The 45,921-nt window shown below is 73.0% G+C and carries 38 protein-coding genes, 1 tRNA gene, 1 pseudogene and 1 riboswitch; of the genes and pseudogenes, 12 read left to right on the top strand and 28 right to left on the bottom strand.

The genetic code is table 11. The features are described from left to right. Positions 1-2,399: 2,399 nt before the first annotated feature. The 8 genes from ABD879_RS16355 to thrC form a co-directional block, all read right to left on the bottom strand. Complete coding sequence (locus ABD879_RS16355) at positions 2,400-2,687, bottom strand: hypothetical protein (RefSeq protein ID WP_345022271.1); 288 nt, start codon at positions 2,685-2,687, stop codon at positions 2,400-2,402. A 402-nt stretch (positions 2,688-3,089) separates the two neighbouring features. After that, positions 3,090-3,680, bottom strand: a complete 591-nt coding sequence (locus ABD879_RS16350) for a phospholipid scramblase-related protein (RefSeq protein WP_345022270.1) — start codon at positions 3,678-3,680, stop codon at positions 3,090-3,092. Positions 3,681-3,877: 197 nt separating this feature from the next. Next, positions 3,878-4,498 (bottom strand): LURP-one-related family protein, encoded by a 621-nt coding sequence (locus ABD879_RS16345; RefSeq protein WP_345022269.1) that lies wholly within the window; start codon positions 4,496-4,498, stop codon positions 3,878-3,880. Positions 4,499-4,597: 99 nt separating this feature from the next. Next, on the bottom strand, positions 4,598-5,386 hold the full coding sequence (locus tag ABD879_RS16340) for a TetR/AcrR family transcriptional regulator (RefSeq protein ID WP_345022268.1): 789 nt from the start codon (positions 5,384-5,386) through the stop codon (positions 4,598-4,600). A 90-nt stretch (positions 5,387-5,476) separates the two neighbouring features. Further along, positions 5,477-7,102, bottom strand: coding sequence for a chaperonin GroEL (gene groL / locus ABD879_RS16335; protein WP_345022267.1), 1,626 nt, complete (start codon positions 7,100-7,102; stop codon positions 5,477-5,479). A gap of 395 nt (positions 7,103-7,497) precedes the next feature. After that, complete coding sequence (locus ABD879_RS16330) at positions 7,498-8,112, bottom strand: nucleotidyltransferase domain-containing protein (protein WP_345022266.1); 615 nt, start codon at positions 8,110-8,112, stop codon at positions 7,498-7,500. A 115-nt stretch (positions 8,113-8,227) separates the two neighbouring features. Next, positions 8,228-8,506, bottom strand: coding sequence for a MoaD/ThiS family protein (locus ABD879_RS16325; protein ID WP_345022265.1), 279 nt, complete (start codon positions 8,504-8,506; stop codon positions 8,228-8,230). Between the two features lie 71 nt (positions 8,507-8,577). Continuing rightward, the gene (gene thrC, locus ABD879_RS16320; protein ID WP_345022264.1) at positions 8,578-9,822 is read right to left on the bottom strand and encodes a threonine synthase; all 1,245 of its coding nucleotides are present in this window, start codon (positions 9,820-9,822) and stop codon (positions 8,578-8,580) included. Positions 9,823-9,837: 15 nt separating this feature from the next. Further along, a riboswitch (SAM riboswitch) is annotated at positions 9,838-9,979 on the bottom strand. A gap of 384 nt (positions 9,980-10,363) precedes the next feature. Between thrC and ABD879_RS16315 the strand changes: the two genes are divergently transcribed. Continuing rightward, positions 10,364-11,830 (top strand): alpha,alpha-trehalose-phosphate synthase (UDP-forming), encoded by a 1,467-nt coding sequence (locus tag ABD879_RS16315; protein ID WP_345022263.1) that lies wholly within the window; start codon positions 10,364-10,366, stop codon positions 11,828-11,830. A gap of 48 nt (positions 11,831-11,878) precedes the next feature. Here the strand turns inward: ABD879_RS16315 and ABD879_RS16310 are convergent, their stop codons facing one another. Both ABD879_RS16310 and ABD879_RS16305 read right to left on the bottom strand, forming a co-directional pair. Then, positions 11,879-12,994: a sulfotransferase family protein gene (locus ABD879_RS16310; protein ID WP_345022262.1), complete on the bottom strand. Its 1,116-nt coding sequence runs from the start codon at positions 12,992-12,994 to the stop codon at positions 11,879-11,881. 181 nt (positions 12,995-13,175) lie between these two features. After that, the gene (locus ABD879_RS16305; RefSeq protein WP_345022261.1) at positions 13,176-13,727 is read right to left on the bottom strand and encodes an RNA polymerase sigma factor; all 552 of its coding nucleotides are present in this window, start codon (positions 13,725-13,727) and stop codon (positions 13,176-13,178) included. A gap of 55 nt (positions 13,728-13,782) precedes the next feature. Between ABD879_RS16305 and ABD879_RS16300 the strand changes: the two genes are divergently transcribed. Beyond that, entirely contained in the window at positions 13,783-16,011 is a 2,229-nt protein-coding gene (locus ABD879_RS16300; protein ID WP_345022260.1) for a serine/threonine-protein kinase, read from the top strand. A gap of 52 nt (positions 16,012-16,063) precedes the next feature. On the opposite strand, the gene ABD879_RS16295 is transcribed toward ABD879_RS16300, so the two are convergent. Beyond that, positions 16,064-16,768 (bottom strand): GNAT family N-acetyltransferase, encoded by a 705-nt coding sequence (locus ABD879_RS16295; RefSeq protein WP_345022259.1) that lies wholly within the window; start codon positions 16,766-16,768, stop codon positions 16,064-16,066. Positions 16,769-16,956: 188 nt separating this feature from the next. Between ABD879_RS16295 and ABD879_RS16290 the strand changes: the two genes are divergently transcribed. After that, a complete protein-coding gene (locus ABD879_RS16290; RefSeq protein WP_345022258.1) occupies positions 16,957-17,595 on the top strand; it encodes a PadR family transcriptional regulator in 639 nt (212 codons plus the stop codon). Between the two features lie 59 nt (positions 17,596-17,654). On the opposite strand, the gene ABD879_RS16285 is transcribed toward ABD879_RS16290, so the two are convergent. The 3 genes from ABD879_RS16285 to ABD879_RS16275 form a co-directional block, all read right to left on the bottom strand. Beyond that, positions 17,655-18,479, bottom strand: coding sequence for a hypothetical protein (locus ABD879_RS16285; RefSeq protein WP_345022257.1), 825 nt, complete (start codon positions 18,477-18,479; stop codon positions 17,655-17,657). A gap of 138 nt (positions 18,480-18,617) precedes the next feature. Beyond that, positions 18,618-19,466 (bottom strand): trehalose-phosphatase, encoded by an 849-nt coding sequence (gene otsB, locus ABD879_RS16280; protein ID WP_345022256.1) that lies wholly within the window; start codon positions 19,464-19,466, stop codon positions 18,618-18,620. Between the two features lie 18 nt (positions 19,467-19,484). After that, a complete protein-coding gene (locus tag ABD879_RS16275) occupies positions 19,485-19,802 on the bottom strand; it encodes a DUF3263 domain-containing protein (RefSeq protein ID WP_345022255.1) in 318 nt (105 codons plus the stop codon). Between the two features lie 476 nt (positions 19,803-20,278). Between ABD879_RS16275 and ABD879_RS16270 the strand changes: the two genes are divergently transcribed. After that, positions 20,279-20,875, top strand: a complete 597-nt coding sequence (locus ABD879_RS16270) for a MarR family winged helix-turn-helix transcriptional regulator (RefSeq protein ID WP_345022254.1) — start codon at positions 20,279-20,281, stop codon at positions 20,873-20,875. Positions 20,876-20,986: 111 nt separating this feature from the next. Here ABD879_RS16270 and ABD879_RS16265 read toward each other — a convergent pair whose 3' ends face one another. The 6 genes from ABD879_RS16265 to ABD879_RS16240 all read right to left on the bottom strand — a co-directional run bounded on the left by ABD879_RS16265 (position 20,987) and on the right by ABD879_RS16240 (position 27,667). After that, entirely contained in the window at positions 20,987-21,283 is a 297-nt protein-coding gene (locus ABD879_RS16265; RefSeq protein WP_345022253.1) for an SHOCT domain-containing protein, read from the bottom strand. 103 nt (positions 21,284-21,386) lie between these two features. Beyond that, positions 21,387-23,408: a S8 family peptidase gene (locus ABD879_RS16260; protein ID WP_345022252.1), complete on the bottom strand. Its 2,022-nt coding sequence runs from the start codon at positions 23,406-23,408 to the stop codon at positions 21,387-21,389. A 364-nt stretch (positions 23,409-23,772) separates the two neighbouring features. Then, positions 23,773-23,845: transfer RNA gene (locus ABD879_RS16255), tRNA-Thr, on the bottom strand. Between the two features lie 66 nt (positions 23,846-23,911). After that, the gene (rlmB, locus tag ABD879_RS16250; protein ID WP_345022251.1) at positions 23,912-24,844 is read right to left on the bottom strand and encodes a 23S rRNA (guanosine(2251)-2'-O)-methyltransferase RlmB; all 933 of its coding nucleotides are present in this window, start codon (positions 24,842-24,844) and stop codon (positions 23,912-23,914) included. A 128-nt stretch (positions 24,845-24,972) separates the two neighbouring features. Beyond that, the gene (cysS, locus tag ABD879_RS16245) at positions 24,973-26,370 is read right to left on the bottom strand and encodes a cysteine--tRNA ligase (RefSeq protein ID WP_345022250.1); all 1,398 of its coding nucleotides are present in this window, start codon (positions 26,368-26,370) and stop codon (positions 24,973-24,975) included. 127 nt (positions 26,371-26,497) lie between these two features. After that, a complete protein-coding gene (locus ABD879_RS16240; protein WP_345022249.1) occupies positions 26,498-27,667 on the bottom strand; it encodes an acyl-CoA dehydrogenase in 1,170 nt (389 codons plus the stop codon). Positions 27,668-27,828: 161 nt separating this feature from the next. Between ABD879_RS16240 and ABD879_RS16235 the strand changes: the two genes are divergently transcribed. Together ABD879_RS16235 and ABD879_RS16230 are read left to right on the top strand one after the other, a co-directional pair. Continuing rightward, positions 27,829-29,163 carry a UDP-glucose dehydrogenase family protein gene (locus ABD879_RS16235; protein WP_345022248.1) on the top strand — a complete coding sequence of 445 codons (1,335 nt, stop codon included), beginning with the start codon at positions 27,829-27,831 and terminating at the stop codon, positions 29,161-29,163. 97 nt (positions 29,164-29,260) lie between these two features. Then, positions 29,261-29,677 (top strand): CoA-binding protein, encoded by a 417-nt coding sequence (locus ABD879_RS16230; RefSeq protein WP_345022247.1) that lies wholly within the window; start codon positions 29,261-29,263, stop codon positions 29,675-29,677. On the opposite strand, the gene purE is transcribed toward ABD879_RS16230, so the two are convergent. Together purE and ABD879_RS16220 are read right to left on the bottom strand one after the other, a co-directional pair. Continuing rightward, a complete protein-coding gene (purE, locus tag ABD879_RS16225) occupies positions 29,674-30,171 on the bottom strand; it encodes a 5-(carboxyamino)imidazole ribonucleotide mutase (protein ID WP_345022246.1) in 498 nt (165 codons plus the stop codon). The two genes, ABD879_RS16230 and purE, sit on opposite strands and share 4 nt — an antisense overlap. Next, entirely contained in the window at positions 30,168-31,349 is a 1,182-nt protein-coding gene (locus tag ABD879_RS16220; protein ID WP_345022245.1) for a 5-(carboxyamino)imidazole ribonucleotide synthase, read from the bottom strand. The genes purE and ABD879_RS16220 overlap by 4 nt, the downstream gene beginning before the upstream one ends. 241 nt (positions 31,350-31,590) lie before the next feature. Here ABD879_RS16220 and ABD879_RS16215 point away from each other — a divergent pair, with 241 nt between their 5' ends. Beyond that, positions 31,591-32,283 (top strand): GtrA family protein, encoded by a 693-nt coding sequence (locus tag ABD879_RS16215; RefSeq protein ID WP_345022244.1) that lies wholly within the window; start codon positions 31,591-31,593, stop codon positions 32,281-32,283. On the opposite strand, the gene ABD879_RS16210 is transcribed toward ABD879_RS16215, so the two are convergent. From ABD879_RS16210 to glgX, 3 genes and pseudogenes are all read right to left on the bottom strand, one after another. Then, complete coding sequence (locus ABD879_RS16210; RefSeq protein ID WP_345022243.1) at positions 32,267-33,544, bottom strand: ATP-binding protein; 1,278 nt, start codon at positions 33,542-33,544, stop codon at positions 32,267-32,269. The genes ABD879_RS16215 and ABD879_RS16210 overlap by 17 nt on opposite strands. 311 nt (positions 33,545-33,855) lie before the next feature. Next, the gene (locus tag ABD879_RS16205) at positions 33,856-34,527 is read right to left on the bottom strand and encodes a response regulator transcription factor (protein ID WP_019629095.1); all 672 of its coding nucleotides are present in this window, start codon (positions 34,525-34,527) and stop codon (positions 33,856-33,858) included. Positions 34,528-35,147: 620 nt separating this feature from the next. Continuing rightward, positions 35,148-37,269 (bottom strand): annotated as a pseudogene (gene glgX / locus ABD879_RS16200) (glycogen debranching protein GlgX). A gap of 196 nt (positions 37,270-37,465) precedes the next feature. On the opposite strand from glgX, the gene ABD879_RS16195 reads away from it, so the two are divergent. Both ABD879_RS16195 and bfr read left to right on the top strand, forming a co-directional pair. Then, positions 37,466-37,672: a (2Fe-2S)-binding protein gene (locus ABD879_RS16195; RefSeq protein WP_345022242.1), complete on the top strand. Its 207-nt coding sequence runs from the start codon at positions 37,466-37,468 to the stop codon at positions 37,670-37,672. Between the two features lie 94 nt (positions 37,673-37,766). Continuing rightward, positions 37,767-38,264, top strand: a complete 498-nt coding sequence (bfr, locus tag ABD879_RS16190) for a bacterioferritin (RefSeq protein ID WP_345022241.1) — start codon at positions 37,767-37,769, stop codon at positions 38,262-38,264. Between the two features lie 95 nt (positions 38,265-38,359). Here the strand turns inward: bfr and ABD879_RS16185 are convergent, their stop codons facing one another. Together ABD879_RS16185 and ABD879_RS16180 are read right to left on the bottom strand one after the other, a co-directional pair. Beyond that, positions 38,360-39,433, bottom strand: a complete 1,074-nt coding sequence (locus tag ABD879_RS16185) for an adenylate/guanylate cyclase domain-containing protein (protein ID WP_345022240.1) — start codon at positions 39,431-39,433, stop codon at positions 38,360-38,362. A 178-nt stretch (positions 39,434-39,611) separates the two neighbouring features. After that, on the bottom strand, positions 39,612-40,487 hold the full coding sequence (locus ABD879_RS16180) for a biotin--[acetyl-CoA-carboxylase] ligase (protein WP_345022239.1): 876 nt from the start codon (positions 40,485-40,487) through the stop codon (positions 39,612-39,614). 61 nt (positions 40,488-40,548) lie between these two features. Between ABD879_RS16180 and ABD879_RS16175 the strand changes: the two genes are divergently transcribed. Continuing rightward, entirely contained in the window at positions 40,549-41,331 is a 783-nt protein-coding gene (locus ABD879_RS16175; protein WP_345022238.1) for an enoyl-CoA hydratase/isomerase family protein, read from the top strand. A gap of 35 nt (positions 41,332-41,366) precedes the next feature. On the opposite strand, the gene ABD879_RS16170 is transcribed toward ABD879_RS16175, so the two are convergent. Continuing rightward, positions 41,367-43,955 (bottom strand): phosphoenolpyruvate carboxylase, encoded by a 2,589-nt coding sequence (locus ABD879_RS16170; RefSeq protein ID WP_345022273.1) that lies wholly within the window; start codon positions 43,953-43,955, stop codon positions 41,367-41,369. 197 nt (positions 43,956-44,152) lie between these two features. Here ABD879_RS16170 and ABD879_RS16165 point away from each other — a divergent pair, with 197 nt between their 5' ends. Beyond that, positions 44,153-45,745 carry an acyl-CoA carboxylase subunit beta gene (locus tag ABD879_RS16165; RefSeq protein WP_345022237.1) on the top strand — a complete coding sequence of 531 codons (1,593 nt, stop codon included), beginning with the start codon at positions 44,153-44,155 and terminating at the stop codon, positions 45,743-45,745. A gap of 42 nt (positions 45,746-45,787) precedes the next feature. Further along, positions 45,788-45,921: acyl-CoA carboxylase subunit epsilon (locus ABD879_RS16160; protein WP_345022272.1), on the top strand; the 134-nt coding region annotated here is incomplete at its 3' end.

Genomic DNA, 45,921 nt, shown 5'->3' with positions numbered 1-45,921 from the left:
AAAGGCACTGGCTTTTAACACGCTGTTGAGTTCTCAAGAAACGGACACCCACCGCACGGTTCCCGCTTTCGCGTTCCCCGCCCCGGGGCGACTCTTTTAATCTACCAGATCCGATCGGGCTGTCAATTTCCCGGTCTTTTCCGGTAACCGCCCCTCCGTCACCGCTTTCGCGGCGCCTTCCGGACGGCCGTGCTATTTCATCAGATCCGGCCCGATTGTCAAAATCGAGCTGTTCCCGATGCCGCCACACGTGCGCCCACGACGGAGACGGCATGCGCCGGTCCGCTGTGGAGTACGGTGGTGGATACCCCCGGGCCGACCGCCCTTGGCGTTCGTTTCCCCGTGGGGCGAAGAGAACAGTATGCCCACGAGGGGCCTTCGTCAAACCGATCGACGCACTTGCCCCGCACGTGTCGCGCGTCCGGGCCTTCTACCAGTACGAATGCCCGCAGATCGGGATGGTCACGGTTTGGCTACGTCCCCACCGGCGAACGGAACACTCGGATGCGCAGCTGCGCTGACCGAGTGGTCCCGGCTCGTAGTGGCGGACGACTTGGCGCGGTGGGTGGCCGAACACCGCGCTGTCACTTGAGTCGGTTCACCACGTAACGGCGTCGGCAGGGGGCTGCGTCGGAGACGGAGCGGCCACCGCCCCGGCCCGCTCGCAGATGGCGACGGCGACGCCGCGGAGCCGCGACAGACGGCGGACGTTCCGGCTGCCGCCCTACCCGCACCCGAGATCAACCACGGGCAGAAGGTCATCCACCGGACACGGCCCAGGTTTGTCCGGTGGATCCTGGCGGCCGCGCGCCCCCCCGATACAGCCGCTCTGCCGACACCGCAACGTGCTCGAACACCACACCAACCGCCCCGAATCGAGGCGCGGCAGCGCCATGCGCCACGCCAGACCCACCTGTCGCCATCGAGCCGAAGCACCCCGGCCACCACGCCGCTGCGGACCCACCATGATCTACCGGACACGTCTTAGGCGTGCTTCGACGTGAGGTGAACGTTGCCATGGCATCGCCGCCGCGATTCCGGTCCGGGGCGGCAGGCCCGGCACCGGTAGCGACGGAGCAGACGCCGATGGCCGCCACGCCATGGAGTAGGGCGTCAAGCGCCTCTAGGCCGTGTTTCAAAGTAGGTGGAGCCAGAGAAGAGCCAGGTAGCGGCCAGCGAGCCTGACGTGGCGGGTGTTCACGGCCCGGTGGCGCTCGGGGCGGCCGCGGCCGTACCCGACGGTATCGCTGCTGCCGCCGGGCCTGGTCTCCCGGGGATCATGGCGGCGACACCACGGCGACGCCCGCCGCACTTCGAAACACAGCCTAGGGCCTGTCCGGTGGATCATGGTGGGCCCGCAGCAGTGCGGCGACCAGGGCGATCCCGACCACGTTGCGGTGTCGGCAGGGTGGCCGCATAGGCGACGGGCGGGGGCCGCCATCCCGGCCCGGCCGCACATGACGGCGGTGAAACCGCAGACTCGCAGCACGCAGCGGACGACCCGGCCGGCGCCCACCCGTACTCAAGAGCTGGATGCCAAGATCCGCCGGACATGGCCTAGGGCGTGTTGTCAAAGTGTCATGGCCACATCGGCAGGGCGGTCGACGTGACGGCGACTCGAAAGGACTCGGCGGTCCTGCAGTGGCGCGGGTGGCGGCCCCGTGTCACCGCCCGATGCGGTCGAAGCAGCGCTCGGCGACGCCGCGCCGCCGATGGATGCGCCTGTCGAAGAGCGGCCATATGGTCCACATCGACCGACCAGCCCGCAGCCACTTTGACGACACTGCCTAGCACCACCAGGCTGGACACCCGCCACGACACGCTCACCGTGCGCCACTAGAGCATGCTTCGAGGTTGGGTCAGCGCCGTCGTGGCAGCGCCACCGCCATCCCGGTCCGGGCGACCGGGCTTGAGAGCGGCGGCCGCCCACCCGCCTTCGCCACGGCCGGCCACCGGGCCGCCATGCCATGGAGCACGGCGTCAACCAGTACGAGCGCCACCGGGGCGTGGCCACCCGCCACGACACGTCTGTGCGTCACTCAAGCGTGCTTCGAGGTTGGGTCAGCGCCATCGCGGCATCGCCGCCATGATTCCGGTCCGGGCGACCGGGGCTGGGAGCGGCGGTCGTCGACCCGCCTTCGACGCGGCCGACTGCAAGCTGCCATGGCGCGGAGTGCGGGCATCGGCGGCCTCAAACGCCACCGGGCCTGGCTGCCCGCTACGGCTCCATTCCGCTACCAGGCGTCCGTGAGATCACCGTTGTCAACGTATGGCTCCAGCTACTGCGAAAACACGGCCCAGCGGGGTGGGCGGTCCTGGTGAAACAGGAAGCCGCGCACAGGGCACAGGCTGAATTCCCGACATGCAGTGCGCGGCCGCACTAGCAGAGGGCCAAGGGGTCACGGCTTGGCCGCGTAGCCGCCGACGAAGAGAACGCCCTCGGCCGCCACCCAGATGAGGGCCGCGACGGTGAGCAGCCCGTCAAGTCGGGCGTACCTGCGGCGGACCGCCGGCACCGCCCAAGCGCCGACCGCGACGAAGGCGGCGGCGACCGCGAGCGGTATGGACGCCGCCTCGGCCATGGCGACGTCGGCCGCGCAGGTGCCGTCGCGCTCCCCGGCCTCTTCGCAGAACGCCGACTCGGCCCACCCTCCGGCCGTGGAGAAGACCCAGAGTGCGGCCAGCACGAAGTTGGCGATCGTCGGTATGGCCGGTGAAATCCACCAACCGGCCGAACGTTCGGGTGTGGCCTGCACGACCGTTAGTTACCGCGCCGTACCGCAGGCTCAAACCTCCGTTTGCCGCGACATGTCCGAGTACTCACCCCGGCCGGCCTTCGGCACGCGGCGCCCGAGGTGACTGGGCATCGGCCGTCCGACAGGTGGCGGTGTTCGCGCGCGTCGCCATGGCCGGCAACTCGTCGGAGAGGCTCCCGCTCGGCGGCCGGTCAATGCCGCGTGCGGACACATGGCGGTATCGCACGCGGGAGTGTTCTCCGAGCGGCTGATCCGGGCCGCGGAACGCTCGTAGCCGGCAAGTGGCGGCAGAGTCGGGCGGGGCGATTTCGCTGTCTTCGCGTACGTCCCGGCTCAGGTGATGTCCTTGGACTCGTGGAGCGTCATGTCCATGGCGATCGCCGTGGTCGCCGCCAGTGTCCGCAGCGGCTCCGGGACGGGGTCGTGGATCTCCACGTCGTACTTGTCGGCCGTCGTCAGCAGGTGCGTGGCCAGGCCGGCCCACTTCTTGCGGACGCGGGCGACCCGGTTGCCCTCGGTGTCGCTCACCACGAAGTTGCTGCGCGGCACGTCCACCGAGATCTCGCCGATGCGCTCGTCGGCGGCGTCGTACAGCCGGTAGACGCGGCCGACGCGCTGGGTGCGGATCGTGCCGACCAGCTCGCCGTCCGGACGCCGCACCGCGGTGAGCATCCGGCCCCGCTCCTTGTCGACGATCAGCAGCGGCTCGCCGTCCGGCGTGCTGAGCAGCACCGCCCGGGCGTCCAGTTCGGACTTGCCGGGGAACACCGTGCGGAGCCTTTCGACGCGGCCGCGTTCGCCGGTCTCGTCGGCGAGGGCCAGCACCGTGCCGTCACCGTCCATGACCTTGTACTTGGATTTGGCGAACGGGCCTCGGCGGGGCTGTTCGACTCTGAGCACCGAAGCGCCGAAGAAATCGGTCACGTGTCCTCCTGGCCTCGTCCGCGTACACCGTCCGCGATGACCGTCTCCGTCCGCGGCCGACGCGATCCGCACTGCGGTACGGCCGGGGCTGCGCGCCGGGTTCGGGGCGTGACGGTGCTTGGGCGATCCTGCCAAGGCGGGACGGCGAGGGGAACCCCCGCCGAGGGCCGAGCCGTGTTACGGCGCCGCCGCGGCGGTCAGTTGAAGTAGTCCTTCTCCTCGTAATGGATCATGTCCATCGCGAGGGCGGCCGCCACGGCGAGGTGGCGCAGCGGGTAGGGAAGCGGCCGGTAGATCTCCACGTTGTAGCGGTCGGCGGTGGTCAGGAGCTCCTTGCCGACGCCCGCCCACTTCTTGTCGACCTGGGCGACGTGCGCGCCGTAGGCGTCGAGCACCGCGAACTTGCGGCCGAGCCGGTTGCCCTTGAGTTCGCCGACGCGCCGTCCGGCGGCGTCGTGCAGGCCGTAGCGGAAGGTGTGGTCCTCCTGCTGGAACGCGCCGACCAGTGCGCCGTCGGGGTCGTACACGGCGGCGTTCTGCGAACGCCCGGGCTTGTCGACGACCATGAGCGGCACGCCGTGCGGGTCGGCGACCCGCACGGTGCGGGCGGACGCCTCCGCGCCGCCCCACAGCACGCGGGACGCCTGGCGGCGGATGGGGACGTTCTCCTCCTGCGCCTCGGCGACCAGCGTCCCGGGCCCGTCGAAGATCTTGTACTGGGATTTGGCGGCGGGCAGCCGCCGGGGCTGCTCGACGCGCAGGATGGTCGCACCGAAGAGCGCGTGCACGTGGCGCATCGTGCCGAACGCGTCCGTCATTCCCCACCTCCCGAAGGCGTCCGGTCGGCCGCGTCAACGCATCGGTACCTCATCCTGACAACGCACCAACGCCCCCGGCCGTGCCAATTCAGGACGCGCTCAGAGGGGGGTGTCTCTCCCCGCGACCTCGGCACGGGTCCTGGCGGTGGGGGCGGCCGCGGCCGGGGGGTGCTCGTCGGAGGGGATGATCGCGGCCATGCACGTCATGACGCGGTCGAGGCCGTAGTGGAAGCGCTGGTCGTCGCTCATGTGCATCTGGACCGCATCGCGGATGATGCGGCTGAACATCGGGTATTCGCCGCTGGCCAGGATGTGGTTGACGTACGCGGAGTTGCGCGCCATCACGTCCTCGCGGCTCAGGCCGGTCCGGTTGTGCTCCTCGATCCCGGTCAGCTGGTCCGCGACGGCCTGCTCGACGTAGCCGCTGAGCATCGTGTAGGCGGCGAGGATGTCGTCGATGGGCTGGCCGAAGTCCAGCGCCCGGCAGCCGAACTCGATCAGGCGCAGCTGGTTGGGGCCGAACCCGGGGCGGCGCCGCAGTCCGAGCATCCAGGGATGGCGCAGCAGCATGGCCCGCTGCCGCCCGGCCAGCAGGGTGACGTCGGCGCGCCAGTCGCCGGAGGGGCGTTCGGGCAGCTCCATCTCGCCGAGGACGCGGTCGACCATCAGCTCGATCAGGTCGGAGCGGCTCGGGACGTACCGGTACAGCGACATGGCGCCCGTGCCGATCTCGGCGGCGATCCTGCGCATGGACGCCGCGTCCAGCCCCTCGGCGTCGGCGATCCGTACGGCCGCCTCGGTGATCTGCGCCCTGCTGTAGGCGGGTCGCGGCCCCCGGGGCGGGCGTTCGGGCAGCATCCAGATGTTCACGTGATCGGTGTCCGCCACCGTCCCACCTCCCGCTGGAAAGCCTACGGGCATGCGAAGAGGGGCGGCTCCGCGGGGAACCGCCCCTCTACCGAGTCGTGCGGACCGGACTCAGAAGTCCATGCCGCCGCCGTCGGGCATGCCCGCCGGGGCCTTCTCCTTCTCCGGCTTCTCGGCGATGACGGCCTCGGTGGTCAGGAACAGCGCCGCGATGGACGAGGCGTTCTGCAGCGCCGACCGGGTCACCTTGGCCGGGTCGATGATGCCCGCCTCGAACATGTTGACGTACTCGCCGGTCGCGGCGTTGAGGCCCTGGCCCGGCTCGATCGAGCGGACCTTCTCGACCACGACGCCGCCCTCGAGGCCGGCGTTGACCGCGATCTGCTTGAGCGGCTCCTCCAGGGCGCGCTTGACGATGTTGGCGCCGGTGGCCTCGTCGCCGTTCAGCTCCAGCTTGTCGAACGCCTTGGCGCCGGCCTGCAGCAGCGCCACGCCACCGCCGGGGACGATGCCCTCCTCGACGGCCGCCTTGGCGTTGCGGACGGCGTCCTCGATGCGGTGCTTGCGCTCCTTCAGCTCGACCTCGGTGGCCGCACCGGCCTTGATGACCGCCACGCCGCCGGCCAGCTTGGCCAGCCGCTCCTGCAGCTTCTCGCGGTCGTAGTCGGAGTCGGTGTTGTCGATCTCGACGCGGATCTGGTTGACCCGGCCCGCGATCTCGTTGGCGTCACCGGCACCGTCGACGATCGTGGTCTCCTCCTTGGAGACGACGACCTTGCGGGCGCGGCCCAGCATGTCGATGGTGGTGTTCTCCAGCTTCAGGCCGACGTCCTCGCTGATGACCTGGCCGCCGGTCAGGGTGGCGATGTCGCCGAGCATGGCCTTGCGGCGGTCGCCGAAGCCGGGGGCCTTGACCGCCACCGACTTGAAGATGCCGCGGATCTTGTTGACGATCAGGGTGGCCAGGGCCTCGCCCTCGACGTCCTCGGCGATCAGCAGCAGCGGCTTGCCGGCCTGCATGACCGCCTCCAGGACCGGCAGCAGGTCCTTGTTGGCCGACACCTTCCCCTGGACGATCAGGATGTACGGGTCCTCCAGGACCGCTTCCATCCGCTCGGGGTCGGTCACGAAGTAGTGCGAGATGTAGCCCTTGTCGAAGCGCATACCCTCGGTGAGCTCCAGCTCCAGGCCGAAGGTCTGGCTCTCCTCGACGGTGATGACGCCTTCCTTGCCGACCTTGTCCATCGCCTCGGCGATCATCTCGCCGATCTGGGTGTCACCCGCGGAGATGGAGGCGGTGGAGGCGATCTGCTCCTTGGTCTCGACGTCCTTGGCCAGCTTGGACAGCTCCTCGCTGACCCGCTCGACCGCGGCCTCGATGCCGCGCTTGAGCGACATCGGGTTGGCACCGGCCGCGACGTTGCGCAGCCCCTCGCGCACCAGCGCCTGGGCGAGCACGGTGGCGGTGGTGGTGCCGTCGCCGGCGACGTCGTCGGTCTTCTTGGCGACCTCCTTGACCAGCTCGGCGCCGATCTTCTCCCAGGGGTCCTCCAGCTCGATCTCCTTGGCGATCGAGACGCCGTCGTTGGTGATCGTGGGGGCGCCCCACTTCTTCTCCAGCACGACGTTGCGGCCCTTGGGGCCAAGGGTGACCTTGACGGCGTCCGCGAGCTGGTTCATACCGCGCTCGAGGCCGCGCCGGGCATCCTCGTCGAACGAGATCATCTTTGCAGCCATAGGCTCCAGTCCTCCCGGAACAGGGTGGCCTTACGGATCGAGCCGATGCCCGCGACGGACGACCTGCCCGACGGCTGCCATTCCGCCGCCGGAGGCATGGCCTCATCGCCCCGACCCACACTGTGGGATTGTCACTCTCCACAGCAGAGTGCCAATGTTGTGTTTAGCACTCTACCTGTCCGAGTGCAAGCGGCCGACCTTCCCCCCGGCCGTACCCCGTTCACCTGCCCAGACACCATCTGACCTGCGAAAATATCGCTGCCGACGGTCGGGGCGGGGGCGCGGAGGGGGCCGTCGGCCGCCCGTCGCGGCGCGTTCGCGCAACGCTGAGCAAGGGCCGCGCGGGGCGGGGAGAGGCCGCGTCCGCCCCGCGCGCAGGCGGGCCGGAACCGCTCTCAGGACGAAAGGCGGTAGTGGCCGGTCTCGGGGGCGCGCAGCAGCGGCAGGACCTCTTCCTCCAGGCGCCGGGAGATGCGCAGCCCGTATCGCGTCTCCAGGCGGTCGCGGGCGCGTACGAAACGGGCCGCGGCGTCCTCCAGGGTCTGCGGGACGGTCTGCACTCCGAGCGGGCCCAGCAGGAATCGCGTCATCTTCAGCAGTTCGCCGCGGACGCGGTCGGACATTCCGTGGCGGCGCTTGCCGGCCAGCGACAGCGCCCAGTCCCAGAAGTGCGCGTCGATCGCGGGAAGGGTGTCGGGACCGACCCGCCACGGCGGGTTCCAGCTGCGCGGCATCTCCGGGAAGAGCAGATCGACCTTGACGGGGCCTGGGAAGATCAGCAGGTGGCTCGCGCAGTCGCCGAGCGGATCCCATTGGGCGGCCAGCGGCCCGTAGGGGGCGAGCATGCCCGGCAGGACGGCGGCGACCTCGGCGAAGTCGTCGACGGTGACGTGGAAGTCCCAGTCCGACAACTCGGTGGCGTTCCCGCGCGCCCGGGAGCCGACCAGGGTCACCTTGCGGACCATGGGGTGGCCTTCCACCGTCCGCGCGACGTCCTGCGCTATGCCCATGAAAGGCCAGTACCCGATGGCGATGGGGAAGAAGCCGGTTTTCGCGCCTTGTCCCGCGTGCGGCAAAAAGCGACCCGCGCCCGGGAGCGCCGGGCGCGGGTCGTCGTCGGTGCCGTCAGCCGCCGGCGACGGCGGGGATGATGGAGATCTGCGCGCCCTCGGGGGTCGGGGTGTCCAGGCCCTCGGCGAACCGGACGTCCTCGTCGCCCACGTACACGTTGACGAAGCGGCGGATCTTTCCGTTGTCGTCCAGGATGCGGGCGGCGATGCCGGAGTAGTTGGCCTCCAGGTCGGCCACGACCGCGCGCAGCGTGGCGCCCTCGGCCTTGACCTCCGCCTCGCCGCCGGTGTAGTTCCGCAGGATCGTCGGGATCCGGACGGACACGGTGCTCATGCTGGCTCCTCGAAGTGCTCGTACGACGGGTCGGGCGGCCGCCGGGGACGCGCGGCCGCGGCGGTGTCCGGTCAGGCCAGGCCCGCGGCGCGGAACGCCTCCAGGGAGGGGGCGATGTTCGCGGTCGGCGCGACGACGGGGGCGACGGCGTCCAGGGTCTTCAGCCCGTCCCCGGAGTTGATGATCACGGTTTCCGCCTCGGGGTCGAGGGCGCCGGACTCGGCCAGCTTGCGCAGGGTGGCGACGGTGACGCCGCCCGCGGTCTCGCCGAAGATGCCCTCGGTGCGGGCCAGCAGCCGGATGCCCTCGACGACCTGCTCGTCGGTGACGTCCTCGACCGCGCCGCCGGTGCGGCGCGCCACGTCCAGCACGTACGGGCCGTCGGCGGGGTTGCCGATGGCCAGCGACTTGGCGATGGTGTCGGGCTTGACCGGCCGGACGACGTCGTGGCCCTGCTTGAACGCGGCCGCCACCGGCGCGCACCCGGCGGCCTGGGCGCCGAACACCCGGTACGGCCTGTCCTCGACCAGGCCGAGCTTGACGAGCTCCTGGAACGCCTTGTCGATCTTGGTGAGCTGGGAGCCGGAGGCCACCGGGACCACGATCTGGTCGGGCAGCCGCCAGCCGAGCTGCTCGGCGATCTCGTAGCCGAGGGTCTTGGAGCCCTCGGCGTAGTAGGGGCGGACGTTGACGTTGACGAAGGCCCAGTCGTCCTGCTCGCCGGCGATCTCGGAGGCCAGCCGGTTGACGTCGTCGTAGTTGCCGTCGACGGTGACGAAGGTGCCGCCGTACACCGCGGTGGTGAGGATCTTCTGCCGCTCCAGGTCGGACGGGACGAACACCGCGCTGCGGATGCCCGCCCGGGCCGCGGCGGCGGCGACCGCGTTGGCCAGGTTGCCGGTGGACGGGCAGGCCAGCACCTTGAAGCCGAGCTCGCGGGCGGCGGCGAGGGCCACCGCGACCACGCGGTCCTTGAACGAGTGGGTGGGGTTGCCGCTGTCGTCCTTGACCCACAGGCGGCGCAGGCCCAGCGCCTCGGCGAGCTGGTCGGCGCGGACCAGGCGGGTCAGGCCGGGCTCGGTGTTGGGGGTGTCGGCGACGTTGGCCGGCACCGGCAGCAGCCGCCGGTAGCGCCAGATGTTGCGCGGCCCGGCCTCGATGTCGGCGCGGGAGACGTCGCCGAAGTCGTAGGAGATCTCCAGCGGGCCGAAACACTCCTCACACGCGTAGTGCGGGCCGAGTTCGCGGGTGTGTCCGCATTCACGGCAGGTGAGGGCGGTCGCGGGTCCCAGATCGACGGCAGGCGTGACAGCCATGTAGCGAGGCCTTTCTCCCCATCTTTCCTGCGCCACCTTGGTCGCAGGCCGGAGTTGGCACCATTTCCTGGCCGGCCTCGCGGGGTCGCGAGCGCGGACGAACCAGGTGGTTGCCGGGGCTTCACAGGGCCGGTCCCTCCACCCCTCTGGATGAGCGTTCTTCAGTTGTCCTGCGGGCCGCCGAGGGCGGCCGGGCATCGCGTGCGTTCCGCACGAAGGGAACGCTCGGTCACCGAACGTTCCGCATGAGCGGTATCACGTCGTATGTGCGACTTTACATGATCTGACCGGTTGTCGGACAGGCGGGTCTCGCGATGTGAGACATTACCCGCCGTCGCGCCGCGTCACCCGTTCCGGCCGGACAGGTCGGGGTCGCTCACGCCGCGCCGCGACTGCGACGTGCGGCCGCTCCGGGCCGGATCCTACGCCGGGGGCTTGCGGCACAGACGTCGCACCGCCTGTGCGCGGCCCGAAAACCGCCGAAAACGCCTTCCCGCGGGTCCCTTTGGAGCGCGCGCTCGCGAACTGAGACGCTGCCCCTATGAGCCAAGTGCTGGTGGCGTCCAACCGCGGACCGGTGTCGTTCTCGCTCGCCGACGACGGCACCCTGGCCCCGCGGCGCGGCGGGGGCGGCCTGGTGGCGGGACTTGCCGCGGTGACGGAAGCCGACCGCGCCCCGGACGGCGGCCAGGCACCGCCGGACGTGCTGTGGGTGTGCGCGGCGCTCGGGGAAGGCGACCGCTCGGCGGCGCGCCGCGCCCCCGGGGGAAGGCTCGACCTGGACGGGCACGACACGGGCGGAGCGGCCGTGCGCATGCTCGACATACCGGCCGCCACGTTCCACCGCGCGTACAACGCCGTGGCCAACTCCACGCTGTGGTTCGTCCACCACCTGCTCTACGACACGCCCCGCGTCCCGCACTTCGACGCACGCGCACGCCGCGACTGGCAGTCCTACGAGGCGTACAACGCGGCGTTCGCCGACGCCCTGGCCGGCGAAGCCGCCCCGGGCGCCAAGGCCGCGGTGCAGGACTACCACCTGTCGCTGGCACCGCGGATGCTGCGCGACCGCCGCCCCGACCTGAGGATCGTGCACTTCTCGCACACGCCGTGGGCGTCCCCCGAGTACTACCGGCTGCTGCCCGACGACATCGGCGCGGCGGTGCTGGACGGCATCCTCGGCGCCGACCACGCCGGCTTCCTCACCGACCGGTGGGCCGCCGCGTTCCTGGACTGCTGCGAGCAGCTGCTGCCGGGCGCCCGGGTCGACCGCGCGGCCCGGACGGTCACCCGCGGCGGCCACGTCACCCGCGTCGGTGTGCACCCGCTCGGCGTCGACGGGGAGCGGCTGCGGGCGCGGGCCGCCGAGCCGGACGTCGCCGAACGCCGCCGGGCGCTGCGCGAGCAGGTCGGCGACCGGAGGCTCATCGTGCGGATCGACCGCACCGAGCCGTCCAAGAACATCGTGCGCGGCCTGGCCGCCTACCGCGAGATGCTGGCCGACCACCCCGAGTGGCACGGCCGCGTGGTGCACCTGGCGTTCGCCTACCCGTCCCGGTACGACCTGCCCGAGTACCGCGAGTACACCGCGGCGGTGCGGCGGCTGGCCGGGCGGATCCGCGACGAGTACGGCACCGCGTCCTGGGACCCGCTGATCCTGCGGGTCGAGGACGACCTCCCGCGCGCGCTCGCCGCCTACCAGGTGGCCGACGTGCTGGTGGTCAACCCGATCCGCGACGGCATGAACCTGGTCGCCAAGGAGGGCCCGGTGGTGTCGGAGCGCGGCTGCGCGCTGGTGCTGTCGCGGGAGGCGGGCGCGGCGGCCGAGCTGGCGGGCGACGCGCTGACGGTCAACCCCTACGACGTGTCGCAGACCGCCGAGGCGCTGCACCAGGCGCTGCTGATGCCGCCCGACCGCCGCGCCGAACGCTGCGCCCGGCTGGCCGCCGCGGCCACCGCGCTGCCGCCGCGGCGCTGGTTCGCCGACCAGCTGGCCGCCCTCGACTGACCCGCCCCGGCACGACGCCGAGGGCGGCCGGGGTGCGGCGGGCGGCGGTCAGATGCCCGGACGGCCGGTGCGGGCCGGTTCGGCGCGGCGTTCGGCCGCCGGGACGGTGGACGGCCAGGACAGCGCGCGCAGCGGCGAGGCGGGCTCGACGATGAGCGGGGCGGGTCCGGTCCGCTCGGTGGTGAGCAGCGACTCGACCGGGTTGGGCTCGTTGCGCGTGCGCCACCGCTCCCGCAGCCGCTGCTTGCTCTGCGACATGCGGCGGTGGGCGCTGACCTTGGCCAGCCTGGCCAGCTGCCCGCGGGTGGGGCGGGGCGCGCCGCTCGGCTCGTAGCCGTACTCGGCCAGCCGGTCCCCGAACGCCGCCTCCGCCAGGCCGGCCTCCCACGGCTCCAGCCGCCGCGTCCAGGACCCCACGCTGCCGCCGTCGACGGCGCAGTGGGTGCGGCGGTGCCACCGCTTCTGCGGCGGGACGGTCCGCCGCGCGAGCCGGTCCGGCTCGGCCATGGCGGGGTCGTACTCCTCGCCGAGGAACGCGCACAGCCGCATCAGCTCGTCGGCCGGGTCGGCGACGAGCCGTTCGTACTGCAGCTCGTAGTAGGCGTCGGGGCCGAGCTCGGCGGCGTACCGGCGGCCGTGGTCGATCGCCTCCCGCCAGACGCAGATGGCGTGGTTGATGTCCTGCTTGTACCAGGGCATCTCCTTGAGGGACGCCACGCAGTCGCGGCCGTCGCGGATGACATGGACGAACTGGGCGTCGGGGTACATCCGCCGCAGCGCGCCGACGTAGCGGAAGTAGCTGGGCCGCTTGTCGCCCCAGCGGACCCGGTCGAAGCGGCGGGCGTAGGCGCGGAACACGATGGCCAGCGCCGAGCCGAGCGTGGGCGGCCCCGCCGCGATCTCGTCGGCGGTCCGCTCGGGGTCCAGGCCGAGCTCGGCGAACTTGGTGCCCCGCCCGGTGGTGATCCAGTCGGCGAGCGCCCGCAGGTTGCGGCCGTCGCGCAGGTCGCCGAAGTCGCACCGGGACGACCAGGCCGGGATGACGAACCGGGTCTCGGCGGGGACGGCGATCCGGTGGTGCGAGTGCAGCATGAGCTGCAGCAGCGTCGTCCCCGACCGCGGGCACCCGAGGACGAAGATCGGGCGGTCAGTGTGGGCAAACATGCTCGGGATGCTGGCCGACGGGCCCGGCCGCCATCGCGCGCCTAGGCGCACGCTTGCCAAGGCATTACAGATGCTTGGCCGCGGCTGACCAGCCGATTCCGCCGCCTGTAGGCATCCCGGCACGCGGGCGTCCCCGGTGCGCGGACGCTGGGTCGGGCGGGCGCGGGGGCGGGTGGCGAGGTCAGGTGTAGGACTCGCCCAGGGTCTGGCGGACCTGCTTGCGGGCCTCGTGGATGCGGGACTTGACCGTGCCGAGCGGAAGCTGGAGCTGCTCGGCGATCTCGGAGTACTCCAGCTGGGAGACGTCCCGCAGCACCAGCGCCTGGATCAGGTCGGGCTTGCGGGCCTCCAGGTCCTCCATGGCGTCCAGGATGTCCACCCGGGACCCGGCGATGACGCTGGTGCGGCGCGGGTCGGGACGCTGCTGCGGCAGCTCGCCCGCCTGCTCCAGCGAGCGGCGCTTGAGCGAACGGTAGGTGGAACGCGCCGAGTTGGCGACCACCACATGCAGCCACGTGCTGAAACGGGAGCGGCCCTCGAAGCGGTTGATGTTGCGGGCGACCTGCAGCAGCGCGTCCTGGCACGCCTCCTCGGCGTCCTGGCGGCAGGGCAGGAACCGGGAGCAGTGCCGCAGCACGTCGGGCTCGATCGTGCGCAGCAGGTCGTCGAGCGCCGCCCGGTCACCCTGGGCGGCCCTGACGGCCAGCTGCTCGGTCCTGTCGTCCAGTGCCATCGCCGCGCCTCAGCTCGTTCGCACACACACCGCGTTCGTTGGGCATGATACGGGAGTGTCCTTCCCACCAACTGTCGGTCGTTACCGAATCGAGCGGGTCCTCGGATCCGGGGCGTTCGCCTCAGTGTGGCTGGGGCACGACGAGGCTCTGGACGCCCAGGTCGCCATCAAGGTGCTGTCCGGAAGCCTCATCGACGACCTCGACGTGCGCAACCGCTTCCTGGAGGAGGCGCGCATCCTGCGCCGCGCCGACTCCGAGCGGCTCGTCCGCGTGCACGACATCGGGGAGCTCCCGGACGGCCGCCCCTACTTCGTCATGTCCTACGCCGACCGCGGCACCCTCGCCGACCGGATGCGCGAACGGCCACTTCCGGTCAACGAGGCCCTTGCGTACGCCGAGGAGATCGCGTATGGGGTCGAGGTCATCAACTCCCTCGGCGTGATCCACCGCGATCTCAAACCGTCCAACGTGCTGTTCCAGTCCACCCGCAACGGGCGGGAGCGGCTGCTGATCGCCGACCTGGGCCTGGCCAAGGCGCTGGCGCACGCCTCCGGCGCGTTCACCCTGCCGGTGGGCACCCCGGGGTACATGTCGCCCGAGCAGGCGCGTTTCGGCGGCGGCCTGGACGTGCGGGCCGACGTGTACGGGCTGGGCGCGCTGACGTACCACATGGTCGCCGGGCGTCCGCCGGGGCCGCCGCCCGTCAAGAAGCGGCCCAGCGAGCTGCGCGAAGAGGTGCCGCCCGCGTTGGACGAGGTCATTCTGCGCGCACTGGAGGTCGAACGCGAGAAGCGCTACCCCACGGCCGAGGCGTTCGCCGAGGCGCTCTCCACGCTGCGGCCGACCGGTTCGCCGTCCACCCCGCCGTCCACCCCGCCATCCAGTTCGCCGACCGGTTCGCCGTCCACGCAGGGGCACGGCGCGTCCGACGGCGAGGCAGCCGAACCGTCCGCGGCTCCGGCTCCACCCCCCTCCGCTGCGGCACCGCCCTCCACCGCGCCGCCTTCCGCCGCCTCCCCTCCACCGCCTCCTGCAGAACCCGCGGCGACGGCCGTGGACAAGCCGTTCAGCGAGTTCGACACCGAAAGGACCGTCAGAGACAAGCCCCAGCCCCCACCGCCGCAACCGCAGCCGCCCCGCCCCCAAGGACAGGCGCCCCACCCGCAGGGCCACCCGCCCCAGCCGTCGCCGCCCCCGCCGCTCTACCCGCAGTCGCCCGCCCCGGGCGCACCGGTTGACGACGACTCCACCCGCCAGGACTTGCCGAACGCGGGTGACCAGGGAGCGGTCACCGTCGTCGACCATCCGAGCGGCCGCGGCTCCGTTCCGTTCGGCCCGCCCGCGACCCCGCCGGGTCCTTCCGCCCCCGATGGGCCGGCGTCCCCCAGCGCCCCGCAGGGCGACGACCGAACGGCGGCGCTTCCCACCCCGCCGCAGCACGGCCAGCCCCCGGGGCCGGTGCAGCAGCCCGGCGACAGGACCGCGGTGCTCCCGCCCGCCCCGCCGCAGTACCAGGGAGGGCAACCGCCGCCGCCCACCGGGTTCCAGCCCGCCCCGCAGAATCAGGGGGGCCAGGCGGGCGGGGCAGGCCAGGGGCTGCTCGCGCGGCTGAAGGACATCGCGCTGCCGGGGCGCTCGAAGCAGCAGGGCGGCGGGGCCGGATCGGCGCCGGCGCGGAAGGTGCCGCTGCCGCTGGTCATCGGTGCCGGGCTGCTGGGCGTGGCGCTGCTCGTCGGGCTGACGCTGGGCACCGTCCTGTCCGGCGAGGACGAGCAGGAGCCGCCCGCCGAGCCGCGCCTCCCGCAGGACTTCACCCAGGTCGCGGACCCCTCCGGCAAGATCCGCGCGGCGGTGCCGAAGGCATGGCCCGTGGACCGGCAGGAGTCCACCTGGCAGCCGACGACCGTCGCTCTCAACGACGCGCAGCCCCGGCCGGTGCTGCGCGCCACCCCGAACGTGACGCAGTTCAAGGGCGACGGCCCGGCCCCCGGGGTGTTCATCGGCCTCACCAAGGACGTCGCCCAGGGCAAGCTGCCTCCGCCCGGAGTGACGGGGCACCGCACCTGCACCCCGGCGGGCACGGAGAACTACACCTCCCCCGACAAGGCCCTGACCGGCACGATCACGCGGTTCACCGGGTGCCGGGCCGGCACCCCGTCCGTCACCGAGGTCGGCCTGCGCGACAGCCGCGGCACCTTCGGCGTGTGGATCCGCATCAAGGAGAACGACAACCGCGACCTCACCAAGACCATCCTGGACAGCCTCAAACTGACCGCGCCCTAGCGTCATGGCGTCGCGTCATGGCGTTACGGCATAACGCCACGGCGGCACAGCGTCACGGCGTCCGGAACCCGCGGAACGTCACGCGCCTGCGGACCGCGAAGCCGAGCCGCTCGTAGAGCGCGAGCGCGCCGGTGTTGGCCGCGGCCACGTGGAGGAACGGGCGCTCGTTCCGGGCGGTGATGCGCGCGGCCAGCGCCCGCACCAGGCGGGTGGCGTGGCCCCGTCCGCGCGCATCGGGGGCGGTGCAGACGGCGCTGATCTCGGTCCATCCCGGCGGCCGGAGCCGTTCGCCCGCCATGGCGACCAGCACGCCGTTCTCCCGGATGCCCAGATAGGTGCCGAGTTCGCGGGTGCGGGGCCAGAACGGTCCCGGCCGGGTCCGCGCCGTGAGGCCGAGCATCTCGGGCACATCGTCGGCGCCCAGTTCGACCACTTCCGCGTCGGGCCCGTCCTCGGGGTGGTCGGGGAGGCCGTCGGCGGGGCCGACCAGCTGGAAGCCGTCGAGGGTGAAGACGGGCTCCCAGTCCGCGGGCGGGGTCGCCGGATGGCTGAACAGATCGGCCAGCTCGCCGCGGCCGAGCAGGCGGGCGAGGTCGGCCCACTCCGCCGGGTCGGGGTCGGCGGACACCGCGGAGAAGGTGGCGACCTCCGGCAGGTATCCGGCCGCGCGGCCGAGTCGGCGGGCCAGATGTCCGTGACGGCTGCGGAGCGACTCACCAACCGGATCGTCGAGTACGGCGACGTCGCTGTCGGTCATGTGCCTGCCTTTCCTGTCGTGTGCGGGAGCCGGTCGCCCGGACGCTGTCACGGGGCCGGGAGAGGCTACCGCCGGTCCGCCCCGCTCTCCGCACGGGGGCCGCTCCGAGCCCTGGCTGTTGTATCGCGACCGATTTCGATATATCGTTAATGTATCGCGAGCAATCAACAGTGGAAGGATGAGCTGCGATGCGTCACCACGATCACTTCATCCGGCACGGCCGGTTCCCCGAGGACGAGGCGCGAGGCCGGCGGGGCGGCCCGTTCGGCGGCTGGGGCCCGGGGCCGGGCGGCCCGGGGTTCGGGCCCGGTTACGGTCCCGGCTTCGGCCCCGCTTTCGGGCCGGGACGCCGCGGCAAGCGGGGGCCCGGCGGCGGACGCCGCATCAAGCGCGGCAACGTGCGGGCGGCCCTGCTGGCCCTGCTGGCCGAGCGGCCCATGCACGGCTACGAGATGATCCAGGAGCTCGAAGAGCGCACCGGCGGCGTCTGGCGGCCGAGCCCCGGCTCGGTCTACCCGACGCTGCAGATGCTGGAGGACGAGGGCAAGCTCGTCAGCGAGCAGGACGGCGGCAAGCGCCTGTTCAGCCTGACCGACGCGGGCCGCGAGGAGGCCGCCGCACAGCCCGCTCCGCCCTGGGAGGAGCTGACGGACACCGTCGGCGAGCAGGAGCTGCGCGGCCGCCAGGCGATCGCCCAGCTGATGGGCGCGCTGCACCAGGTCGCCGCCGTCGGCAGCCCGTCGCAGCAGGAGCGCGCGCTGGAGGTCGTCAACGACGCCCGCCGCCGCCTGTACAGCATCCTCGCCGACGATCCCGCGGCCGAGTGACCCCGGAGAGCGAGTGCCCCCGGGGCGGCGGCCCGCATCCGGCGCGCGGCCGTGCGCGCTCAGCCGCGCGACCGGGTGGGGAAGGGGACCAGGCGGGCCGGCCGGTCGGCCATGTAGAGCTGCTTCCACACGTACAGGCGCAGGTCGCCGCGGCGCAGGCGGCGGTCGACCGGCACCTCGACGGTCACGCGCACCAGGTAGGACGAGCCCGGCGGCAGGTAGCGGTCGCCGCCGTCCCCGGGGATCAGCGCACCGCCCGACAGCCTCCGGACGACCTCGCTCTTGGTGGGCGGGGTGCACATGCTCTCGGGGACGCCCGCCTGCCACACGCAGCGGCCGCGGTCCCGCGCGGCGACCAGGCTCCGCCGGACGAACACGTCGCCGGGGAAGTCGAGCAGCACGCGGTCCTTCGTGGGGTTGCTCAGGATGTAGTCGATGTAGGGGAAGGACCCCTTCGCGGGCGGGGACGACTGCTGGGTGGTGACGGCGGCGTTCTCCAGGCCCCCGGTCACCGCCTGGAGCCGGTAGCGGGAACCGTCCGCCGTGCCGACGTCGACCGGTGAGCCCGCCCGGGGCCGCGCCGCGCCGGCCCGGCCCGCCTCGGAGGCCGCGCTCTGGCCGCCCCGCGGGCTTTCGGCACGCGGGTTCCCGTCCCGCAGCCCGGGCATGAGCAGCACCCCCGTGCCGATCAGCACGGCGGCGACGGCCATGGCGCACGCGGCGACCACGCCCGCGCGGCGTCCGGAACGCCGCCGCTCGCGCCGGCGGCGATCGGCGCCGCGCGGGCGGAGCCGCACCTGGATGCCGCTGGTGTCATGAACGCCGATCGGGCCGCCCGTGCCCGTCGCGGACGGCGGGAAGGGTTTGTCCTGGCCGGTGTCCATGTCAACGCTCCTGCTCCAACGCCCCCGAGCCACGGCTGCGTTCCGCCGTGGCCGTGAACAGTGTGACGCAGGCGGACGCCCGAACCGTTGCCCGCCCCCCGGACATCGCGGCGACGCGCCATCGACCGGGCGACGGACTCAGCGCCCGTCCAGGGAGCCGGCGAGGGCGTCCAGGAAGCGGACCACCCCGTCGGGGCCGTCCACCACCAGATCGGCGCGGTCGGCGAGGGCGGTGACCTCGGCCGAGCCGCTGCACACCTTCACCCCGGGGACGCCCTCGGCGCGCAGCGCGTCGATCGCATCGTAGGCGGCCAGGTCGCCGAGGTCGTCGCCGGCGAACAGCACCGCCGAGGGGAAGGGGCGGCCGCCGGAGCGGGCGGGGCGCGCCTCGTCCAGGAAGCGGCGCAGGGCCCTGCCCTTGTCCATGCCGGGCGGGCGCAGTTCCAGGACGAACCGTCCCGGCTCCACGGTCAGGCCGGTGCGTTCGGCGAGCGCCTCCAGGACGCCGCGCAGCCGGTCGAGCGCGACCTGCGGCTCGGCGCAGCGGCGGGTGTGCACCGCCACCGCCTGCCCCTTGTCCTCGACGTAGGTCGCGTCCGGCGCGCCCGCGGCCCTGAGTACCTCGGGCAGCTTGGCGCGCGCCTCGGCGACGCCGGGCGGCGGCTCGGGCGTGGTCAGCTCGCCGGCCTCCCAGCGCTCCAGGCCGTACTGCCCGAGCACCACCAGGCCGTCCACGCCGTCGAGCCCGCCGTACTCCACGGCCACGGCCGCGGGACGGCCGGTGATGACCGCCAGCGCGCCCACGCGCGGGGCGAGGCGGGCCAGCGCCGCGGCCGCCCCGGGATGGGCCCGTGCCGCCGCCGGGTCGTCGACGATGGGCGCGAGCGTGCCGTCGAAGTCGAACCCGAGCACGGCGCCGCGCGGGTCGGTGCGGATCGCGTCCAGGCCGTCCGTGCCGGCGGCCGTCGTTGGGGAGAAGAGGTTCACCCGTCCAGTGTTGGGCACTCAGGGCCGGATGCCGAACCGGCGCGCGGCGCGCTGCCGCTGCCGTTGCGCGCGCATCCGGCGCAGGCGCTTGACGAGCATCGGGTCGTACTCCAGGGCTTCGGGGCGGTCGAGCAGGATGTTGAGGAGCTGGTAGTAGCGCGTCGCCGACATGTCGAACCGCTCGCGGATCGCCTGCTCCTTGGCGCCGGCGTACTTCCACCACTGCCGTTCGAAGGCGAGTATCCGGCGGTCGCGCTCGGACAGTTTGCCGGCCGGGAAGGCGGGGTCGTCGTCCTGGCCGTCGGGCACCGGTTGCAGGGCTGGGCCGTCGTTCATGCTGCCGTCCTGTCGGGGGCCGTCGTCGGGGCCGCACGCGGGGGGTCGCCGGCGGGGGCCGACGTCTCGCACATGACGTCCCCTCTGTGGTTAGTGATCCCGGGTCGTCCGGGTTCGGCCGGTGCCATGGTACGCGTCCGCGCGGCCATCGGCCGGGTGTTCCGCCGGAACGGCACGGCGGCGGCCGGTGATGGCATAGGGCTGAGGGGGCCACGTCGCCACGAACGGCTACCAGTGCACCACAAAGCGGCCTTCGGACGGTGCGTCTCGGCGCGCCTGTCGGCGGTTTCCTCGCGGACTGCCCGCGATATCGCCCGACGCCGGACGTCGCACCCCGGGCATGCCACTATCGGACGGCGGCCCGCGTTGTGCCAGGAGAAGGACACGGGGGAACGCATGTAGATTGCACGCGTTTTCATGTGTACGCTGCAATCGCATTTGCGGACAGACCGACACGGTGAACGGAGGCCGTGGCAATGGCGACGGAGCACGCGTCCGGGGGATCCACCTCCTCCCAGGACTCCGCCGAGCCTCCCGACCCCGTCCTGTCGGACATCAGCCGGGCGCTGTTCCATCTGCGCCGGGTCTGGTTCAAGCCCGATCTGATGAAGAAGATCCGGGCACAGACCTCCGGCGGGCCGGGCGGGCGCCCGCTGCAGCTGTCCAACCTGATGGTGGTGCACGCGATCGCCGCGCTGTCGGCCGCCGCGGAGGACCCGGGCTGCCCCACGGCCGAGGTCACGGTCGGCGCGGTCGCCGAACGCCTGGAGATCGACCCGTCCACCGCCAGCCGGCTCGTCGGCCACGCCATCGACGCGGGCCTGGTGTCGCGCCGCCCGTCCCCGGTGGACGCCCGCCGCGCCAACCTCGGCCTCACCGAGGCGGGCCGCCGCGTCCGGCAGGTCGCCGAACGCTCCCGCCGCGCCTATCTGGCGGGCCTGATGTCCGACTGGACCCCCGAGGAGCGCGCCGAGTTCGCCCGCCTGCTCACCCGCTTCACCGAAGCCGCCGTCCGGACGCCCGCCGAACTGGAGGGCATCGACAAGATCTTCCGCGAGGCCGGCGCCGACTGACCGCCCGCCCCCGCGCTCCCACCGGCCCCGGACGAACGAACCGCCCGGCGGCGGAAACAGCCCCCGGGCTGCCGACGGGGCGCGGCCTGGGCCGGACGGCACCGGCCAGGGTCAGCCGTTGCGCAGGGCTGACAGGCGGCTGAAGTACTCGTCCTCGTCGATCTCGCCGCGGGCGAAGCGTTCGGCCAGCGTGGCGTGCGCGCGGGCCAGCGGGTCGGTCTGGGCCGCGGTCGCGGTCATGCGGCGGCGGATCAGGTAGAAGCCCGCCGCCAGCACGGCCGCCCAGAACAACCCGAAAGTGATCGGGAACACCGGCCACCAGGCGGGCGCGTCGTTCCAGCCGTTGCCGTGCCAGCCGCCCGGGCCCGGGTGCGCGGCCAGCGCCGTGAGCGTCGCCGTCATCGTCATCGACCTCCTGTCGTCGGATGCTCCGATGCTCGGCGACAGGTCCGGGCCGTGTCGTCGTACGCCTGGAGGCTCTGCCGCTACGCCGCGCGGAGTAGCCCGGGGCTCACCACCACGGCGGCCGGTAGTCGTCCTCGTCGGGCGGCCGTTGCGTGCGGGAGGGGCGCCCCAGGGAGTCGTCGTTCAGGCCGGGTGGCGGGATGAACGTGCCGGGCGGCGGGCCGGTGTCGTCCAGGCCGGGCGGGGGCGCGGACGGGAACGCCACCGCGGGCAGCTCGTCGGTCGTGCTGTCCGCGGGCGCCTCGGGCACGTCCCCCTGGCGCGGTGACGGGGGAAGGGTGGTGGAGCCGGGGTCTTCCGCGGAGTCGAGGGCGTCGCCCAGCACGCTGCGGCGGAACCTCTCCCACTCCTCGTCGTCGAACACCGGCTCGTCGGCCTGGCGGGCGGGCTCGTCGGACGGGTCAGGGTCGTCGGCCTTGCCGTGGAAGCCGTTCAGGCCGTCCAGCCTGTGCCCCTCGGGGGGTTCGGCGGGGGCCGTCCCGAAGCCGTTCACACCGGTGGCGCCGCCGCTGAACTGCTCCGGTACGAAGGGACGCAGCCGCCACTGCTGCTCGGGCTCAGGCCAGGGCTCGGGGTCGGGCGCGGGCTGCGGCTCCTGCCGCGGCTCGGAGGTGGGCTCCGACGCGGTCCGGGACTCCGCTTCCGGCGGCGGCGGGGGCGGCGGGGCCACGGGCATCAGGGGCGGATCGCCCCCCGGGAAGACCTCGTTGCTCTGCCACAAAGGGGCGTGCACGGGGGCCACCGAGACGCCGGACGGGTCGCCCGCCTGCGCACCGACGGGCTCGGGCGGATGCCTGGGCCGCAGCACCTCGTACGGGGAGTCGTCGTCGGCGTCGTCCTCGAAGTCGTCCTCGAAGTCGTCCTCGGGCCGCCTCCGCTGCAGCCAGCCCAGCAGCACGCCCGCCGCCACCAGGACACCGCCGCCCACCAGGATGGCGGGCAGCATGAAGCCCGCCCCCTCCTCCTCCGCGGCGACGTCGGTCTCCGCCGGCTCGGCCGAGGGGACGGGGGTCGCCCCCGGGCCGCGGGTCGACCGGCTGATGGAGGCGGCGACGGCCATGGCGCGTACGGCGTCCACTGTCGTGGAGCACGTGGTGACGCCGCCGGGCTGGTCGCGGGGCACCGACCCCTGGACGAGCGCCTGCCGCACCTGCTGCGGCGTCAGGCTCGGGTAGCGGGCGCGGATCAGCGCGGCGACCCCGGCGACGATGGCCGAGGACGGGCTCGTCCCCGTGCCGACCACGTAGCCGCTGCTGGCGTCCGCGCTGACGATGTCGACGCCGGGCGCGCACACCTCCACGTACGAGTGCCGGTTGCTGTCCTTCCAGATGCGCATCCGCCGGTCGACGGCCCCGACGGCGATGACCCCCGGATAGGCGGCGGGGAAGTTCTTGCGGTTGGCGCCCGACCCGTCGTTGCCCGCCGACGCGATCAGCACCACGCCCCTGTCGAGCGCGTACCGGATCGCGTTCTCCTCACTGGAGCTGCCGTCGTAGAACAGCTTGCCGCCGCCCAGCGACATGTTGATGATGTCGGCGCCGTGGTCGACCGCGTACCGGATGCCCTGCGCGACCGCGTCCCGATTGCGGCCGCCGAGCTGCCCGCCGGCCTGCCGCAGCGGATCGTCGTTCTCCCACGTCACCCGGACCGACAGGATGCGGGCCTGGGGCGCCACGCCCATCACGCCCTGCGCACCGCCCGGTCCGTGGCCGTGCCCGGCGATGATGCTCGCCATCGACGTGCCGTGCAGGCCCCAGTACCGGCTGCCGGGGCGGCGCAGCCCGCCGGTGAGGTCCGGCCCGGTGGTCACCCGGCCCACCAGGTCGGGGTGCTTGCGGTCGACCCCGGTGTCCAGCACCGCGACGGTCACGCCGCCGCCCTTGGACGTGCGCCACACGCGGGGGACGCGCAGTGCGGTCAGATGCCACTGCCGGGCCCGGATCTGGTCGGTGCGCGCGGCGGCCGCGGCGCCGGCGGGGCGCACGGGAAAGACGAAGACGGCGGTGAGGGTCAGCGCCGAGAGCGTCGCACCGAGGCGGGCGGGCAGGCGCCGACCGGCCTGGGACACGCCGCCGCACCTCCTCCCGGCAGTCGGCCCGGGGTGTGCCCCCGGCCCCGGCCCCCGGTGCTCCCTGGAAAGCCCCGCTTCCGCCCCGTCGCGGAAGGCGACCGTGGTCCGTGCATCCTCGACGGGGAAGCGCGTCTACCCCCGCCACCACGAGCCCTGGCGCCTCTCCGAACGCGTGTCATTCTGCCATGGGGACACCGCAGGGCCCGGGCACTCGGCACATTCGGGCACGCTCCGGGACAGCGCGTATGACGCCTCCCCCGCCGTTCGCGCACGACCGGAAGGGGCGGGTGGCCGTACTCGGCGGCCGTACGCCTCATCGCAAAGCCCCCTCCCCTGCGCGGAAGAGGGCTTCGACCTGCGGAGCCGGTGAGGGGACTTGAACCCCTAACCCCCTGTTTACAAGACAGGTGCTCTGCCAATTGAGCTACACCGGCAGGTTCGTCCCGCATGGTAGTCGACGCCGCGGGTGATGCGCTTGCCGGTATTCGGGAAGGCGGCGGTCAGGCCCCGCGGCGGCGGGCGACCTCGTACAGGGCGATGCCGGCGGCCACACCGGCGTTGAGGGACTCGGCGCGGCCCGGCATGGGGATGGTCGCCAGCAGGTCGCAGGTTTCGGCGACCAGGCGGCCCAGGCCCTTGCCCTCGGAGCCGACGACCAGCACGAACGGCCCGTCGGCGACCTCCAGGTCGGCGACGGTGACGGCGCCGCGCGCGTCCAGGCCCGCGACGAAGCAGCCCGCCTGCTGGTACGCCTTGAGCTGCCGGGCCAGGTTGGTGGCGCGGGCCACCGGCACCGCGGTCAGCGTCCCCGCCGACGCCTTCCAGGTTCCCGCGGTGACCCCGGCGGCGCGGCGTTCGGGCACCACCACCCCGGACGCGCCGAACGCGGCCGCCGACCGCACGATCGCGCCGAGGTTGCGCGGGTCGGTGATGCCGTCCACGGCCACGATCAGCGGCGCGGCGCCCTTCAGCAGGTCGTCGGGGTGGGCGTAGCGGTACGGCCGCACCTGCAGGGCGATGCCCTGGTGGACGGCGCCGTCGGTGAGGCGGTCGAGCTCGGGCTTGGCCGTCTCCAGCAGCGGGATGCCCCGGTCCGCGGCCAGCTGGATCGACTCGCGGACGCGCTCGTCGGTGCCGGACGTCACGTACAGCGCGCTGCCCGGCACGCCGGCGCGCAGGGCCTCCAGCACGGGGTTGCGGCCGACGACCAGCTCGGGGGCCTCGCCGTCGGTGCGGCGCGCGCCCGCGGGGCGGCCCCGGACCGCCGCCTCGGCGGCGCGCCGGGCCTCGGCGAGCTTCTCCCGCCCGCCCGGCCCCAGGGTGGGGGTGCCGGTGCGGCGGGCGTTCTTGGCGGCCCGGGCACGCTGCCGTTTGGCGTGCCAGTGGCGGTCTTCGGCCTTGGGGGTGGGCCCTCGGCCCTTGCGCTTGGCCATGGTCGTTCTGTACGCCCTTCTGCACTTTCGCTCGCGTTAGGGCGGCACAGCGGCGAACGCCCCGAACACGCGATTTTACGTCGCGTACCGGCCGGCCGCGGCGCGACGATCCGCCGCGACCGGCCCGGTCAGGTCCGCTTGAGCTCCCAGCGGGGGCCGTGGGGGGTGTCCTCCACCACGATCCCGGCCTTGGCGAGCTGGTCGCGGATGGCGTCGGCGGAGGCGTAGTCCTTGCGGGCGCGGGCCGCCTGCCGCTGGTCGAGCGCGACGGTGACGAGGGCCTCCACCACGGGCAAAAGGTCCTCCTCGCCGGCGCGGGACCACTGCCGCGACAGCGGGTCCAGCCCCAGGACGTCCATCATGGCCCGCACCGAGGCCAGGTGGCGGCGGGCGGCCTCCTGGTCGCCGGACGCCAGCGCGCTGTTGCCCTCCCGCACGGTCTCGTGCACGACGGCCAGCGCCTGCGGCACGCCCAGGTCGTCGTCCAGCGCGGCGGCGAACGCCTCGGGCAGCTCGCCGTCGGCGAGGCCCGCCCCCACCTGCTCGGCGGCGCGGGTCACGAACCCCTCGACGCGCTGGTAGGCGGACACGGCCTCGGCCAGGGCCGCGTCGGTGTAGTCCATGAGGGACCGGTAGTGCGCCGACGCCAGGTAGTAGCGGATCTCGGCCGGACGGGCCCTGCCGAGCAGGTCGTCGAGCAGGACGACGTTGCCGACCGACTTGGCCATCTTCTCGCCGTCGACGGTGAGCAGCCCGTTGTGCAGCCAGTAGCGGGCGAACCCGTCCCCGGCCGCCTGCGACTGGGCGATCTCGTTCTCGTGGTGCGGGAAGATCAGGTCGACGCCGCCGCCGTGGATGTCGAACGTGGGCCCGAGGTACTTGGTGGCCATGGCCGAGCACTCCAGGTGCCAGCCGGGGCGCCCCTCGCCCCACGGGGTCTCCCAGGACGGCTCGCCCGGCTTGGCGCTCTTCCACAGCGCGAAGTCGCGCGGGTCGCGCTTGTACTCCTCGTTGGGGGTGTCGCCGGCCGAGCGCATGTTCTCCAGGCGCTGGTTGGACAGCGCCCCGTACCGGTCGGCCCACGACTTGACGTCGAAGTAGACGTCCCCGCCGGCGGCGTAGGCGTGCCCGGCCTCGATCAGCCGCCGGATCAGCACGATCATCTCCGGGACGTGCCCGGTGGCGCGCGGCTCGATCGTGGGCGGCAGGCAGCCGAGCAGGTCGTAGCCCCGGGTGAAGACGCGCTGGTTCGCCTCGGCCACCGCGAACCACGGGCGGCCCTGGGCCTGCGACACCGCGATGATCTTGTCGTCGACGTCGGTGACGTTGCGGACGAAGGTCACCTCGTAGCCGGACCGGCGCAGCCAGCGCAGCAGCACGTCGTAGATGACGCCCGAGCGCAGATGGCCGATGTGCGGGGCGGCCTGCGGCGTGGCACCACACACGTACATCCCCACGCGCCCCTCCTCCAGGGGCTCGAACGTGCGGACGCTACGGGTTCCGGTGTCGTACAGGCGCAGACTCACGTGCCCAGGTTATTGGATCCCTCGTGCGGTCGTGCGGCCCTTCGCACCGGCCGTGCGCTCCGCGCCCCCGTCCGGGGGCCCGTTTCGGAGTGGCAGCGGGCGGTGGTCCGGGCCGCAGGCGACCGTGTCACTTGAGGAGCTGACGGGCCATGACCATGCGCTGGATCTGGTTGGTGCCCTCGTAGATCTGGGTGATCTTGGCGTCGCGCATCATCCGCTCGACCGGGAACTCGCGGGTGTAGCCGTACCCGCCCAGCAGCTGCACGGCGTCGGTGGTGATGTCCATCGCCACGTCCGAGGCCAGGCACTTGCACGCCGACGACACGAACGTCAGGTCCGGCACCTGCTCGCCGTTCATGGCCCGCTCGGACTTGACCGCCGCGTGGTAGGTGAGCTGCCGCGCCCCCTCCAGCCGCATCGCCATGTCGGCCAGCATGAACTGCACGCCCTGGAAGTCGGCGATCGCCTTGCCGAACTGCTTGCGCTCCTTGACGTAGCCCAGCGCGTAGTCCAGCGCGCCCTGCGCGATGCCGATGGCCTGGGCGGCGATGGTGATGCGGGTGTGGTCGAGGGTGGCCAGGGCGGTCTTGAAGCCGGTGCCCTCGGCGCCGATGATGCGGTCGGCCGGGATGCGCACGTCCTCCAGGATCACCTGCCGCGTCGGCGACCCCTTGATGCCCAGCTTGCGCTCCTTGGCGCCGAACGACACGCCCTCGTCGTCCTTGTCCACGATGAACGCGGAGATGCCCCGCGCCCCCGCCGACGGGTCGGTGACGGCCATCACCGTGTAGTACTGCGACACCCCCGCGTTGGTGATCCACATCTTGGTGCCGTTGAGCACCCAGTGGTCGCCGTCGCGCACCGCCCGCGTCTTCATCGACGCGGCGTCCGACCCGGCCTCGGGCTCCGACAGCGCGTAGGAGAACATGGCCTCGCCGCGCGCGACGGGGGTCAGGTACTTTTTCTTGAGCTCTTCGGAGCCGGCCAGCAGCACGGGCACGGTGCCCAGCTTGTTGACCGCCGGGATCAGCGAGGAGGACGCGCACACCCGGGCGACCTCCTCGATCACGATCACGGTGGCCAGCGCGTCCGCCCCGGCGCCCCCGTAGGCCTCGGGGATGTGCACCGCGTGCAGGTCGTTCTGCACCAGCGCGTCCAGCGCCTCCTGCGGGAACCGGGACTCCTCGTCCACCTGCGCGGCGAACGGCGCGATCTTGGCCTCGGCCAGCTCGCGGACCGTGCTGCGCAGCATCTCATGCTCGTCCGACGGGGCATACGTGGGAAAGTCGGGACTCATACGGCAGATGCTACCCGCCAGTAAAGTCCGTCGACCGCACACGGGGCGCCCCGTCGGTCGCATGCGGGGTACCCGTCGGACGCGGCCGCGACAGGGGGCACTACAACAGGACCCGGGGCGAGGTCCCGGTCGGGACCGGCGACGGATCGAGAGGAGTTGTCTTGGCGCACCGCCTGACGGTGATCGGAACCGGCTATCTCGGTGCCACCCACGCCGCCTGCATGGCGGACCTGGGGTACGAGGTGGTCGGCCTGGACACCGACGCCGCGAAGGTCGATCGGCTCTCCGCGGGCGACCTGCCCTTCTACGAGCCCGGCCTGGAGCCGATCCTGCGCCGCAACCTGGCCGCCGGACGGCTGCGCTTCACCACCTCCTACGCCGAGGCGGCCGACTTCGGCGACGTGCACTTCGTGTGCGTGGGGACCCCCCAGAAGCACGGCGAGTACGCCGCCGACCTGAGCTACGTGGACGCGGCGATCGAGCAGCTGGCGCCGCGGCTGACCCGCCCCTGCCTGGTCGTCGGCAAGTCCACCGTCCCGGTGGGCACCGCCGCCCGGCTGGCGGCGCGGCTGGCCGAGCTGGCGCCCGCCGGCGGCGACGCCGCGCTGGCCTGGAACCCCGAGTTCCTGCGCGAGGGCTACGCCGTCGAGGACACCCTGCACCCGGACCGGATCGTCGCCGGGCTGCCGGAGGACCAGGGCGCGGCCGAACGGGCCGAGAAGGTGCTGCGCGAGCTGTACTCCTCCATGATCGGCGCGGGCACCCCGTTCATCACCGCCGACTACGCCACCGCCGAGCTGGTCAAGGTGGCCGCCAACGCCTTTCTGGCCACCAAGATCTCCTTCATCAACGCGATGGCCGAGGTGTGCGAGGCCGCGCACGCCGACGTCACCAAGCTGTCGCTCGCGCTGTCGTACGACGACCGCATCGGCGGCAAGTTCCTCGGCCCCGGCCTCGGCTTCGGCGGCGGCTGCCTGCCCAAGGACATCCGCGCCTTCATGGCCCGCGCCGGCGAGCTGGGCGTCGACCAGGCCCTGACGTTCCTGCGCGAGGTCGACCAGATCAACATCCGGCGCCGCATCCGCATGGTGGACCTCGCCCGCGAGCTGGTCGGCGGCGCGTTCACCGGGCGCACCGTGGGCGTGCTGGGCGCGGCCTTCAAACCCGGCTCCGACGACGTCCGCGACTCCCCCGCCCTCGACGTGGCCGCCACCATCCACGCCCAGGGCGGCACGGTCACCGTCTACGACCCGCAGGCCATGGACAACGCCCGCCGCGCCCACCCGGACCTGAGGTACGGCGCCTCGGCCCAGGACGCCGCCCGCGGCGCCCACGTCGTCCTGCTCCTGACCGAGTGGAAGGAGTTCCGCGAGATGGACCCCGCCGCCCTGGCCGACGTCGTCGCCGAACGCAACATCGTCGACGGCCGCAACGCCCTGGACCCCGAACGCTGGCGCACCGCCGGCTGGACCTACCGCGCCCTCGGCCGCCCCTGAGCGCCGCCCCTGAATCAGAACTCCCGGCGCTGTTCTCCTGGAAGGCGCTGTTCTCCTAGAAGGGAACGAACTTCTCGAAGGTGGTGTTGTGGGGCGTATGGGATTCGCTGATGTGGACGTGATCCGGCGGCTGCTCAACGAGTCGCGGACGTGGGCGTTCGTGGGGCTGGGCGACAACCCGGCGCGCGAGGTGTACACGCAGGCGCGGCTGCTGCAGCAGCGCGGCAAGAGGATCATCCCGGTGCATCCGTCCGGGGCGACGGTGCTGGGCGAGCGCGGGTACACCTCGCTGGCGGAGATCCCCCCGGAGGAGGGGCCGCTGGACGTGGTGGGCGTCTACCGGCGGGCCGAGCACGCGGGCGCGGCGGTGGACGAGGCCATCGCGGTGGGCGCCCGCGCGGTGTGGCTGCCGCTGGACGTGGTGGACGAGGCCGCGGCGCGGCGCGCCCAGGAGGCCGGGCTGGACGTGGTCATGGACCGCTGCCCGGCCGTGGAGTGGGCGCTGCGCCGCTAGCCGAGGCTCTCGCGCAGGCGGGCCCCCTTGGCCTTGGCCTGCTCGTACAGGGTCTGCTGGAAGTCGGCCATCTTGGCGCGCAGCGCCTCGTCGGAGGCGGCGAGGATGCGGACGGCCAGCAGGCCCGCGTTGCGGGCGGCGCCGACGGCGACGGTGGCGACCGGGACGCCCGCGGGCATCTGCACGATCGACAGCAGCGAGTCCATGCCGTCCAGGTGCTTGAGCGGCACGGGCACGCCGATCACCGGCAGCGGGGTGACCGCGGCGAGCATGCCGGGCAGGTGCGCCGCGCCGCCCGCCCCCGCGATGATCACGCGCAGGCCGCGGGACGCCGCGTCGGAACCGTAGGCGATCATGTCGTGCGGCATGCGGTGCGCGGAGACCACGTCGGCCTCGTAGGGCACGCCGAACTCGTCCAGGGCCTCGGCGGCGGCCTTCATCGTGGGCCAGTCCGAGTCGCTGCCCATCACCACGCCGACCACGGGGGCTGTCATGCGCCCTCCTTGAGGGCGGGGCCCCAGCGCAGGTAGTCGGCCGCGTGCCGGGCGCGCTCGCGGACCTCGTCGAGGTCGTCGCCGAGCGCGGTCACGTGGCCGATCTTGCGTCCGGGGCGGACCTGCTTGCCGTACATGTGCACCCGGACGCCCGGGTCGTGCGCCATGACGTGCACGTACCGGGAGTAGACGTCCGGGTCGTCGCCGCCGAGCACGTTGACCATGACCACGTGCGGGGCGGTGGCCTCGGTCGAGCCGAGCGGCAGGTCGAGGACGGCCCGCACGTGCTGCTCGAACTGCGAGGTGCGGGCGCCCTCGATCGTCCAGTGCCCGGAGTTGTGCGGCCGCATCGCCAGCTCGTTGACGACCAGGCCGGAGTCGGTCTGGAACAGCTCGACGGCCAGCAGGCCGGTGACGCCGAGGTGCTCGGCGATGTCCAGGGCCAGGCGCTGGGCCTCGGCGGCGGTGTCGTCGTCCAGGCCGGGCGCGGGCGAGATCACCTCGTGGCAGATGCCGTCGCGCTGGACGGTCTCCACGATCGGGTACGCGGCGCCCTGGCCGTAGGGGGACCGGGCGACCAGCGCCGCCAGCTCCCGCCGGAAGGCCACGTGCTCCTCGACGAGGAGATCGACGCCCTCGCCCAGCAGCCGGTCCACCAGCTCGGCCGCGTCGCGGTCGAGGGCGTCCAGCACCCAGACGCCCTTGCCGTCGTAGCCGCCCCGGGTCGCCTTGAGCACCAGCGGCAGGCCGTGCTCGCGGGCGAACGCCTCCAGGAACGCCGGCGGCGCGTCGGACGGGACGCGGGCGAACGCCGGGCACGGCACCCCGAAGGACGTCAGGCGCTCGCGCATGACCAGCTTGTCCTGGGCGTGCAGCAGGGCGCCCGAGCCGGGCCGGCAGGCCGTGCCCGCCTCTTCCAGGGCCCGGACGAGCTCCTGGGGGACGTGCTCGTGGTCCCACGTCAGCACGTCGCAGTCCTTGGCGAAGGCGCGCAGGTCGTCCAGGGAGCGCTCGTCGCCGATCCGGACGTCCGCGCTGACCTGCGCCGCCGACTCGCCGGGGTCGCGGGCGAGCACCCGCAGCGGCACGCCGAGCGAGATCGCCGCCTGGTGGGTCATACGGGCCAGCTGCCCGCCGCCCACCATGCCGACAACCGGCGTCTGAGCTGGATTCTTCACGTGGAGAAGGCTATCGGGACGCGGAAGGCGAACGAACGCGGCCGTCCCGGCGTCCCACGGTGTGTGATGTCTTTCGCCGGGGGCAGATATCGAGCCGGGTGCCGTGATCGTCCGAGTGCAACCGTCTCACGGGCACCATGCGTCTATTCTCGTTCTGGCCCCGGTATGAGCGCGGGGCCCCGGGCCCCGCGCCGGTGAGCCCGATCCCAGTGTCCGAGGTCCGGAAGGACGGTTCCCCTTCGTGAGCCTGGTCGCCAACCTCTACCGACGTTTCCGGCACGTCGTGCACGAGCTCGCGAAGTTCGGCAGCGTGGGCGCCGCGGCGTTCGTCATCACGTTCGCCGTGGGCAACGCCCTGCACACCGGCCTCGGCATGGGCCCGCTGTCGTCCAACGGCATCGCGACGGTCGTGGCGACCACGTTCGCGTACCTGGCCAACCGCTACTGGACGTTCCGGCACCGCGACCGCACCGGGCTGGGCCGCGAGTACGTGCTGTTCTTCGCATTGAACGGCGTCGGCCTGGTGATCACGCAGCTGGTCATCGGGTTCACCTACTACGTGCTGAGGCTGGACGGGGCGCTGGCCTACAACGGCGCGCTGGTCATCGGCACCGGGGTGGCGACGCTGTTCCGCTTCTGGTCGTACAAGAAGTGGGTGTTCCTGCCCGCGAGCGCGCCGCAGGTCGATCCGGCCTCGGGTCTGCCGGAGGCGGGCGCGGCCCCTGTCTCCGGCCATGCGGCCGCAGGTGCGGGCCCGGTCGGCGGGGCGCCCGTCAACGGCTCAGGCCACCCGGCCCATCACCCCGCGAACGGGAACGCGGTCAACGGGCACGGCGTCAACGGGCACGGCGTTAACGGGCACGCCAACGGGAACGCGGCCAACGGGCGGGCCGCCGACGCCGCGCGGCGGGCGGCCGTCAGACAGGGCCGCTGACGACCCGTTCCTCCGCCAGCCTGGCCTCCGACGCCTGCCGCAGGAACACCCCGAACACGGCCGGACGGGCCTGGATCAGCTCCAGCCGGCCGCCGTCCACCACCGCCAGCGACCGGGCCAGGTACAGGCCCAGGCCGGTGCCCTTGCCGCTGGTGACGCTGCGTTCGAAGATGCGGGCCTCCAGTTCGGGCGGGATGCCCGGGCCCTCGTCGCCGACCTCGACCACCACCGAGTTCGCCCCCGGTTTGGTGGTGATGGTGACGGTGCCGCAGCCGTGCACCAGGGAGTTGTCCAGCAGCGTGGCGATGATCTGGGACAGCCCCTCCGGGCTGGTCATGCCGACGAGTCCGGTGTGGCCGGTGATGCGGATGTCGCGGCCGGCCCGGCGGAAGATGGGGCGCCACTCCTCCACCTGCTGGGCGATGATGTCGTCGATCCGGGCGGGCACGGCCGCTCCGGTGCGGTCGTGCCGGGACCGCGCCAGCAGCTGCTCGACCACCGCGACCAGCCGTTCGGCCTGCGCGACGGCGGCCGCGCCCTCCTCGCGCACCACGTCGGGGTAGTCGGCGGCCTCGATCATCTCCTCCAGGCGCATGGACAGCGCGGTGAGCGGGGTGCGCAGCTGGTGGCTGGCGTCGGAGGCGAACTCCCGGCTGGCCGCCAGCAGGTCGGCGATCCGCACCGCGCTGCGGTCCAGGACCTCGGCGACGCGGTCGACCTCGGGGATGCCGTATCTGCGGCGGCGCGGCCGGGCGTTGCCGCTGCCCAGCCGGTCGGCGGTCTCGGCCAGGTCGATCAGCGGCAGGGTGAGCTTGCGGGCCTGGACCATGGCCAGCCCCACGGTGACGGCGACGCCGAGCGCGGCCAGGCCGCCGATCAGCGCCAGCTGGCGCAGCGCGGCGCCGCGCACCTCGCGGGCCTCCTGGGAGACCTGCACGTGCGTGCCGCCGGCGTCGGCCGAGGCGGTCAGCAGCCCCGCGTCGGTCGGCGGCCGCTCCCCCGCCGTCACCACCCGGTTGCCCGGCAGGGTGATGGTGATGAACCGCCCCGGATACTCCTGGGCGATCTTCTGCGATGTGATCGGCTGGCGGGATTCCAGGCTGAAGCCGACGCCGCCGAGGATGGACGCGGCCTCGCGCTCCAGCGACTGCTGGGCCTCCTCGTAGATCAGCTTGTGCGTGGCGTAGGCGAGGGGTATGCCGAGCAGCAGGATCGCGACGATCGCCACCGCGAGCGTCGACAGGAGCAGCCGGCGCCTCATCAGGGCTCCTTAGGGGACGAAGCCATGATCACGCGGTCCCTCCTCCGCATGGGCGATCGCAGGGCCGCCTCGCCGCGGGCGAGGGCAGCGCGCATCGCGGGCGCACCGGACCGGCGGCGCACGGGAGCGTCGTGCGGCACGGGGCCGGGCAAGACGACGTCGGGCGGCAAAGGGTCGGCCGGCGGCCGGGTACGGGCGGCCGTTCCCTCCGGCGCGGCCGCGCGTCCGGACACCGGCTGCGGGCCCGCCGGGCATGGTCCGACCGGCGGGCCCGGCGCGGACGACAGAACCGCATGCTCATGGCGGCCGGTCTAGTCGCCGCGTTCGAACCGGAAACCGACGCCCCGCACCGTGGTGATGTAGCGGGGGCTGCCGGCGTCGTCCCCCAGCTTGCGGCGCAGCCAGGAGATGTGCATGTCGAGCGTCTTGGTGGACCCCCACCAGTTCGTGTCCCATACCTCCCGCATGATCTGTTCGCGGGTCACCACCTTGCCCGCGTCGCGCACCAGCACGCGCAGCAGGTCGAACTCCTTGGTGGTGAGCTGGAGTTCCTGGTCGCCCATCCACGCGCGACGCGACTCGGCGTCGATCCGCACGCCCTGCACGATCGGTGTTTCGGTGCTGCCGCGGCGCAGCAGTGCGCGCACCCGCGCCAGCAGCTCGGCCAGCCGGAACGGCTTGGTGACGTAGTCGTCGGCGCCCGCGTCCAGCCCGACGACGGTGTCCACCTCGTCGGCGCGGGCGGTGAGGATCAGGATGGGCACGCCGTGGCCCTCGGCGCGGACGCGGCGCGCCACCTCCAGGCCGTCGAGCTCGGGCAGGCCGAGATCGAGCACGATGAGGTCCACGCCTCCCCCGAGCGCCCGCTCCAGCGCCTGCGGACCGTCCGGGCTGACTTCCACGGTGTACCCCTCGCGCCGCAGCGCGCGGGCCAGGGGCTCGGAGATGGACGTGTCGTCCTCGGCGAGCAGTACTGAGGTCATGAGTCGATCGTATGACCATTCATGAACGTTTCCCGGCACCCGCCGCGCTCTTGACCTGCGGTTTGCCACACGTAGTACATCCTCGAACACGGATGAAGCGCGACCAACCCGGAGGTATCCCGACGTAACGACCGGTGACGAGAGTGTCACCGGCCGCTTCCGTCGCTCGGAGTCGCACACGGTCGCATCCGGGGCGGCCGACGCGAGGCGGTCGGGATGAGAGTGACGCATGGGGCATATGGGCGCGCGGCGAGACCGTCGCACCGATGGCCCGCCCGGGACACCAGACCGCCGCCGCACGGATCCCGGCGGGCGTTTAGCCCCATCTGCCGCATATTCCCAGGTCGGCGGGCGGTCGAGGCGCCGGCGCGCGGCCCTCGCGTCGCCGCGGTGCCCGCCGGAGGCCGCTGAGAGCGTCGTAGCCGCACGGAAAGGCCGCGGCACGTCTGCGGGTTGCACCGATGCCGCGCGCGGGCCCGTACAAGGCGCTGAAGCGTTCGGAACGGTCGCAGCCGGAAATGATCATCGGGCGTCGACCCGCGTCGCGCGGCGTGCCGCCCGCGGGGTCCGCCGATCGCCGAGGGCGGCCCGTGCGCCCCCTCCGCCAGAACATGCCCGCGTCAGACCCGGCGGAGCACCTGGACCGACCGGGCCTCCACCGTCACGCGCTCGCCGGCCTTCATCACGGGGGCATCCTCCTCCGCCAGCATGGGGTCGGCCGTGCCCAGCACCTTGGCCCACCCCTCTCCGTAGCGCACGGGCGGAACCCGGAACGCCGCGTCGCCGGCGTGCGCGTTGAACAGCGGCAGGAACGAGTCGTCCGCGATCCGCCGGCCGCGCCGGACGGGCTCGCTGACGGTCGCGCCGTTCAGGATGGTCTGCAGCGACGCGGTGTCGCCGGCGTGCCAGTCCCTGCCGGTCATCTCGCGTCCGCCCGGGGTGGACCACACCAGGTCGGGCAGGTCGCCGCGCGGCGCGCCGTGCTCCCGCGCCGCCGAGGCGGCGCGGCCGTCGGGGAGGCGGAGCCGCCGGAACACCGGGTGGCGCGCCCGCAGCGCCGACAGCCGCCGGACGAAGTCCAGCAGCGGGAACTGGTCGAGCAGCGCCTCCCAGTCGACCCAGGTCAGCTCGTTGTCCTGGCAGTAGGCGTGGTTGTTGCCGTGCTGGGGGCGGCCCAGCTCGTCGCCGTGCGACAGCATCGGCACGCCCTGCGACAGGAAGAGCATGGCGAGCAGGTTGCGCTTCTGGCGTTCGCGCAGGGAGAGGACCCCCAGGTCGCCGTTGGGTCCCTCCTCGCCGCAGTTCAACGAGCGGTTGTCGTCGGTGCCGTCCCGGCCCGCCTCGCCGTTGGCGGCGTTGTGCTTTCGGTCGTAGGAGACCAGGTCGTGCAGCGTGAAGCCGTCGTGGCAGGTGACGAAGTTGACGGAGGCGAAGGGCCTGCGGCCGTCGTCGGAGTACAGGTCGCCGGAGCCGGCCAGGCGGGCGGCGAACTCGGTCGGGCCGCCGGGCCGCCCCCGCCAGAAGTCGCACATGGTGTCGCGGTACTTGCCGTTCCACTCGGTCCACAGCGGGGGGAAGTCGCCGACCTGGTAGCCGCCCTCGCCCACGTCCCACGGCTCGGCGATCAGCTTGACCTGGGAGACCACCGGGTCCTGCCGCACGAGGTCCAGGAACGCCGCCAGCCGGTCCGCCTCTGCAGCTCGCGGGCCAGCGCCGGGGCCCGGGCGAAGCGGAACCCGTCGACGTGCATCTCCGTCACCCAGTACCGCAGCGAGTCCATGATCAGTCGGCGCACGTGGGGGCTGCGCATCCGCAGGGCGTTCCCGGCGCCGGTGTCGGCGTAGTACCGGGGGTCGCCGTCCGCCAGGCGGTAGTAGGAGGCGTTGTCGATGCCGCGGAACGACAGCGTCGGCCCCAGGTGGTCGCTCGGCGGTGTGGTCGAGGATGACCTCGATGCCCGCCTCGTGCAGCGCCCGCACCATCGCCTTGAACTCCAGCACCTGCTCGCCGCGCTCCCCCTCGGAGGAGTACTCGTTGTGCGGGGCGAAGAACCCGATGGCGTTGTAGCCCCAGTAGTCGCGCAGCCCCCGCTTGAGCAGGCGCCGGTCGTGCACGAACTGGTGGACGGGCAGCAGCTCCACCGCGTTCACGCCGAGATCGGTGAGGTGCTCGATGATCGCGGGGTGGCCGAGCCCGGCGTAGGTGCCGCGCAGCTCGGCGGGGACGCCGGGGTGGCGCGCGGTCAGGCCCTTGACGTGCGCCTCGTAGATGACCATGTCGTGGTACGGGATGCGCGGCGGGCGGTCGTCGCCCCATTCGAAGTACGGGCTGACGACCACCGAGCGCATCATGCACGGGGCGGAGTCCAGGTCGTTGCGTGACCAGGGGTCGCCGGAGCGGTGGCCGAACAGCGCCTCCCCTCATCCCACTCGACGGTGCCCTCCACTGCCTGCGCGTAGGGGTCGAGCAGCAGCTTGCGGGGGTTGCAGCGGTGGCCGCGCTCGGGTTCGTACGGCCCGTGCACCCGGAATCCGTACCGCTGCCCGGCATGACACCCGGCAGGTATTCACGCCAGACGGACGCGTCGCCCTGCGGCAGCTCCCAGCGGATCTCCTCGCCGTCATCGTCGAACAGGCACAGCTCCACCCGTTCGGCCGCGCCGGAGAACACCGCGAAGTCGGTTCCTACACCGTCGAAGTGGGCGCCGAGCGGGTACCCGTCGCCCGGCCACAGGCTGTCCACTGCCCCCGCCCTCCCGTGGTCGCCGTCGGGATGCTTCCCGCTGGAGCCCGGGTCATACCGCCCGGGAGGCCCTCTGGTCAGACCGGACAATTTCGACTACCTTAGGGTTGCCTTACCTTAATGAGGGCAGCCTTACCGCAGGCGCCACCCGGTGCCGCGCGGGTCGGAGAGGTCAGCGAGGAAGGTCCCCTGCCGCATGTACGTCTGCATCTGCCACGCCGTCACCGAAGACGACGTCCGCGGCTGCCTGGCGCAGGGGGCCTGCACGGCACGCGAGGTCCGCGCCGCCTGCGGCATGAAGCCCGGCTGCGGCGCGTGCACCAAGCGGCTCTACGGCCTCATCCGCCAGCACGGCGCCCAGGCCGACGAGGAGAGGAGGACCGCCCGGCCGACCGCCGCCTGAGCGAGCCCGCCGCGCCACCCTGTACGGCTTCGGACGCGCCGTACGGGGACTTAGTGTTGTCTAAGAACAGGCAGGCCATGGAAGCATGGTCTGCATGGAAGGCGACAAGGACATCATCAACCTGCTCAACGAGCAGCTCACCGCGGAGCTCACCGCCATCAACCAGTACTTCCTGCACGCCAAGATGCAGGAGAACTGGGGCTATACCCGGCTCGCCCGGCACACCCGGTACGAGTCGATCGACGAGATGCGGCACGCCGAGCGGCTGACCGACCGCATCCTGTTCCTGGAGGGCCTGCCCAACTACCAGAAGCTCAACACCCTGCGCATCGGCCAGACGGTCGTCGAGCAGCTGCGCGCCGACCTGCAGATCGAGCTGGAGGCCGTGGCGCGGCTGCGGCCCGGCATCGAGCTGATGCGCTCGCGCGGCGATGTGACCTCCGCCCGGATCTTCGAGGAGATCCTCGCCGACGAGGAGGAGCACATCGACTACCTGGAGACCGAACTGGCCCTCGTCGAGTCGCTCGGCGAGCAGAACTACCTGCTGCGGCTGACCGACGCGCCCGGCGAGGACACGCCCAGCCCGAACTGACCGCCCCCTACCAGGCCGCCCAGGGGACCGTCTCGGCACCGTCCCCGGGCGCCCCGCCCCGTGGCACCCCCCTTGCGGCTTGTGCCGCGTCGCGGTCAGGTGTGCGGCCCGGAGGGACGGGAGCCGTTGGCGGACATGCGGCGCAGCACGTAGGGCTGGATGATGCCCAGGCCGCGGACCGGACGCCGGACGATCCGGGTGGTCTGGAAGGCCGGCACGTCCCGCAGCTCCGCCGCCAGCTCGGCGTCGATCACCACGGTGCCGGGTCGGGCCAGCGAGGTCAGCCGGGCGGCGCGGTTGACGGTGGTGCCGAACACGTCGCCCATCAGCGGCAGCACCGGCCCGAAGGCCACCCCCACCCGCACGTCCGGCACCTCGGTCTCGTCCTTGACGGCGGCGGCGATGCTGAGCGCGATCTCGGCCCCGACGGCCGGGTCCTCGGCGCAGAACAGCACCTCGTCGCCCAGCGTCTTGACCAGCCGCCCCCCGCAGGAGGCGACGATGTCGGAGGCGGTCTCCTCGAACCGCTCGACCACCCGGGCCAGCTCCAGCTCCTCCAGCTCCCGGCTGACCTGGGTGAAGGACACCATGTCGGCGAAGCCGACGGTGATGGGGCTGCGGGCGGCGGGCGCGTCCGGGTCGGACTCGCGGCCGTCGCGGGTGGCGGCCGAGGCCAGCGCCCGGGTCCCGGCGGCGGCCAGCTGCCGCCGCCAGGCGTGCACGACCAGCGGCTCGAAGTCGTCGAGGTACTTGTCGGCGATCTCGACGATCGACCGGATCGCCTCGGCCGACGGCGCCTCGCCGGGGTCGGCCCCCCGCAGCATGCTGGTCAGCAGGTTGATCTGCCATTCGGCCAGCCGCGCCATGGTCTGCCCGAAGGCGCGCACCATGCGCACGACCGAGTCCTCGTCCAGCACCCCCTCGTCCATCAGCCGCCGCAGCCTGGTCAGCGCGGCGACGTCGCCCTCGGTGTAGGCCACGGCCTCGTCCGGCATCGAGGGGTAGCCGAAGGCCTTCCACACCCGCCCGGAGAACTCGCGGGTGACGCCGGACAGCCGCACGGCGTCGACGCGGGTGTAGCGCAGCCGCCCGCCGAGCAGGAGCTCTTCGACCTCCTTGGGGTCGGGCAGCCCGGGGTCGGGCGGCTCATCCGGCAACCCAGCAGACATCTCCCTAGCCCTCCGCCTGCCGGCGACGTCGCAGGACGTCAGCGGCGGTCCGTGGTGCGCTTACGGTACGCCTCCTCCGCGCAATATCGTGGCAGACCGGTTCCGGGAAGGGGCCATCGGTCCGGCAAAGACCTGGCTTGTCCGCTTCATTGCCATTCCTGGGAAGTCGGGGGAAATGTCACCGAACGTGGACCACATCCCCGGCGCTGACCACCCGGTCCCCGCCGTCGGCGGCGACCACCAGGCACCCGGCCGCGTCCACGTCCCGGACGGTCCCGGTCAGCACCTCCTCGCCCGGCAGCATGACCCGGACCGGCCGCCCCAGCGTGGCGCACAGCCGCTTGTAGGCGGTGCGCAGGCCGCTGCGCTCGGGGTCGCCGTCCAGCGCGTGCCAGTCGCGGTACCAGCCCTCGAACTCGCGCAGGACCGCGCGCAGCAGCGGCGCCCGGTCGCGGAACGGGGCCCCCTCGATCAGCAGCGACGTCGCGGTGGGCACCGGCAGCTCGTCCTCGCGCAGGCCGACGTTCAGCCCGACGCCGACGATCAGCGCGTCGTCCACCTTCTCCACCAGGATCCCGGCCAGCTTGCGCTCCCCGACCAGCAGGTCGTTGGGCCACTTGAGGCGCACGTCCACCGGCTGCTCGGCGGCCGCGTCCGACTCGCCGCCGTCGATCCGCTGCCCGGCGGGGGGCGTCCAGGCGGTCATGTGCCGCACCGCCGTCGCCACCGCCACCCCCGTCAGCAGCGGCACCCAGCCCAGCCGCGCCGCCCCGACCCGCGGACGCAGCAGCAGCGAGAACATCAGCCCCGAACGCGGCGGCGCCGACCACGGCCGGCCCAGCCTGCCGCGCCCGGCCGTCTGCATCTCGGTGACCAGGACGGTGCCCTCCGGCGCGCCCTCCCGCGCCCGCGCGGCCAGATCGGCGTTGGTGGACCCGGTCTCGGGGACGACCCGCACGCCCGTCCACAGCGCGCCCGGCCGCACCAGCAGCCGGCGCAGCGCCGCCTCGTGCAGCGGCGGCCTGCCGAGGTCGCTGTACGGTGACTCGCTCACCACTCCATCCAACCGCAACCCCGCGATCGCCAGGAGGGGGCGGGGATCTTAGAGTGCTCGCGTGGACGGAGTGACGTTGCGGCGGGACGAGACGAACCCGCACGTGGCCGAGATCATGCTCGACCGGCCGGAGGCCCTGAACGCCATCTCCACGGCGCTGGCGCGGCGCCTGGCCCAGGTGTGCGCCGAGGTGGCGGCCGACTCGTCGGTGCGCGCGGTGGTGCTGAGCGCCGCCGGGGAGAAGGCGTTCTGCGTGGGCGCCGACCTCAAGGAGCGCAACGGCATGACCGACGACCAGCTGCTGGCGCAGCGGCCGGTGCTGCGCGCGGCGTTCCGCGGCGTGCTCGACATGCCGCAGCCCGTGGTGGCGGCCGTGCACGGGTACGCGCTCGGCGGCGGCTGCGAGTTCGTCCTGTCGTGCGACCTGATCGTGGCCGACGAGACCGCGGTGTTCGGGCTGCCCGAGGTGACCGTCGGACTGGTCCCCGGGGGCGGCGGCACCCAGCTGGCGGTGCGCCGCCTGGGGGCGGGACGCGCCGCCGACCTGGTGCTGACCGGACGCCGCCTGGGCATCGACGAGGCCGAAGCCTACGGCCTGGTGGACCGGCGCGTCCCGGCGGGCTCGGCCCGGCAGGAGGCGCTGGCGATCGCCGCGACGATCGCGGCGAACTCCCCGACGGCGGTGCGGGCGGCCAAGCGCGCCATGCGGCTCGGCAGCGGCGTCGGCCTGGAGGCCGGGCTGGACATCGAGGAGAACGCCTGGCGGTCGGTGGCCTTCTCCCCCGACCGCCGTGAGGGCATCGCCGCGTTCAACGAAAAGCGCAAGCCGAACTGGCCCAGCTGACCCCCGGGGGGCGTCGCCCCCGGGGGCCTTCGGCCTCAGCCGGTGTTCTGCAGGCCCGCGGCCACGCCGTTGACCGACAGCAGCAGCAGTTCCTCCAGGCGGGCGCGCTCGGCGTCGTCCTCGACGCCGTCGCGCAACGCCTTGAGGGCGCGCAGCTGCAGGTGGGACAGCGCGTCCACGTACGGGTTGCGCAGCTCGACCGCGCGCGACAGCACCCGCCGGTTCGCCAGCAGCCGCTCGTGCTCGGTGACCGCCAGCACCAGCGACCGGGTCCGGTCGTATTCGGCCAGCACCGTCTCGGTCAGGTCGGGCCGGCCGCCCAGCGCCAGATACCGCTCGGCGATGGCGCGGTCGGTCTTGGCCAGGCTCATCTCGGCGTTGTCGATGAGCGAGGCGAACAGCGGCCAGGACCGGTACGCCTCCCGCAGCTCGTCCAGGTGCCGCCCGTTGTCGGACACGGCCGCCAGCCCGCTGCCCAGGCCGTACCAGCCGGGCAGGTTGACGCGGGTCTGCGTCCAGGCGAACACCCACGGGATGGCCCGCAGGTCCTCCAGGCCCCGGGCCGCCTTGCGGCGCGCCGGACGCGACCCGATGCGCAGCTCGGCGATCTCCTCCAGCGGGCTGACCCGGCCGAACCACACGGCGAACCCGTCGGTCTCGATCAGCCCCCGGAACGCCGCGCGCGCCGCGTCGCTGATCTTGTCGGCCAGCGGGCGGAACCGGGCGGCGGCGGCGCGGGCGCGCTCCTGCACCGCGTCGGTGGACGCCAGCAGCACCGCGTTGGTGACCTGCTCGATGTGCCGGCGGGCGATCTGCGGATGCCCGTACCGGGCGAAGATGACCTCGCCCTGCTCGGTGACCTTGAAGCCGCCGGCGACCGATCCGGGCGCCTGCGCCAGGATCGCGCGTCCGGCCGGGCCGCCGCCGCGGCCCAGCGACCCGCCGCGGCCGTGGAACAGCGTCAGCCGCACGTCGTTGCGGGCCGCCCACGCCACCAGGGCCTCCTGCGCGTCGTACAGCCGCAGCGTGGCGGTGGTGGGGCCGAGCTGCTTGGCCGAGTCGGAGTAGCCGAGCATCACCTCCAGGCGGCGGCCGGTCTGCTCCAGCCGGGCCCGCACGGCGGGGATCTGCAGCATCCCGTCCAGCACGGCCGGGGCGCGCTCCAGGTCCTCGCCGGTCTCGAACAGCGGGATGACGTCCAGCACCGGCGGGGTGTCCAGGGACGCGGCCAGCTCGTGCACGGCGGAGATGTCGGCGGCCGAACGGGTGAACGACACGATGTAGCGGTGGCAGGCCCGGACCCCGAAGCGGCTCTGGATCCACGCCACGACCCGCAGCGTGTCGAGCACCTCCTCGGTCATCTCGCTCAGCGGGCCGCCCGCACGGACCTCGGCCAGCGCCCGCTCGTGCACCTCCGAGTGCTGGCGGATCTCCAGCTCGGCAAGGTGGAAGCCGAACGTCTCGACCTGCCACACCAGGTCCTGGACGCGGCCGTAGGCCTGGCGCACCGCGCCCGCCGCGGCCAGCGAGTCCTGCACGACGCGCAGGTCGTCCAGCAGCTCCTCGGGCGAGCCGTAGGCCAGGTCGGCGTCCCGTTCGCGGGTGGCGGCCAGGCGTTCGGCCGCGTACAGCAGCAGCTGCCGGTGCGGCTCGTCCGGCGACCGCTTGGCGATCTCGGCGAACCGGCCGGGGTGGGCGGTGCGCGCGGCGGCCAGCCGGTCGCGCAGCGCCGCCGACGGCGGGGTGGTGGAGGCGTGGACGGTCAGCTCGCGGCCGATCCGGGCGCAGGTGTTCTCCAGCGCGCGCAGCACGTGCTCGGACTGGATCGCGATCGCGTCCCGGGTGACCCGCGCCGTCACGTACGGGTTGCCGTCGCGGTCGCCGCCGATCCAGCTGCCGAAGCGCAGGTAGGGGCGGGCCAGCGGGGGCCGGGCGCCGGTCGCGGGGTCGAGCGCGGCGTCCAGCGTGCGGTACACGCGCGGCACCACCCGGTAGATCGTCTCGTCGAACGCGGCCATCGCGGTGCGGACCTCGTCCAGCGGGTCCATCTGGGTGCGGCGGCGCAGCGCGGTGCGCCACAGCAGATCGACCTCCTCGCGCAGCCGCCGCTCCAGGTCGGCGCGGTCGCCCGCGCCCGGTTCGGCGTTCAGCGCCGTCAGCAGGTCGCTGATGCGCTGGATCGCGGTGACCACGGCGCGGCGGCGCGCCTCGGTCGGGTGGGCGGTGAAGACCGGCCGGAACTCAAGGTCGTCCAGCACGGCCGGCCGCCGGCCGTCCGGGCCGCCGGCGATCTCCTCGACCGCCGCGGCGATCGAGCCGGGCACCGGGGCGTCCCCGCCGGTGTCGCGCTCGCGCAGGGTGCGGATGCGATGGTGCTCCTCGGCCAGATTGGTCAGGTGGAAGTAGACGGTGAACGCGCGGGCGACCTGCTCGGCCCGTTCCAGGGACCAGCCGTCGACCAGCGCGGCCACCTCGTCGATGCCGACCTCGCCGCGGCGCGCGCCGATCACCGCGTGCCGCAGCCGCTCGACGTCGTCCAGCAGCTCCCGGCCGCCGTACTCGACCAGGCTGTCGCCCAGCATCGAGCCGAGCAGCCGCACGTCCCGGCGCAGCGGCTCGGGCATGTCCTGACGGAGGGTGTCCCGCGTGTTCGTAGCCACGTCGCCCAGCGTAATGAGCGGGCCGCGGCCCGCTCGTCACCAGGGCGTTCGTTACCAGTGCGGACAGGGCGGACGGCCGCGCGGGCCGGCGCGGCGGCGGCGCGCGGCGGGCGGGCGCCCCGCCCGAATCCGGGATCCGGCGGCCGGTTAGTCTGACCCGCATGGCGATGGAAGCTCCGGAACCAGCGGTCGACATCGACATCCACACGACCGCCGGGAAGATCGCGGACCTGGAACGCCGCCGTTACGAGGCGGTGCACGCGGGGTCGCAGCGTGCGGTCGAGAAGCAGCACGCCAAGGGCAAGATGACCGCGCGCGAGCGGATCGACGCGCTGCTGGACCCGGGCTCGTTCGTGGAGTTCGACGAGCTGGCCCGGCACCGCTCCACCAACTTCGGGATGGAGAAGAGCCGCCCCTACGGCGACGGCGTGGTCACCGGCTACGGCACCATCGACGGCCGGCACGTGGCGGTCTTCAGCCAGGACTTCACCGTCGCGGGCGGCTCCCTGGGCGAGGTGTTCGGCGAGAAGATCACCAAGGTGATGGACCACGCGCTGAAGACCGGCTGCCCGGTGATCGGCATCAACGACTCCGGCGGGGCGCGCATCCAGGAGGGCGTGGTCGCGCTCGGCCTGTACGCCGAGATCTTCAAGCGCAACGTGCACGCCTCCGGGGTGATCCCGCAGATCTCGCTGGTCATGGGGCCGTGCGCGGGCGGCGCGGTGTACTCCCCGGCGATCACCGACTTCATCGTCATGGTCGACAAGACCTCGCACATGTTCATCACCGGGCCGGACGTCATCAAGACGGTCACCGGCGAGGAGGTGACGTTCGAGGAGCTCGGCGGCGCGCACACGCACAACACCCGTTCGGGCGTGGCGCACTACCAGGCGTCCGACGAGGAGGACGCCTTCGAGTACGTCAAGGCGCTGCTGTCGTACCTGCCGTCCAACAACCTGTCGGACCCGCCGGTGTTCGAGGCGCCGGACGACGCCGACGAGACCGACCCCGAGCTGGACACGCTGATCCCCGACTCGCCCAACCAGCCCTACGACATGCACACCGTCATCGAGCACGTGCTCGACGACGGCGACTTCCTGGAGGTGCACGCCCAGTTCGCGCCCAACATCATCGTCGGGTTCGGGCGCGTGGAGGGCCGCGCGGTGGGCGTGGTGGCCAACCAGCCGATGCAGTTCGCCGGGACGCTGGACATCCACGCCTCGGAGAAGGCGGCCCGGTTCGTGCGCACCTGCGACGCGTTCAACGTGCCGGTGCTGACGTTCGTGGACGTGCCCGGCTTCCTGCCCGGCACCGACCAGGAGTGGAACGGCATCATCCGGCGCGGCGCCAAGCTGCTGTACGCCTACGCCGAGGCCACCGTCCCGCTGGTCACCGTGATCACCCGCAAGGCGTACGGCGGCGCCTACGACGTCATGGGCTCCAAGCACCTGGGCGCCGACATCAACCTGGCCTGGCCGACCGCGCAGATCGCGGTGATGGGCGCGCAGGGCGCGGTGAACATCCTGTACCGGCGCGAGCTGGCCGCCGCCGAGGACCCGGAGGCGCGCCGCGCCGAGCTGATCACCGAGTACGAGGACACGCTGGCCAACCCCTACATCGCCGCCGAGCGCGGCTATGTGGACGCGGTGATCAAGCCGTCCGAGACCCGGCCGTACGTGATCAAGGCGCTGCGGGCGCTGCGCGACAAGCGCCGGACGCTGCCGCCGAAGAAGCACGGCAACATCCCGCTGTGATCTCATTGGGCTGAGGGGGTCCTTCGGAGAAAGGTGCGGCCGATGGCCGAGAACAAGCCGTTCCTTCAGGTGGTGCGGGGGGACGCGGCGCCCGAGGAGGTCGCGGCGCTAGTCGCCGTGCTCACCGCGCGGGCCCGCGCCGCGGCCGCGGCGGCGGCGGCGCGGCGGCCGCGGGG

The organism is Actinomadura keratinilytica, from assembly GCF_039539665.1.
GTDB classification, from domain to species: Bacteria; Actinomycetota; Actinomycetes; order Streptosporangiales; family Streptosporangiaceae; genus Spirillospora; species Spirillospora keratinilytica.
The sequence above is the reverse complement of the archived record's forward strand: the minus strand, read 5'-3'. Positions and strand labels throughout refer to the sequence as shown.

Excerpts from the sequence above, each read along its gene's own strand:
- ABD879_RS16345 (WP_345022269.1), bottom strand. The coding sequence starts at position 4,498 with ATGACGGACGCGTTCGGCACGATGCGCCACGTGCACGCGCTCTTCGGT.
- groL (WP_345022267.1), bottom strand. The coding sequence starts at position 7,102 with ATGGCTGCAAAGATGATCTCGTTCGACGAGGATGCCCGGCGCGGCCTC.
- ABD879_RS16330 (WP_345022266.1), bottom strand. The coding sequence starts at position 8,112 with ATGGGCATAGCGCAGGACGTCGCGCGGACGGTGGAAGGCCACCCCATG.
- ABD879_RS16325 (WP_345022265.1), bottom strand. The coding sequence starts at position 8,506 with ATGAGCACCGTGTCCGTCCGGATCCCGACGATCCTGCGGAACTACACC.
- thrC (WP_345022264.1), bottom strand. The coding sequence starts at position 9,822 with ATGGCTGTCACGCCTGCCGTCGATCTGGGACCCGCGACCGCCCTCACC.
- ABD879_RS16315 (WP_345022263.1), top strand. The coding sequence starts at position 10,364 with ATGAGCCAAGTGCTGGTGGCGTCCAACCGCGGACCGGTGTCGTTCTCG.
- ABD879_RS16310 (WP_345022262.1), bottom strand. The coding sequence starts at position 12,994 with ATGTTTGCCCACACTGACCGCCCGATCTTCGTCCTCGGGTGCCCGCGG.
- ABD879_RS16305 (WP_345022261.1), bottom strand. The coding sequence starts at position 13,727 with ATGGCACTGGACGACAGGACCGAGCAGCTGGCCGTCAGGGCCGCCCAG.
- ABD879_RS16295 (WP_345022259.1), bottom strand. The coding sequence starts at position 16,768 with ATGACCGACAGCGACGTCGCCGTACTCGACGATCCGGTTGGTGAGTCG.
- ABD879_RS16290 (WP_345022258.1), top strand. The coding sequence starts at position 16,957 with ATGCGTCACCACGATCACTTCATCCGGCACGGCCGGTTCCCCGAGGAC.
- ABD879_RS16285 (WP_345022257.1), bottom strand. The coding sequence starts at position 18,479 with ATGGACACCGGCCAGGACAAACCCTTCCCGCCGTCCGCGACGGGCACG.
- ABD879_RS16275 (WP_345022255.1), bottom strand. The coding sequence starts at position 19,802 with ATGAACGACGGCCCAGCCCTGCAACCGGTGCCCGACGGCCAGGACGAC.
- ABD879_RS16270 (WP_345022254.1), top strand. The coding sequence starts at position 20,279 with ATGGCGACGGAGCACGCGTCCGGGGGATCCACCTCCTCCCAGGACTCC.
- ABD879_RS16265 (WP_345022253.1), bottom strand. The coding sequence starts at position 21,283 with ATGACGATGACGGCGACGCTCACGGCGCTGGCCGCGCACCCGGGCCCG.
- rlmB (WP_345022251.1), bottom strand. The coding sequence starts at position 24,844 with ATGGCCAAGCGCAAGGGCCGAGGGCCCACCCCCAAGGCCGAAGACCGC.
- ABD879_RS16240 (WP_345022249.1), bottom strand. The coding sequence starts at position 27,667 with ATGAGTCCCGACTTTCCCACGTATGCCCCGTCGGACGAGCATGAGATG.
- ABD879_RS16230 (WP_345022247.1), top strand. The coding sequence starts at position 29,261 with ATGGGATTCGCTGATGTGGACGTGATCCGGCGGCTGCTCAACGAGTCG.
- purE (WP_345022246.1), bottom strand. The coding sequence starts at position 30,171 with ATGACAGCCCCCGTGGTCGGCGTGGTGATGGGCAGCGACTCGGACTGG.
- ABD879_RS16210 (WP_345022243.1), bottom strand. The coding sequence starts at position 33,544 with ATGAGGCGCCGGCTGCTCCTGTCGACGCTCGCGGTGGCGATCGTCGCG.
- ABD879_RS16205 (WP_019629095.1), bottom strand. The coding sequence starts at position 34,527 with ATGACCTCAGTACTGCTCGCCGAGGACGACACGTCCATCTCCGAGCCC.
- ABD879_RS16195 (WP_345022242.1), top strand. The coding sequence starts at position 37,466 with ATGTACGTCTGCATCTGCCACGCCGTCACCGAAGACGACGTCCGCGGC.
- bfr (WP_345022241.1), top strand. The coding sequence starts at position 37,767 with ATGGAAGGCGACAAGGACATCATCAACCTGCTCAACGAGCAGCTCACC.
- ABD879_RS16185 (WP_345022240.1), bottom strand. The coding sequence starts at position 39,433 with ATGTCTGCTGGGTTGCCGGATGAGCCGCCCGACCCCGGGCTGCCCGAC.
- ABD879_RS16170 (WP_345022273.1), bottom strand. The coding sequence starts at position 43,955 with ATGCCCGAGCCGCTGCGCCGGGACGTGCGGCTGCTCGGCTCGATGCTG.
- ABD879_RS16165 (WP_345022237.1), top strand. The coding sequence starts at position 44,153 with ATGGCGATGGAAGCTCCGGAACCAGCGGTCGACATCGACATCCACACG.